We start from the raw sequence: 57,671 nt of genomic DNA on the forward strand, positions 1-57,671 counted from the left end.
GCAGTGCGATATCCCACCCGTTGTCCGCCTTGTACAGATCGCGCAGCATGTCCTCGATCATCAGCTTGGAACGGCCATACGGGTTGGTGGCCGAGAGCGGGAAATCTTCCCGGATCGGCACGGTATGCGGGTCGCCATAGACGGTGGCGGATGACGAAAACACCAGTTTTTTCACGCCAGCAGCCTGCATGGCTTCCAGCAGCGTGAGCGTACCGGCGACATTGTTGTCGTAATACATGAGTGGCTTGGCCACCGATTCGCCCACTGCCTTCAACCCGGCAAAGTGCACGACTGCACTGAACTGCCATTTGGCGAACACGGCATCGAGCGCGGCGCGATCACGGATATCGGCCTCGACAAACTCGACTGCCTGGCCAGTGATGGTTTCCAGCCGTTTCAACACTTCCGGCTTGGCGTTGTAGTAGTTATCCAGAATCACCGGCTTGAAGCCGGCGGCAACGAGTTCAACCCAGGTATGCGAGCCGATGTAGCCAGCGCCGCCCGTCAGCAGAATATGCATAGCCATCCTTTCATTGTTTTTCCTGGCGCCAGAGCACGAATGTTGCGATACCCAACAGCAAAAGGGTAGGCAGCGATGCAGCCAATGCAGGCGGCAAATCGTACAGCACGCCCAGATGGCCCATGACCCGGTTGAGGAAGTTGAAACTCACGCCCAGCAGGATGCCGGCGAAAATGCGTATGCCGACATTGCCGCTGCGCCGTTGCAGCAGTGCGAACGGCAAGGCGATCAGCATCATCGAAATGCAGGCAACCGGGTAAAAAATCTTGTTCCACAGGGCGAGCTCATAGCGCGCCGATTGCTGGTTGTTTTCACGCAGGTGACCGATATAGGCGAACAGCGCACGCATCGACATGTCGGCAGGCTTGAGCATCAGCACCGAGAGCATGTCCGGATTGAGTGCGCTTTCCCAGGTACGCCCCGACATACGCGTGACACGGACCTGCGGCGTATCGACCGGGAACTCGGTCAGGGTGGCGCTGGAGAGCTGCCAGCTACCCTGATTTTCGTCATAGCTGGCGCTCTGCGCATCAACAATGCGCTGCAGGCGTTGCTTGTCGCCGAAGTCATAGATGCGTATGCCTTGCAAGGTCATGTCCGGGAGCATGGCGCTGATATTGGCGATCTGGTTGCCATCCTTGATCCAGATGCCCGAACGCGTATCGCCGACCAGCACCTGCTTGGTGGACTGAATACGATAGCGGTTACCGGCCTTGGAAGCAGCCGGTGCCAGGTATTCGCCCAGCACCACGGTGAGCAGGGCAAACAGCAGACCCAGCATGGCCAGCCAGGATGCCAGGCGCAACATGGATACGCCGGAGACGCGCATCACGGTCAGCTCGGAATTGCCTGCCAGCATCGACAGGGAATAAATACCGCCGATCAGTACCGCAACCGGCAGCAATTCGTACAGATGGCTGGGTATTTCAAATGCGACATAGATGACCGCATCGATGAAACGGTAGCCGTTCTTGCCGATTTCATCGAGCTCGCCCAAGAGGTCGAAGAAGGTAAACAGGCCAACCAGCATCAGCAGTGTGTAGCTGGCATGCAGCGCAATATCACTGCCGAGGTAGCGGGCAAGGCGCTTGATCATCGTCCGCTCCCCATGCGTGCGCGGCGCCGGAACAGGAATACGGCCAGCAGCCCGAAGGCAGCATGCAGCGGCCACATGCCGATCATGGCCGGCAATTTGCCGCCGGCGATCCAGGATTGCACGATATTGATGCAGTTGTAATAGAAGAAAGCGAGCGTCAGAGCAAAGATCAGGTTGAAGGCACGGCCGCCGCGTACATTGTAGAAGGCCAGCGGCACCGCCAGCAGGCTCAGGATCAGCCCGCAGATCGGCAGCGCAATGCGCCAGGCCAGCTCGGCCTTGTGCTGCGGATCGTTGCTGGCAAACAGCTCGGCAGACGGCATAGCCCGCACATTCGGGCTGACTGCGGTCTGCTTCGGCGCATCGACGCGCACCCGCCCCTGGGCGAATTCCATCGTATCGTAGGCGGCGCTGCCGGGCACACCTTCGAGCGCACGGCCCTGCTCCAGCATCAGCCAGCGTTCGCCGTTTTCATCCACATGCATGGCGCCATGCGCGGCGGTGATCACGGCGATCTTGTCATCGCGCCGGATCTGCACGAAGACATTGTTGCCCTGCTGCGCTTCCTCGGAAAAATTCTCGATGAAATAGACCCGCCCCGCTCCGCCCGATTCGCGGAATACGCCCGGCGCGATCTGGGTCGTATCTTGCTGGCGCAGCATCTGCTCGCGGTATTCGCGGTTTTTCTGCATGGCCCACGGCGAAACCCACAGCGACAGCACGGCCGTGACGATGGCAATCGGCAAGGCGAAACGCAGTACCGGGTTGATGAAATCGTAGATCGACTGACCGCTGGTGAACCAGATCACCATTTCCGAATCGCGCCACATGCGCGTCAGCGTGGCCAGCACGGTGATGAAGAGCATCAGCGAAAACAGCGTGGGCAGGTAACGGATGGCGGTAAAGCCCATCACGGTCCAGACCGCGCCCGAGGCCAGCACGCCCACGGCAGCCTCGCCCAGCAGACGTACGATCTGCGAGGTCATGATGATGAGCAGCAGCACCACGAACAGCCCAAACGCGAACCAGGTCATTTCGTGGATAAGGCTTTTGCGGAAGATCATGGCTGCTTTGACTTGCGTTGCGGGGTGGGAAATAATCGTTGGCATCACCCATCAGCCTGCGTTGCTGCCGTTACCGGTCAACGCTACCTAGCCGTCTGGAGCCAATCGTGGAATTTACCATAAAACAGCTTGCCCCTCTTGAAGCGACTGCCGACTGCCTGCTGTTGCCCGTGCTGGGCGACAAGCTTTCCGCCGCAGCCACCGAGATCGACGAGGCCCAGGGCGGCGTGCTGTCGCGGCTCGTTGCCGAGGGCGATCTCGCTGCCAAGGCCGGCAGCACTCTGCTGTTGCCACTGAGCGGCGGCCTGGCCAAAAAGGCCCTGCTGATCCAGCTGGGCAAGGAAATCAAGGTCAAAGCCCTGCGCGATGCCTTGCGTGCCGCCGCCAAGGCCTTGCTGGGCGCCAATTCCGCGAGTGCAGCAGTCTTTCTGTCCGGCCTGAAAAAAGTCGACTTCGATGCCGCGCTGGCCGATTTCATTCAGGCGCTCACCACAGAAAACTACCGCTTCGACCAATTCAAGAGCAAGCCCGATCCGGCAGCCAAGCTGGCGCACCTGGCCATCGCGCTGGGCAAGAAGGATGAGCACGATCAGGCCGAAGCTGCGCTGGCCAAAGGGCTCGCCATCGGCCACGGCGTGAATTTTGCCCGTGATCTCGCCAACCTGCCCGGCAATGTCTGCACCCCGGCTTACCTGGCCGATGCGGCAGCCGCCATGGCAGAGGAATTCAGCTTCCATAGCGAAGCGCTGGGCGAAGAAGCCATTGCCGAACTGGGCATGACTTCTTTCCTGTCGGTGGCCAAGGGCAGCGAGGTGCCGCCGCGCCTGATCGTGCTTGAATACAAGCGCGGCAAGGGCAAACCGGTCGCCTTGGTGGGCAAGGGGTTGACCTTCGATTCCGGCGGCATTTCGCTCAAGCCGGGCGAAGGCATGGACGAGATGAAGTACGACATGTGCGGTGCCGCTGCCGTGCTCGGCACCTTCCGCGCCGTGGCAGAACTCGGTCTGGCGGTAAATCTGGTCGGCGTGATTCCATCATGCGAGAACATGCCCTCGGGTCGCGCCAACAAACCGGGCGACATCGTGCGCGCCATGGACGGCCAGACCATTGAAATCCTGAATACCGATGCCGAAGGCCGGCTGATCCTGTGCGATGCGCTGACCTACGTCGCCCGCTACGAACCGGAAAGCGTGATCGATCTGGCCACCTTGACCGGCGCCTGCGTGATCGCGCTCGGCCATGTCACCAACGGTCTCTTCGCCAACGACGACGACCTGGCCGACGAGCTGCTCGCCGCCGCCGACAAGAGCGGCGATCTGACCTGGCGCCTGCCCCTGTTCGAGGAATACCAGGAACAGCTCAAGACCAACTTCGCCGATATGGCCAATATCGGCGGGCGTCCGGCCGGTGCGATCACGGCAGCGTGCTTCCTGTCGCGCTTCTCTGAAAAGCTGCGCTGGGCGCATTTCGATATCGCCGGTACCGCCTGGAAATCCGGCGCGGCCAAGGGCGCCACGGGTCGTCCGGTGCCGCTGCTGGTCGAATTCATCGCCAAGCGGGCGAAAAAGCGGTGAATGGGGAATAGGGAGTGGTGAGTAGTCACCCCATATTCTGCAAATCAGCAAATATTTGAAGAGATAAAAACAGGGATTGGATCAAGCGGGGGTGTCTGCTACGCCCCACTTCCCACTCCCCACTCCCCATGCCATGAGAATCAGCTTCTATTTCAACGTCAGAAACCGCGAGCAGGCGCTGTGCCAGCTGGTCGGCAAGGCGCTCGCGGCCGGGCAGATGGTCAACATCCTGACCGAAAGCGCGGCATCTTCCGCCGTGCTCGACCGCCTGCTGTGGGAAATGCCGCAGCATGGATTCATGCCGCACTGCAGCCCGGAAAACCCGAATGCCGCGCGCACGCCGATCCTGATCGACCATCGCCCCGAGCTGCTGCCGGCACGCCCGCTGCTGTTCAACTGGACCGAGCAGGTGGCAAGCGGGTTCGAGCGCTACGAGCGCGTGATCGAAATCGTCGATACCGATCCGGACATGCGCGCGCGGGCACGCGAGCGCTGGCGCGCCTACCAGGCGCTGGGCCAGACGCCGGATGCCACCGATATGCAGGAGCTTGCCCGCAATGGCTGAAGATCGAGAGCAGGAAGACCCGACCGTTTCGCCACTCTTTGACAAGATGGATGCCTTGCTCGCCCGGCATCGCGGCAGCCGGGGGCAAGCCGATATTCCGGTGCTGTCGGAAGAGGCTGATCTGGAAGAATTGTCGATTCCGATTCTGACGGAGGTGGTGGATGAGCAGGACTTGATGTTCCCCCCGCCGCTGGCACCCTTTCCTTTGCCTGCCGCCCTCCAACCCGCCACACCCTCCCCGGACAAATTCCTCGAGTTTCCGCTGTTCGAACTGGAACCGATTCCCGACGAGCCACAACAGGCACCGGCGCTGTTCGATGCCGAGGCCAATGCCAGCCACCAGAGCGAAACTGCCGAATCCGAGCATCCGGCATTGCCGCAATCGGTGTCGGAAGTCACAGAGCTGGAAACGGCTCCATATCCAGATGCCACGGCGGATTCAGTCGCCGTGACGGAAACGGAGCTTCTGCTCGATGTTCCGGAGCTGGTCTTTCCAGACGAACTGGCGCCCTTGCCTGAAAACGAATTGGAGCAACTGGCTGACTGGCCTGCGGACGATGCCGAGGATGTGCTGACACTGGTCGAGGCCGATCACCCCGAGGCAACGCAGTTGGCGCTACAGGAAATCGCGCCGCCAGCACCACAGCTGGATGAAGCGGCGGTTGCCGAACTCACCGCAACGGTCGGCGCACAGATCGCAGTGGAAATTTCCACTGAAGTGGCACAACTCGCGCGCCAGCACTTCAGCAACATGATGAACACGTTTTATGCCGATGCACTGCGCAAGCTGACCGATGAAATCAGTCGCGACATGGAAATGTGCCTGGCGCCGCGCATCCATGAACTGGTGCGCGAGGAACTGAAACGACAGGGGCTGGTGAAATAATCGCTTGATCGATTTACTCGATCAGCGATTGCCGAACACCATTTTCTTCGCCAGGCCACGCCGCAATGGTCCGCACAGATCCAGCGCCAGCAAGCCCAGGCTGCGGGCATGCTTGAGCGGCGCCGGGTTGTGGCGAAACAACTCGACCAGACTATCGGTAAACCGGATCACGCTCGCAGCATCCAGGCTGCGCAAGCGGGCATAGCGCGCCAGTTGCGCGGGCGCGCCGATTTCCGTTTTTTGTGTTTGCGCCAGCAACCGCGCCAGCGTATCGGCATCGCGCAAGCCGAGATTCAAGCCCTGTCCGGCGACCGGATGCAATGTTTGCGCCGCGTTGCCGATCAGCACCACACGCCTGCCAACCACGCTGCTGCGGGTCTTGAGCGTCAACGGAAAACTGCTGCGAGGGCCACAAGCCAGCATTTCCGGCGCCCGACCAGCCAGTTGCCGGTTCAATTCAGCCAGAAACTCCGCATCCGTGCCGTGCAGATATTGCTCGGCCAATGCCGGTGGCAAGGTCCACACCAAGGCCAGTTTGTCGCCATATGGCAGCAAAGCCAGCGGGCCATGCCCGGCAAAGCGCTCCCATGCGGTATGACCATGCCCGCGTGCCGGGGTGAGCTCGCACAGGATGGCCTGTTGCCGGTAAGGCTTGCTGTAGCTCTCCATGCCGGGCAGCGTGGCGGCAAGCTTGCCGCCATCGGCCAGTACCACCAGGCTTGCGGTAACGATCTGGGTTTGCCCCGCCAGGAAGATTTCCGCTTGGGCATAGGCATCGAGCTGGTGCAATGCAATGACTTCGGCATTTTCCAGCAGTGGAACCGCACTCTCGCTCAAACGCTGGCGCAATAGCGCAGCCAGCTTGCCATAGCCGACCACGCAGCCGAGTTCGGGCAAATCCAGCTCTTCGCGGGTCAGTTCGACCCGGCCCAGCGTTTCCTGCTGTGAAACGTGCACACGCTCGATCGCAGTTGGCTCAAGCATGGTTCCCCACAAGCCGGCATCTCCCAGCAATTGCCGGCTGTTCCAGGACAACGCCAGCGCGCGCGGGTCATCGCTGGCGGCAGGTTTCGCCTCGACCAGCAGCAGGCGCAGACCGAGTCGATCCAGACGCTGTGCCAGCATTGCACCGACCGGACCGGCACCGACAATCAGCACATCAACATGTGCAGGCAGGCGGTCGATCTTCATCGCGCGGCCATCGCAGCTTCAATGTCCGCGACCGTGCGCGGGCACAGCGCGGTCAGGTTTTCATGGCCATCGGCCGTAATCAGCACATCATCCTCGATGCGGATACCGATGTTTTCCAGATGCTTGGGCACGTTCGCCTCCGGGCGGATATAAAAGCCCGGCTCGATCGTGAACACCATGCCGGCTTCCAACTGGCGCCAGTCATCACCGACCTTGTATTCGCCGACATCGTGCACGTCGAGCCCCATCCAGTGACCGGTGCGGTGCATGTAGAACTGCTTGTAGCTACCGGATTCAAGCACGCCGTCGAGCGAGCCCTGCAGCAGTCCCAGATCGAGCATGCCCTGCGCCAGCACCTGGGTCGCGGCATCGTGGATTTCATGCCAGGCGACGCCGGGACGGGCCAGATCGAATGCTGCCTGGTGCGCGGCGAGCGTGATCTCGTAAACGTCTTTCTGTGGGCCGCTGAACTTGCCATTGACCGGGAAGGTGCGCGTGATATCGCTGGCATAGCCTTCGAGCTCGCAACCGGCATCGATCAGGAGCAGATCGCCATCCTGCATGCGGCAGTTGTTTTCCACATAGTGCAGCACGCAGGCATTGGCGCCGGAAGCGACGATGCTGCCATAAGCCGGGAAGCGGCTGCCGTGGCGGCAGAATTCGTGCAGAAATTCGGCCTCGATCTCATATTCGACCATGCCGGGCCTGACAGCACGCATGGCGCGGATATGCGCGGTGGCATTGATGCGGCCGGCATGGCGCAGCACGGCGATTTCATGCGCATCCTTGATCAGGCGCATCTCGTGCAACGTGCTGCGGATATCGACGATTTCATTCGGCGCGCGCACACCGGCACGTACCTGCGCGCGCACCGCATCGAGCCAGCCCGCCAGCCGCCTGTCCCAGCCGGCATCCTTGCCGAACGGGAAATAGATGCGCGGCTGGTTTTTCAGAATTTCCGCCAGCCGGGTATCCAGTTCATCGATCGGGTAGGCGGCATCGAAGCCAAAGGTTTCTGCCGCTGCTGCAGGGCCGTAGCGGTAGCCATCCCAGATTTCGCGCTCTTCGTTCTTGGCTCGGCAGAACAGCAGGTTTTCCACCTTGTCATCCAGAATGATCTGCACGAACACGGCTTCCGGTTCCGGGAAAGCGGTCAGATAGTAGAAGCTGGAATCGAAACGGAAAGGGAAATGGGCATCGGCATTGCGGGCGACTTCCGGGCTGGTCGGCAGGATGACGACACCGGGCTTGAGCTGGCGGGCGAGTGCCTGGCGGCGGGCGGCGAAAGGCTGGTAGTTGGGCTGCATAACGGTATCCGGCAGGGAATCTGGCGTGATTATACGGTGGACAGGGTGCCGTCCTGCACCCTGTTATCCGCGGTGATTATTTGCGGAATCTGGCAAAAGCCGGTGTATTGTCGATACCGTCGGCATGGCGATCAAGCCGGTCACCGACAGCTGCGTCAATCCGGTCGAGCCTGTCGCGCGGGCTCGGGTGCGTGCTGAACAGCAGGCTGACCGCGCCATCGTTCGGGTTGATATTGCCGATCGTGGTCAGTACGCCGGGCAGGGCATACGGGTTATAGCCGGCACGGGCGGCCAGCACCATGCCGTGGATGTCGGCCTCGTACTCATCGCTTTTATCCAGGCCGCGCACGAAGATTTCCGTACCGCCGGAAAACGCGTTGGCGGCGTATTTCACGTCTTCGCGCCCTTTCTTTTCGGCGGCAATCTGCGCGACATTCGCCAGGAAATCACCTCGCGCCGAGGCTTTCATGGCGCGGATATGGTGGCCGCGCACCACGTGGGTGATTTCGTGCGCAAGCACCGTCGCCAGTTCAGCCTCCGATTGCAGCCGGTCGAACAGGCCCTTGGTGATCAGGATGTAGCCGCCGGGCGCGGCAAAGCTGTTGACGTGCAGGTCGTCCGTTACGCCAAAGCGCCAGGGCAGGTTGGGCTTTTCCGATTGCAGTGCCACCCAGCGCCCGACCTGGTTCACATAGCGTTGCAATTCGGCATTTTTGACCAGCGGCGCAGCACCCAGCAGATCCGCCATCACGCGCTGGCCAATCTGCTGCTCCTGCTCCGGCGTGTAATCCTGCAGTGCTGTCGCCACATTGCCGACAGCCTCGACCACCTTTTCCAGATTGATGCCGCTGCTGCCATCCAGAATCCGGCCCAGGTCAATCGCCAGCACCGGTGCGGATAACCCGCAGGCCAGCAGCACGGAGATCAGTGTCTTTTTCATGATGGTCTCCCTCAATTCGATCCGCTGTTCTGGGAATCTGCCGCCTGCGGCGAGATATCGGCCACGCTGCGACTGGTCAGCTTGCTGTTGCGGGCAAACTGCTGCGCCTGCGCGCCAGTCACTGCGAAGCTTTTCATGCGCTCGACCTCCTGCGGATTGGGCCTGGCATTCCTGATCTGTTCGGCGGAAAGCCCTTTCACGCCAGTGGTCACGGTATTGCCGGACGAACCGGTGCGCGCCACGTTCAGCACCTGATTGACACCGCCCAGGGCCGAGCCGGAAGCAGCACCGCTGCGCAGGTTGAGGATCTTGACCCAGCCGGTACGGCCATCGGCACCCCGTACTTGCGCCCAGGCGCCCTGGCGTTTCTGGATGTCGACCGCACTGCCGGCCGGCAGCCTGCTGAGCGTGGCAGAATCCAGATAGGGTTGCTGCTTGAGATCGGTGGCACGCGTCACACTGCCGGGCGCAGCCAGCGCCAGACTGCTGGCGCAGAGCAATATGAGAGAGAATTTTTTCAGCATGATGCCGACTCCTGTGAGGCAACCAGGGCCTTGGTTCTTGGTTCAAACAGCGCCACAGCCTGCTCGCGGCCTTTGACCTGATGCGAGCCGTGCGGCACAAAATCGTAATGGTCAGCACAGGCAAGTCGCGTGGCATCGGAAACCAGAATGCGGGATACACCCTTGGTCAGCCCTTCGATACGCGATGCCAGATTTACCGTGTCGCCAATCGCAGTGTAGTCGAGCCGGGCTTGCGCGCCGATGAAGCCGACCACAGCCGGTCCGCTGTGAATGCCGATTCCGACATCGAAATGCTGGCCGAGTTCGCCCAGCTCCTGGCGGAAATCTTCGAGCACCTGCGACATCTCCAGCGCGGCCTCCACCGCGTGGCGCGCATGCTCGGCGTCACCGACCGGCGCACCCCAGAACGCCATGATCGCGTCGCCGATGAATTTGTCGAGCGTGCCGCCATGACGGAATATCACTTCGACCTGCCGCGTGAAGTAGCGGTTCAACAGATCAACGATGAATTCCGGCGGATGGCTTTCCGACAGGCTGGTGAAGCCGCGGATATCGGAAAACAGCACGCTGATTTCGCGCGTTTCGGCCTGCCGGGCAGGATCGATTTCGCCGCGCTCGACCAGACTCCGGACCACACGTGCATCCAGAAAGCGCCCGAACAGCGCCACCGCCTGCGCACCACGCGCCTTTTCCTGCAGGTAGGCCAAGAGGGCGGCCAGCCAGAAGTAGCCCCAAGCCCATCCCAGCGTGCCGGCCAGCGGCCAGAATCCGCGCAGGCCAAGGCCAATCCATTGCGCAGCCAGCGTCACCAGCGATAGCCCCAAGAGGCCGAAGGCCAGCCAGAGCGTATGCAGCCGCCGCTGGAAACCCAGCGCCAGCAGCAACATCAGCCCCAGCGCCAGCGGCGCAGCCCAGACGCGCGGCAAGGGGCGCAGCCAGTCTCCCTGCTTCAGGTTATCGATGGCTGTCGAGAGAATGTCCACACCGGGATAGAGCGGGGAAAGCGGCGTCGGGCGCAGATCCCACAGGCCCGGTGCTGCGGCACCGATCACGACGATCTTGCCGCTGAATTCATCCTGCGGGCGTTGCGGCGTCTGCCGGTTGAAATCGAGATACAGATCGGCATAGCTGATATGGCGGCGCCCAGCCTGCCAGTTCAGCATCAGTCTGGCCTGCTCGGGAACCGTCCAGCCCAGATCGCGGGCCAATCGGGCCGGCAGCGAAGGCAGGTGCCAGCCCGCCGTTTCCTGATAAAGCAGGTAATGCCGGCCAATGCCGTCGCTGTCCTTGTCGAAATTCACCAGCCCGCCACGCCAGGTCTCCGCCGGCAACACCCAGGGCAGCAGCAGCGGTGCGCGGGCATCGGTGCTGGCTTGCGGCGTTTTCTGCAAACCCAGAATCGGCGGCAGATCGGCCAGCCGGGCCCCGATACCGTCAGCGAGCAATACCGTGGGCAGATAGACCTGAGGATGGGCCGCCACCACCTCGCGGAACAGCGTATCGCTATCCTGGCGGAAGGTATCGGGCTCGTTGAAAAAGATATCGAATACGATGGCTTGTGGTTGCTGGCGGGCGATGCCTTCGATCAGCTCGGCATGGATCGCGCGTGGCCAGGGCCAGCTGCCGGCGATCTCGTTCATGTCTTCCAGGCTTTTCTGGTCGATGTCGATAACCACGATATCCGGCGAGGCGGGTCGGCGCTGGGCATGCTGGCGCAACAGTAGATCGCCCGCGCGCTGATCGAGCGCCGCACTGAAATTCAGCCAGCCGTAATCAAGCGCGAGCAGTGCGCCCAACACCAGCAGCAACGAAAAAAAGGAAAACTTGCGCAGCAGTGCGGTCATGGCAAGCAGGTACAATGGCGGGTTGAATCTTTGCAATCTGGCTGCTTTATCCGGATTTGTCCAGCAGCCATTACAGGAAGCCACCATCCATGACCATTCGAATCAATGGCGTCGAAATCAGCGATGCTGCCGTTGCCCAGGAACTGCCGCGCCACAGCGGAGCGCCCGATCCGCTCGATGCCGCACGCCAGACGCTGGTGCTGCGCGAATTGATGCTGCAGGATGCCAAACAGGCCGGCATCGCAGAAGCCAGCGAAGATGAAACGCTCGCCACGCTGATGGAACAGCGCGTCCATCCGCAACAGCCCGATGATGCCGCCTGCCAGGCCTTCTTCGAGGAACATCATGGCAGCTTTGTGCGCGACGAGCTGGTCGAAGCCAGCCACATCCTGTTCCGGCAGGAGGACAGCGCCGATCCGCAAGCCACCCGCACCGTGGCCGAACTGGTGCTGGCACAGATCCAGATGAATCCGGCACGTTTTGAAGAGCTGGCGCGTGCGCATTCAGCCTGTCCATCCGGCGAAGAGGGTGGCTCGCTCGGCCAGATCGCTCCCGGCCAGACCGTGCCAGAATTCGAACAGGCACTGTTCGCGCTCGGACAAAACCAGCTTTGTGAGCAACTGGTGGAAACGCAGTTCGGCCTGCACATCATCAAGAGCGGCGCACGCATTGCCCCTGCGCCGGTATCGTTTGAGGAAGCCAAGCCGCATATCGTGCGCTTCCTGACCGACATGAACCTGAATCAGGCCATGCATGCCTACCTGAAGGGGCTGGCCGACAAGGCCGTGATCGAAGGCTATACCCTTGCGCTGTAATCACGAAAAGCCAGGAAATTCTGTATGACGCATTCTTCCGTATTGATCTGCGGTTCGATGGCCTATGACACCATCATGGTGTTCCACGACCGCTTCAAATCGCACATCCTGCCCGATCAACTGCACGTGCTGTCGGTATCGTTTCTGGTACCGGAAATGCGGCGCGAATTCGGCGGTTGCGCCGGCAATATCGCGTATTCGTTCAAGTTGCTGGGCGGTGAACCGCTGATCATGGCAACTGTAGGGGGCGATTTCGGCCCCTACGCCGAGCGGCTCGACCAACTTGGCATCAAGCGCGAATACCTGCGCGAACTGCCCGCGCAGTTTACCGGCCAGGCGTTTATCACCACCGATCTGGACGACAACCAGATCACCGCCTTCCATCCCGGCGCCATGGGTGAATCGCATCTGAATCGCGTCGATGCACTCAAGCAGCCGGTGGCCCTGGGTATCGTCACGCCGGATGGCAAGCAGGGCATGCTGGACCACTGCGCCCAACTGGCCGCTGCCGGTATCCCGTTCATCTTCGATCCGGGTCAGGGCTTGCCGATGTTCTCGGGTGAGGAGTTGCTGCAGATGATCGATCAGGCCGATTACCTCACACTCAACGATTACGAGCTGCAACTGGTGCTCACGCGCACCGGCCTGTCGCAGACCGAACTGGCCACCCGCGTGAAGGCGCTGATTGTCACGCTAGGCGCACAAGGCGCCCAGATCTTTGCCGATGGCATCCGCCACGACATTCCGGCGGCACCGGTCAGCGATATCGTCGATCCCACCGGCTGCGGCGATGCTTTCCGCGGCGGCCTGCTCTACGGCATGGTGCATGGCTGGGATTGGCCGACTACCGGCCGGCTGGCAAGCCTTCTGGGTGCGATCAAGATCGAGCAGCGCGGCGCACAGAACCATGGGTTCAGCCGCGACGAATTGCTAGCTCGCTACAAGCAGGCATTCGGACTCGATTTGCCCGTGTAAACGGGTGTTTACCAAGCAAAACGGCCGCTATTTCTGCGGCCGTTTTTCCATATCATTACTTGGAGTTCTTATTTTTTGAGCTTTTTGCGCTCTGCCGCCAGCAATTCATCCAGTGCACGTGTGATCGTGTCATCTTCCTTGCCCAGCATGGCCGGGGAGGTCACATATTTGCCGTTGACGACAAACATCGGTACACCATCAACCGCATAATCGACCGACATCTGCTCCAGTTTTTTCAGCACCATATTGCTGGAAAAACCCGCAGCCTTGTACTTGGCCTGGTCGATACCCTGTTTTTTCAACCAGTCATTCAAGGTGCCATCACGGCGCAGCTCGATGCGGTCGCGCTGCACGGCATTGAACACGGCCATCTGATGTTGTTTGTCGATCCCCATGGCCTGCAGCGTGGCAAAAATCCTGGCATGGGCTTCGATATCGGATCGCCCTGGCCACATCACATGCACGCGTCGAAAATTCACATCGCTCGGCAATTTCTTGGCCCAGGCTTCCACGAAGGGTTCGATCTTGAAGCAGTGCGGGCAGCCGTACCAAAAGAACTCGATCACTTCGAGCTTGCCCTGTACCTCAAGCGACTGCGGCTTGGCCAGCAACTTGTAATCCTTGCCTTCAACCAGCGCAGCATGCGCGACACCTGCGGCGAACAAGCCAACGGTCAGGACGGCTGTTTTCAACCATGCTTTCAGCATTTAAATACTCCGTATCAAGAATCACTAGCCTTTGACTACTGCACTATCAATTCCGTTCCCTTTGAGTTGCGTGCGTACTTTCTCCAGGTCAGCAGTCTTGCTGAAAGGACCGATACGCACGCGATGCCACAAGCCCTTGCCTGGAATTTCCTGGGTCTGGATGCGGGCTTCGATACCCAGCAGCGCCAGCTTGGCCTTGAGGTTGTCGGCATCCTGCTCATTCTGGAACGCCCCGGCCTGCAGCCAGGCTTTTTCTTCGACCACTGTCTTGGCAGGCGCGGAAGCAGCTGGCTTGGAAGCTGCCTGGGGCACCGGCTTGCCGGTTTGTTCATTCAGGGCAGGTAACATGGTGTAGAAATCGAAACGCTCGGGGCCGCTGGCTTTCTGTGCCGGCGCACTGGCATCAGCCAGTACCGGCGGCGCCACTTCATCCGGGCTGCTGGCCGGGCGCAGGATTTCCGGCGCCTGGTTGCTGGCAGGCTGGGCAGTCGCGGGATTGCCGGATACCGTGGAAGTCGTCGTTTTGTCGTTGAACGGATTGGCGCCACGATTGACATAAAGTGCCACGCCCACCGCAGCGATCACGCCAATGATCAAACCGGCCAGCAAACCGGTCAGCAATGAGCCGCCATGCTTGCCATTTCCGCGGGAACGCGGCCGCTTCACGTCTTTTGCCATCTTACATTTTCTCCGGCGCACTCACGCCCAGCACCGCCAGGCCATTGACCAGCGTCTGGCGGATGGCCGAAACCAGGGCGATACGCGCATAGGTCAGGTCTTCGTCATCGGTCAGGAAACGGCTGACGTTGTAATAGCTGTGGAAGTCGGCAGCCAGATCTTTCAGATAGAAGGCGATGCTGTGCGGCGCGTACTCAAGGGCAGCGGCATTGATCGTGGCCGGGAAGTCCGCCAGGCGCCGCAGCAGGTTGGCCTCATGCTCGGAGGTCAGCAAGGCCAGGTTGGCGCCCGGCAGATCCTTGGCACAGCCACCCCATTCTTCCAGCACGCGGCAGATGCGGGCATGGGCATACTGGATGTAGTACACCGGGTTATCATTGCTTTCCGATTTGGCCAGATCCAGATCGAAATCCAGATGCTGATCGGATTTGCGCAATACATAGAACAGGCGCGCGGCATCGTTGCCGACTTCCTGGCGCAGGTCGCGCAGGGTGACGAACGAACCGGAGCGCGTCGACATCGGCACCTGCTGGCCATTGCGGATCAGGTTGGCGAACTGCACCAGTGCGATATCGAGTTTACCGGCATCCAGACCCAGCGCTGTCAGTGCACCCTTCACCCGGGCGATGTAGCCGTGGTGGTCGGCCCCCCAGATGTTGATCACCTTGTCGAAACCGCGCTCGAACTTGTTGAGGTGGTAGGCGATATCGGAAGCAAAATAGGTATAGAGGCCGTTATCGCGCTGCACCACGCGATCTTTCTCGTCACCAAAGGCGGTCGAGCGGAACCACTTGGCACCATCCTGCACGTAGATATGGCCGGCGGCTTCAAGTTTTTCCACGATGCGGGCGACGAGCCCGGTCTCGAACAACGATTTTTCCGAGAACCAGCAATCAAACGTTACGCCAAATTCGGTCAGGTCGGCGCGGCCATCGTTGAGCTGCTCGGTCAGCGCATGGTGATGAATATAGTGCCAGGCATCGCCCAGCAGCGCCTTGGCATTGGCGATCAGCGCATCCAGATGCGCTTCCTTGTCTTCGTCGACATTGGGTGCATTCTTGATGATCTCGGCGGCCGGGCGAACGTAGATATCCCCATGCAGCGCCTGAATCTGGATCGCCATGTCGCGCACGTAATCGCCCTGATAGCCGTTGGGCGGGAACGGGATGCTGACCTTGTGCAGATCCAGATAACGCAGCCAGGTCGAAATGGCCAGGATATCCATCTGGCGGCCGGCATCGTTCACATAGTATTCGCGCTGCACGTCGAAACCGGCCATCGCCAGCAGGTTGGACAAGCTCGCGCCATACGCGGCACCGCGGCCGTGGCCAACGTGCAAGGGGCCGGTCGGGTTGGCGGAAACGAACTCGACCTGCACCTTTTGCTTGCCACCGTAGTTGGTATGGCCGAAGCGGCTGCCCGCTTCCAGCACGTCGAGCACGATGCGCTGGCGTGCGGCATGGGTCAGCGTGAAGTTGATGAAACCGGCACCGGCAATTTCGGCTTTTTCAATCCAGGCAGACAAAGGCAGTGCCTTGATGATCTGTTCAGCCAGGGCGCGAGGGTTCTGGCGCAGTGGGCGGGCAAGCTGCATCGCCAGGTTGGTGGCGTAATCGCCATGGCGGGCATCCTTGGGGCGTTCGACCACGAAAGCGGTATCGGTGGATTCTGGCGCTACGGTCTTGAGCGCATCGGCCAGGAGTTCAGTCAGGTGTTGCTTGAAATCGAGTTGCGGCATGGTGCGGCTGACTTGTGCATTGAATAAACGGCGGATTATACGGTGCTTGTGCATGCGATGCAGCTTGGGCCGGTGACTGGCAGGGACAAATGTTAAAAAGTGTGATCACGACACGTCTGCAAGCGCCAGTTGGCTTTCTGCTAAACTGGAACTGATGCCAAACAAACCAAGGAGACCGCAATGCTGAAAGAAAAGATTTTTGACGAGATCGCCAGCAAGATCAGTGAGGCCATTGCGGCGAGCCCGGCCAAGGATATGGAAAAGAACGTGCGCGCCATGCTGAGCAGTGCCTTTGCCAAGCTTGATCTGGTCACGCGCGAAGAGTTCGAAATCCAGCAACAGGTGCTGGTGAAGTCACGCGAAAAACTCACTGAGCTGGAAACCCGTATCGCCGAACTGGAGACGAAGCTGCACGGCAGCAACCCGCAAGACGCGCTTTGATCGTTCGGCCTCCCGCCCCGGGCGCCCGTTGCACCCGCTGATTGTCGCACCCTTCATTCTGGAATCCATCCCGACACCCTCTCCAGCCCAAAGCAGGAGAGGGTGTCTGCTATTTGCCAGCCCGCATTAAAACTTCCACTGCAAGACAAATAACCTTTCCAAAGTTTAACAATTTCTTTCTTTAATAGTAATATTGCGCCTTTCTTGATGCCACAAGGCGCCATCATGCCTGCCGGTTTACTCCATGCCTTTGCCAGTGCCTTCACACAGGAAAATCGTCTGCTGCGCCTGCAGCTGGGCAGCGGAATTGAGGCTGCCACCCGCCTGCTACCGCAAACCCTGCGCGGGCACCACTGCCTGTCAGCCCCTTACCGCTACGAGCTAGATTGCCTGACTGACAACGCATTGCTCGAACTGAAAGATCTGCTGGGCCTGCCGGTACAGATTGGCATACTGACGGCACAAGGCCATGAGCGGATGATTTGCGGCATCGTGACCGCAGCCGAAACGCTGGGTGCGGATGGCGGATTTTCATCCTATCGATTGATCATCGAACCGGCACTGGCCCTGCTGGGCCACCGCCACACCAGTCGGGTCTTTCAGGATCAGACGGTTCCGGAGATCGTCCAGCGCATCCTTGATGAGCACATTGCGGCCAACCCGGCTCTTGCCACCGCATTCAAGCATGAATCCCATCTGGTCCAAACATACCCGCAGCGCAGTTATTGCCTGCAATACCGGGAAAATGATCTGGCATTTATCACCCGCCTGCTGCGTGAAGAGGGTATCGCCTGGCGCTTTGCCTTTACGGCTGGAGATCTGCCACTGCATACGCTCATCCTGTTCGATGACCCCTACAGCATTGCACAAGGCCTGGTTGGACGTATCCGGTTTCATCGGGCAGATGGTACCGAGCAAGCCGACGGCCTGCAGCAGTGGCGTGGCAGCCGCCAGATTGTCAGCAACCGGATTGATCTGTGCAGCTTTGATTACAAGCAAGTCACCTCCATCCAGAGCAGCGATGACAGTCGTATTGATCAGGGCCAGGGCGGGGAACAGGCTCAGCGAAGCTTGCATGACTATGACCCACAAACCCTTTATTACGGTGATGCGGGTGATCTGGCCCGCTACGCCAGCTTGCGCCAGCAAGCCATTGATCTCTCAGCCCGCAGTTTTACCGCCCAAGGAACCGCCAGAGACGTAACCGTGGGAGAGTGGTTCTTGCTGGATGGTCATCCGGTCCACGATTACGATACTGCCGATCAGCGCGAATTCACGCTTGTCGGCGAGACCCTGACTGCCCGCAACAACCTGCCAAGTGAGCTGCAGCATGGATTGGCCAATCTGCTGGGGCCTGCGGCCGGTACCACGCAGGACTTGGGCCCTTCCGACCATGGGCAGCAACCATTTCGAAGCGAACTCACCCTGGTACGGCGTGGCATCCCCCTTACTCCCGCCTATGCACGCACCGAGCATGCCAAACCTACAGCCCTGGGCGTACAAACCGCCACCGTCGTTGGGCCTGCCAATGAAGAGATATTCACCGATGCCATGGGTCGCATCCGTATCCAGTTTCACTGGCAACGCGCACAGGAACACCGCGAATTCGGGGCAGGCCTGGATGATCGCTCCTCATGCTGGATCCGCGTCGCCTATCCAAGTGCCGGTGCAGGGTGGGGACACCAGTTCATCCCGCGTATCGGGCAGGAAGTACTGGTCGATTTCATTGAAGGAGATATCGATCGTCCTATCGTGACTGGCGTTGTCTACAACGGCACCCATACCCCACCGACATTCAGCGATGCGGGCAATCTGCCCGCCAACAAAACGCTATCCGGCATCAAGAGCAAGGAATACAAGGGTTATCGTTTCAACGAATTGCTGCTGGATGATTCAGCCGGGCAAATCCGGGCCAAACTTTCCAGCGAACATGGTTTCAGCCAGCTCAATCTCGGCTACCTGATTCATCCACGCAAGGATGGCAGCGGCCAACCACGCGGTGAAGGCGCGGAGCTGCGTACCGATCAACACCTCGCCATTCGTGGCGGACACGGCCTGCTGCTGAGTGCCGAGGCGGCAACAGGTGCCAGCGGCAAGCAACTGATGCGGCAGCAAGCACAATCCCAGCTCGACGGTGCATTCAGCCTGGTACAGCAATTGGCGGATGCTGCGGCGCACCAACTCGCCGACCGGCAGGAAACCGGTCAGGATGAGCAAACCATCCAGCCTGACAATAGCCAAGGCCCACGCAAGCCAAACGGACACTTGCATCACCTGCAGCACGCCCTGAAAAGCTGGGAAGCCGGCAGCAATACCGACAAGGATGGCAACAGCTCATCAAGGCAGCAACCCGGGCAACAGGGGCTGATTGCACTGAGTGCACCTGCCGGCATTGTTTCCGCCACCCCACAAGCCCAGGCGCATACGGCCGGCACCAATCTCGATCTGATCGCCCAGCGTGATACCAACCAGACCAGCGGCCGGCGCTGGCTGCATAACGTGGGCCAGCACATCAGTCTGTTTGTGCTGGGTGTGAAAGAACGGGTCAGCCTGAAACTGATCGCCGCACGCGGACATATCCGGATGCAGGCACAGAATGACAGCATCGAAATCGATGCGGCCAAAGATATCCGCATAAAGGCCAACCAGCGTCTCCATCTCTTCGCCGGAGACGAAATCCTGCTGGCGGCAGGCGGGGGTTACATCCGCCTGAAAGGCGGCAACATCCAGATTCATTGCCCGGGAAATCTTACCCTGAAAGCCGCCTCGCATGCCTGGAGCGGGCCGGATCAGATGCAGACGCAACTGACGACCTACCCAACGGTGTGCCAATCCTGCCTGGAGAAAGCCATCAAACAGGGTGCCGCGGCCATTCCGAGGATATGAAAGCATGATCCGATCTCCCTCACAGCCCGAGCAAACGCTGGCCATCCGCACGCTTCACACGCAGGTCCGGCAACTGCTGGCCAGCCTGCCCGAGCAATGCCCCACCCTGCGCAGCTATGTACTGATCGAACGCGGCTTGCATCCCAAATTGGGCTGGCTGGCTAAGCAACTTGAGCATACAGCTGCCCGGGCCATCCTGTTTGAAAACACCCCCGAGGCCCATCTGGCGGAAACACTGTCGCCGTGGCTTGTGACGATTCCCCAGCCAATCGATGACGGACAACTGTATGTGCTGTGCAATTCTGCGCAGCAATTTGGCGGCATTTGCTGGATCTGGTCCACCTGGCCCCTGCCGCGCCTGGCCAACCATTTGCGTACCTTCATGGGTGGCACGCTCCATAACGCCGCTACGCAAGAAGAGGAAGGCGAAATCGCATTGCGCCTGACCGACGCCCGGGTATTTCCCGGGATCTGTGCGGCCCTGACAACAGCCCAGCAAACCGAGCTGTTGCGGCCCATCCATACCTGGGGCATCTGGAATCGCCAACTGCAATGGCAAACCTGGCATGGCACCAACGATGCAGAAGATTTTGCGCCCACCCCGCTGCGCATCAGTACCACGCAGCTCGAAGCAATGAACCGGCACACCCAAGCAGACAAGATTCTCAGCCTGCTTGCCGAGGAATACAGCCAAGCCGGTCAGCCACCCAATCCCGTATACAGCCAACTGCTGAGCCTGCCGCAGGATGCGCGCTACCGCGCCGTGCAGGATCTGCTGAATACCGGCCGCGAAATCGGCTATGAGACCGATCCGGACCTACTACTGTTTGTTTCGCTGGCCTATGTCTGCCACCCGGATTTTCATGCCGTGCCCGGTATGCGCCGGGCTATGGAAGCCGGGGTACACCAAGAGCAATCGCTGGCGACTACCCTGGCGACATTGCCGGACAAGGTCTGGCAAGAAATCGAACACCAGCCAACTCGGATTTCGGTTAACCAGCCTGCTGGTGAGACCAGATCATGAATAAATACAAACAGGCCAGTCTGAGCGCAGCTGGCCGCAGCCAAGCCCTGCTCAGCAAGAATCTGTCACTTCCCTGCGCCAGCTGTGCCGATACGGCGGAATTGCAGGCGGTGATCCTGTATCCGGCACTGGGTACCCCGCTGGTTGCACCGGCAGAGGAAAAACGCATTCGGCTATTCCTGATCGTGGAAGACAAATGCGTTGAACAATTTGGCATCCAGGGCTGCGAAGCGCCGTTTGCCTGGCACTTCATCAACACCCATCTGCGCATCTATCCGTTTGCGCAGGCACACAAAACCTCGGCCGATCTGCAAGGTAAACGTCTCTACACCAGCCCGGCTGCTGCACAGGCAGGCATTTCTGTCCGCTATAAGGGGCGCCACGGTCATGAACCCGCCAAATTGTCTGAACTGGGCTGGAAAGACCGCCTGATCAACCATCAGGGCCATATTGTGGCCAATATCCGCCACAGTGCCCTCAATCTTTTTATCAATAACCAGATCAGCACCGGCCGGTCATGCTCGATACCGCTGGAACCGGCCTTCCCCAGCGTGGCTCAGGTAGCAGACACCCGCAACCAGCCACTGCCGCACCTGTTCGAGATCGAGCTGGCATTTGATGCACTGACGGTGAAGCCCCAGCCCGACACCATGTATACCCTGGCCTGGATGGTGACCTGTGTCTACCGTCGCCATCGTGGCAGCCTCAAAAGCCCGGTCAGCCATTGGGAGCATCAGGACAAGCTGGTCTACGATTTTTTTGCCCAGATGCAGCGCACCCAGCAGCATTTTGCCGAGCCATTCTGTTTCGAGCTGCAGGACTTGCGCCCGGATCGCTGGCCCGGTCAGAAGCTGGATGAAGCACATCGCATCAAACCGTTTCATCCATTCATTTTCAAAAACAACAAACCGCGCCTGGATATTGGCCACCTGACCGACCTGCACTTTTCCTGCCGGCAATTCGCGCTGGCGCAGGCCGATGCGGCCATCCTGGAAGGCATCAGCGAACCGATCGGCCCCAAATTGGCCAACGGCATCCACGCCACGTTCGATCTGGTCGAGCAATTCCGCTGCGGGGCGGACCAGGTCGATGCGCTGTTCCTCACCGGAGATCTGGTCGACTTCAACCGCAACCTCGCGCCGGAACAGGTGAAGGGCGCAGCACCCAAGGATCAGTGGCCCCTATACAACCTGGCCAACAAGCTGGATCAACCCGGATGTTATCCACGCGGCCTGGACGACATGCTGTGCTACTCGCTGGTACACCATGCCTATACCCACAACCTGCCGGTGTTCATGGTGACAGGCAATCACGAGGCGTATGACGAGCCCTTTGGCATCTCGCCGCGCGTGAACAGCTATGCATCCAAGCTGGCTGCCAACCCATCCCGGCGAGCCTTCGCGGTAGAGGATGCACTGGGTGCAGCCAAGGACCATGAGCCCCAAGGCACGCTGAAATCCTACGATCCCAATCAATCAAAAGGGAATATCGATCTGGATTGGTGCCCAAATGATATGGCTGCCATCAGCAAAGCCAACGAAGGCATTCCGGCCGATCACAACCTGACCATCTATGAAGCCTGCCTTATCTATGGCCCCACCTTTGCGCAGATCATGCAAAGCTGGAATTTCATGCCGGACAATTTCGACTGGTTCTTCACCCTGTTCACACCCCTGGCCGATTTTGCCGTGCCTTATAACGACCAGCTGCTGAGCGGGCTGGAATGGGGGGATGCCGAACGCATGCTGGAAGGCAGCTACAAACCCAGCGGGCTGCTGCCCCGCGCCATCGAAGCACTCAACGCACGACAACTGGCACTGTTACGTAATGCCTGCGAACGCCAGGCTAGCCAGCATCTGCTGTTTACCCACTTCACCAGTGCCAGCTTCAACCCCACGCTGGCATTTACCCAATCAGCCTCTTGCGATACGGACAAAGTATCGGATGAAGAAAACTACGGCACCTTTACCGAGAGGCGCCTGCCCCTGTTTCAGATGCTGGATCAGAACCAGATCCACGGGCATTACAGCGGGCATTCACACCGCAGCGGTGCCTATAAGGTGGATCTCACCAAAGGGAAAGTGTATGGCCATAACCTCAGTTTCTCGGGCAAAGATCCCGCCAAACAAATCCCGGATCCAGCCACACGTTGCTGGGTCGGCACCAACTGCGGCGGCATGGGGGTACAGAATCTGGAGGGTGAACTGTACGGCTGGAACCTGATGCCTCCTGCCGGCTACCGCATTGCCGGCAGCAGCGGACGCGTGGCCAGGGTGGTGCAAACCCGATCCAAACGCTACCGTCCGCGCTTTTGCGTGGCACTGGATTATTTGCAATCTCACCAGAAAAAAACGGTGATGGAATGGCGGCATTTTCATGGTCACCTGGAATTGACGGTCCACCATATCCGTAATGTGGTGCCGTTTATCAAGGCTGTGACGTTTTATGTGTGGAATACAAATGATGGGGTTTTCAATCAATATCCACTGAAATTGAATAAAGGAAAGTGTTATGCCCAAACACTGTACTACCAATGTACTTGCCCGCAACTGGATATTTTAGTTGCCCGCCTGAATCAACCATCCGCGTTTGTAAAAATAGAGTTCAATCAGGCCTTGACCAACGTCACCGGCAAAGATGGCACCAAGCTCTACGACCAATACAACCTCGACGACTCCTGGATTTTCCGGGTACGAGCCAATGGAATGATTGATCCGATTCTGATCGGATTTGATCGGGAGGGCGAGGAGCCGGATTGGGAATGGCTGGCAGCTACCCAAGAAGATCGTTATGTCAAACCAGTCAATGTTAGAAATCGCTCCAATAATCGCTAATTCATCAACCATGATACCTAATCGACGCCGCATATTTTTAGCACTCTTAAGTGCCCCATGGATTTCCACAGTTCATGCCACATCACTATTCAACCGGTTTACCAAGGAAAAATCCATGCAGCCAATCTTGCCAGAGGAACTGGAGCTGATTCGTAATCCCTTGAGTCGCCCAGCCTGGTTCGCAGCCAATCATCTGCCGCAGGATCAGCCACTGGTAATCCGTGATCGCGTGTTTGACAGCACCCGTCGTCTGCTGCGCGATGCGGATATCCAGCATGTACGCTTTATTGGCTGTGTTTTTGCCGGATTTCAGGGCTATGGCAACAATCTGGAAAACGTCACGTTTGAGCAGTGTCGTTTTTTGGGCGGTGAATTCACCGGAGATCTGTGGCAACAGGTCAGGCTGGTTCGTTGCGAGGCAGAAGGACCGTTCAAGATTGGTAGTGCCGATGGTGAAATCATGTTTGAAGACTGCATGCTGGAAGGCATGACCAGGAATCAGGGGGGATACGGTAGTCGGACCCAACATTTTGGTGCGGCTATCTGTGAGGATGGGTCCAGCAGTTTTATTCGCTGCCGCATAAATAATGTTTTCGCATGGGCGGCAAAGTCACTTAAATTCAAATCATGCGTTTTGGGTGAAATATCAGCCAATTCGCGCAGTCAGCAAGGAATATTGATAATTGATGAATGCACAGGGAAAGGCAAACAAGATTTCAGTGGAAATGGCAATGAATTTTCAAATATCCAGATCAGAAATTCTCAAATTGGAGATGTAGAAATGATATCGGTTTCCAGTAAAAGACTGGAAATATTCGATAGCTCACTTAGCCTGAAGCTGGGTGCAGTCGTTGCCAAGTATGATCAGGCAGTTTTCCGCAATGTAAAATTCCACGGTGAGGGCCTCAATTGTGCGTGGGCACGTTTTGGATCTCTGGAAATCGACAGCTGTGATGTCGGGGGCAAGGGTCTCCAGATCTTCGGGGATGTACGTATTCAGCCTCGTCCCGGCGACTACCCAATCGCATGGACCCGCCTGCGCCAGCTTACCCTGCGCAATCTAACACTCAAATCGCCGCGCCTGGATTACATGCATGCCGGCACACTGGTACTGGAAAACACCACGCTGCGCGATGCCGATCTCTCGCATGGCTGTTTCGATACCATCCGTTTCAAGCAAGCCCGGCTGGAGGGAGAACTCAAGCTGGCCGATACCACCATTCGCCACATCGATAACCAGGGATTGATCAATCAGGCCAAGGTCGCCGGCCTGTTGCAGGCCAACCCGGCGGCCCCCAAGCCGGATCTGGCGCCCATCGACCAGCCGCCCGGGCGGCCGGTGCCGCCCCAAAGCGTAAAATGACGGGTCCTCGCTCATTGACCACTATCAGGAAGCCCCATGCCGCGTCGCTCTGAATATCTTGATTGGCTAACCGAACAACTGGCGCCGCTGGGTGCGATCCGGGTGCGTGCCATGTTCGGGGGCTATGGCCTGTATTGCGACGATCTGTTTTTTGCCATCGCCGATGACGATGTGCTGTTCGTGAAGGTGGATGATGTCAGCCGTACGGAATTCGAGGCCGAAGGCCTAAAGCCGTTCACCTATCCGATGAAGGATGGCAGCATCTCGACCATGTCTTACTACCCGCTGCCGGATTACGCGCTGGAAAGTCCGCCCGAGCTACTCATCTGGGCAAGAAAAGGGCTGGCAGCGGCCTTGCGTGCGCCTGCCAGGGGAAAAAGTCGCAAGAATCAGGGATAACCCGCAGCGCCCTGCTTCACGCCGCGCCGATTCTGTTGGACAATCAAGGACTCAGCCGCGTTGTACCCAAAGCGGCAAGCTCCGTTATCGCCCCAAGGCAAACTGGAATCATGCGCCAAGCTACTGTTACCCGTAATACCCTGGAAACCCGGATCACCGTCAGCGTGAATCTGGATGGATCAGGCCAGTCGAAATTCTCTACCGGCGTGCCGTTTCTCGAACACATGCTTGACCAGATCGCCCGTCATGGCCTGATCGATCTCGAAATCGTGGCCGAAGGCGACCTGCACATTGACGATCATCATACGGTGGAAGATATCGGCATCACGCTGGGTCAGGCTTTTGCCAAGGCAGTGGGCGACAAGAAGGGCATCCGTCGTTACGGCCACAGTTACGTGCCGCTGGATGAAGCGCTGTCGCGCGTGGTGATCGACCTGTCCGGTCGCCCGGGCCTGGTTTGCAATGTCGATTACACCCGCGCCAGCATCGGCAATTTCGATACCCAATTGTTCGGCGAATTCTTCCACGGTTTCGTCAATCATGCTGCAGTCACCCTGCATATCGACAATCTGCGCGGCGACAATGCCCACCATCAGGCCGAAACCGTCTTCAAGGCATTTGGTCGTGCCCTGCGCATGGCAGTGGAATTCGATGAACGCATGGCCGGCGTCACGCCGTCCACCAAGGGCACACTGGTAGGCTGACATGAAGATTGCTGTTGTTGACTATGGCATGGGCAACCTGCACTCGGCAACCAAGGCGCTCGAGCGCGTGGCCGCAGGCGCTGCCGAAATCATCCTGACTTCTGATCCGGCCGTGGTGGCCGCAGCCGACAAGGTGGTTTTTCCGGGGCAAGGCGCCATGCCGGATTGCATGCGCGAACTGGAAGCCAGCGGCCTGAAACAGGCCGTACTGGATGCCGCGAAAAGCAAACCCTTTCTGGGCATCTGCGTTGGTGCCCAATTGCTGTTTGAATTCAGCGAGGAAGGCAATACGCCGGGGCTGGGCGTCTTCAAGGGCCGGGTGATCCGCTTCCCGCCGGACAAGATGCACGATGAACACGGCCAGAAGCTGAAAGTGCCGCACATGGGCTGGAACGAAATGTTTATCGTCAAGTCGCACCCGTTGTGGGCCGGCATTCCCGATCGCGAACGCTTCTACTTTGTGCACAGCTACCACTTCGCCCCGGAGGAGGATATTGCCGTGATCGAATCGGCCTATCCTTACCGCTTTGCCGCTGCCGTGGCGCGAGGCAATATCTTTGCCATTCAGTGCCACCCAGAAAAAAGCCATAATGCCGGTCTCAAACTGCTGGAAAATTTTGTACACTGGAACGGTTGTTTCTGATTTGTTTCACTTTTTCATTTTCTATCCAATCTATCGCCTGACCGCCTGAACCATCATGCTTATCATTCCCGCAATTGATCTGAAGGACGGCCACTGCGTGCGTTTGCGCCAGGGCCTGATGGAAGACGCCACCGTGTTTTCCGAAGAACCAGCCGCCATGGCCGCGCACTGGCTGGAGAAAGGCGCACGACGCCTGCATCTGGTCGACCTGAACGGCGCCTTTGCCGGCAAGCCGAAAAATCTCGATGCCATCAAAGGCATTTTGAAGGCCGTTAATGGCGAGATTCCCGTACAGCTGGGTGGCGGCATCCGCAGTCTCGATACCATCGAGCAATACCTGGATGCCGGCATCGACTACGTGATCATCGGCACTGCGGCCGTGAAGCAACCGGGCTTCCTGCACGAAGCCTGCGATGCCTTCCCCGGCCATATCATCGTCGGGCTCGATGCCAAGGATGGCATGGTCGCTACCGACGGCTGGTCCAAGGTGACTGACCACGATGTAGTGGATCTGGCCAAACGCTTCCAGGGTTACGGTGTGGAATCGGTGATCTACACCGATATCGGCCGTGACGGCATGCTCTCCGGTGTGAACATCGAAGCCACCGTGAGACTGGCTCAGGCGCTGACCATCCCGGTGATTGCCTCGGGCGGGCTGACCAATCTGGATGACGTGCGCGCACTGTGTGCCGTGGAAAGTGAAGGCATCGAAGGCGTGATCACGGGTCGTGCCATCTATGAAGGCACCATTGACTTTGAAGCCGCGCAGGATCTGGCCGACGAACTTTCGCAGTAATACTTCGTCATTCCGGGCTTGCCCCGGAATGACGGATTTGCCGTTCAATAGAATTCCAGGATTTCCTCATGGCGCTAGCCAAACGCATCATCCCCTGCCTTGATGTTACCGCCGGTCGCGTGGTCAAGGGCGTCAACTTCCTTGAGCTGCGCGATGCCGGCGATCCGGTCGAAATCGCCAAGCGCTATGACGATCAGGGCGCGGACGAGGTCACTTTCCTCGATATTACGGCCTCAAGCGATGACCGCGATGTGATCCTGCACGTGATCGACGCGGTCGCCTCGCAGGTCTTCATTCCGCTGACTGTTGGCGGAGGTGTACGCAAAGCCGATGACGTGCGCCGACTGCTGAACGCGGGTGCCGACAAGGTCAGCATCAACACCACCGCGGTAACCAACCCCGATGTGGTACGAGAGGCTTCCAGCCGTTTCGGCTCGCAAGCCATCGTAGTCGCCATCGATGCCAAACAGGTCAGCGCACCGGGCGAGCCCCTGCGTTGGGAAGTGTTCACCCATGGCGGGCGTAAAGCCACCGGGCTGGATGCAGTCGAGTGGGCAAAGAAGATGCAGGCCTATGGCGCGGGCGAAATCCTGCTGACCAGCATGGATCGTGACGGCACCAAGATCGGTTTCAACCTGCCGCTGACCCGCGCGGTATCGGATGCCGTGGATATCCCGGTCATCGCTTCCGGCGGTGTCGGTAACCTGCAGCATCTGGTCGATGGCGTACTGCAAGGCCATGCCGATGCCGTGCTGGCGGCGAGCATCTTCCACTTCGGCGAATACACCGTGCGCCAGGCCAAGGAAGCGATGCGCGCGGCCGGGATCGAGGTACGGCTATGAGCTGGCTGGATGAAATCAAATTTGATAGCGCCGGCCTGGTACCTGTCATCGCTCAGGACAAGGAAACCGGCCGCGTGCTGATGTTTGCCTACGCCAATCGCGATGCCGTGGCACTGACTGCCGAAAAGGGCACGGCACATTACTGGACGCGTTCGCGCCAGAAACTGTGGCACAAGGGCGAAGAATCCGGTCATTTCCAGCAGGTGCATGAAATCCGCATGGATTGCGATGGCGATGTGCTGATCTATGTCATCGACCAGGAAGGCGGCATCGCCTGCCATACCGGTCGTCAGAGTTGCTTCTTCCGCAAACTGGAAAACGGTGCCTGGGTGACCACCGATCCGGTCATCAAGGATCCACACGCAATCTACGGTGCCGGACACAAGCACTGATAACACCCCAAACCGCCGAGCCTGGCGGTTTTTTCATGCCGGCGACCACGTTATGATGCGGGAACAAAAATACAGGAGACCCACGATGCTGATGCTGATTTCGCCTGCCAAAACGCTCGATACCACGACCCCGCCCGTCATTGCCGATCATTCCATGCCGGATTTTCTGGAGTGCTCAGCCGAGCTGGTTGCCATCCTGCGCGAAAAATCACCGCAGGAGATCGCCGAACTGATGGGATTATCCGACAAGCTTGCGCTGCTCAATTTCGAGCGATTCCAGAGCTGGCATCCGGCGTTTTCGCCCGCCGAAGCCAAACAGGCGGTGCTGATGTTCATGGGGGATGTGTACGAAGGACTTGATGCGGCGAGCCTGAGCCCGGTCCAGTTTGCCTATCTGGGCCAGCATCTGCGCATCCTGTCTGGCCTGTATGGGCTGTTGCGCCCGCTTGACCTGATGCTGCCCTACCGCCTGGAAATGGGCACGGCCCTACCCAATGCACACGGCAAGGATCTGTATGCCTTCTGGGGCGATACGCTGGCGCAGACAATCAATCAACTCAACCCGGGCGTAGTCGTGAATCTGGCCTCGAACGAATACTTCAAGGCCGTGAATGCCAAAAAACTCGCCTGCCCGGTCATCACCCCGGTATTCGAGGATTGGTCTGGCGGCAAGTACAAGATCGTCAGCTTCTACGCCAAGCGTGCACGAGGGCTGATGGTGCGCTGGGCGGCGCTGCATGGCGTGACCGATCCGGAACAACTCAAGGATTTCGACCTGGAAGGTTATGCTTTCGATGCTGCCGCATCAGACGAAACCACCTGGCGCATGCGACGCAAATCGGCCTGACCGATCGTCAGAAAATATTGGACTACAGCAACTTTACCGAATTTGATGTAGTCACAGATCAGTCAATACATGGACAGAAAAGCCTACTGCCGCTACATTTACGGGCTGTGAATATTGCACAATAGCCACTTGCGGATTGCCAAGTGGTCTAGCCAGAATGCCCGAAGCCCAACTACTGTGCATGATGAGGTAAGGCCATGGATACCCTGCACCGGACAGATTTTTTTGAAGGAGACAAGGCCGTCTCCGTTTTGCCGCGCGTACCGCAACCCGATTTCCCCGAGCACAGCCATGATTTTCATGAGCTGGTGATGGCCAAATCCGGTAGCGGTCTGCATTACGTCAATGGCAACCCGTTCCATGTCAGCAAGGGCTCCGTTTTTTACCTGCGTTCAGGCCAATCGCATTTCTTCGATCATACCGACGGTCTTTGCCTGACCAACGTGGTCTTCGTGCCCGATCAGTTGCAATCGGCCTCGCTGCTGGGTTTTCTGCCCAATGCGCCAGAACTGGATGCCCTGCCCCTCAATGTCGGCACCCAGGCCATCGATGAATGCGAACGCCTGTTTTCGGCCATTCGCAGTGAAAGCCTCAAGCCCGATCCAGCCTCGGTACAAATGGTGGAAGCACTGTTTTCGCAACTGATCGTGCTGCTATGGCGAGAGCATCGTCGCACACTGGATATTTCCGATGGTGACAGCCGTCTGGCTGCGCTGATCCGCCATATCGACCACCACATGGCCGATCCGATCGATTTTTCCGAACTGGCCGATACTTACAGCATTCCGCTGCGTACCATGGCACGTCGCATGGTCGAAGCCACCGGGCTTTCCCCCAACAATTATCTGGGCCGGGTACGCCTGTGCCATGCCATGCGCATGCTGGTTCAGGGCAATGATTCCGTCACCGACATTGCCTTTGCCTGCGGCTTCAACGACAGCAATTACTTCTCCAGCCGCTTCCATCAGGAAATCGGCGTCACGCCAATGCAGTTCCGTAAGCAACGCTCGACCGCCGTAATGCATTCTTGATCGCCATGCCATGGCGCCGGGCAATCTGGCGCCAGACACAAGGCTGGCATGGCCGCACGCGCCTAGCATTCCCCCATTGGGTTTTATCACTACTATCGATGGGGGAATTCAAATGGGCTTCATGCTTTGTTTGCCAAAAATCAGTCTGTCCGGTGCGGGCTGTATCAAGGAGCTGGCCAGTCACCTGCAAAGCCAGCCGTGCCGCAAGCCGCTGATCGTAACCGAGGCGGCACTGGTCAAGCTTGGCTTGCTCAAGGAATTGATCGCCACCTTGCACAACGCCGGTTTTGCACCGGAAGTGTTTGACCAGGTCATCCCCAATCCGACCGATATCGTGGTCGACCAGGCCGTGGCGGCCTACCAGCAATCGGGCTGCGACATGCTGATCGGTTTTGGTGGCGGTTCCAGCATCGATACCGCCAAGGCAATTCGCGCCGTGATCGCCAATCCGGGCAAGCGCGTGCATGACTTCGAAGGCATCGGCAAGATCGGCAAGATCGGTCCGATGCTAGTGGCGGTCAGCACCACCTCCGGCACCGCCGCCGAAGTCACCAGCAATGCCGTGATCATCGACACCAGCCGCCAGGTGAAAATGGTGTTGATCGACAGCGCCATCATTCCGGAAATTGCCGTGAATGATCCTGAGCTGATGCTGGGCCTGCCACCCGCCGTCACTGCTGCAACCGGCATGGATGCGCTGACCCATGCCGTGGAAGCGTATGTCTCGATCGGTGCCCATCCGCTCACCGATCCGACCGCGCTGGCTTCGATCCGCCTGATCGCCGAATGGCTGCCCAAGGCCGTGGCCGATGGCACCAATCTGGTCGCACGCGAAATGATGGCGCAGGCGCAATTCCTCGCAGGTATGGCCTTCAACAGCGCCGGTCTGGGTTATGTGCACTCGCTCGCGCATCAGCCAGGCGCCACCCACAACCTGCCGCACGGTGTCTGCAATGCCATCATCCTGCCGGTGGTGTGCGAATTCAGCCGCCCGGTACAGGTCAAGCGCTTTGCAGAAATCGCCGAAGCCATGGGCAACGACATCAGCGGCCTGAGCAACGAAGAAGCCTCCAAGCTCGCGATTGAAAGCATCCGCAAGCTCTCCGCCACCGTGGGTATTCCGCGAGGGTTGGGCGAATTCGGCATCACGGAAGCCGATATCCCGGGCTGGATCACACCGGCTCAGAATGACCCGTGCACCGGCTGTGCGCCGCGCCGAGCCAGCGATGCGGAAATCGCCGAACTCTACCGCGCGGCACTGTGAGGCCAACGATGAAGAAATTTGTCGTCGGCAACTGGAAGATGCACGGATTTTCCCAGAGCGTGCGCGACTATGCCCAGGCCCTGCTGACATTGCAGGCCAGCGCGGCTTGCGATGTCGGCGTGGCGGTGCCCGTTCCTTACCTAGCACGACTGCAAGCGCAAGTCGGCAGCGCAGCCGTCGCCGTGGTGGCGCAAGATGTCAGCCAGTACGGTGGAACCGGTGCCTATACCGGCGAGATCAGCGCCGACATGCTGCGCGATATCGGCTGCACGCACGTATTGATCGGGCACTCCGAGCGGCGCCAGTATTTTGGCGAGGATGACGACATCCTGGCGCGCAAGATCGAAAATGCCACGCGCGCTGGATTGTCGCCGATCATCTGCATCGGTGAAGTGCTGGAAATTCGCCAGGGTGGGGATTATCTGGCCGAACTGGGCCGGCAACTGGCATTGATCGAGCGTACCCGCGATCTGTTGCCCGATACGGTGTGGGTAGCGTACGAGCCGGTCTGGGCCATTGGCACGGGCCTGGTCGCAACCATCACTCAGATCGAGGAAGCGCATGCCTATCTGGCCGGCAAATTGCGCCAGATCCTGCCCGCGGGAAAAACCGCGCGCCTGCTCTATGGCGGCAGCGTTAAAGGCAACAACGCCGCCGACATTCTCACTGTCCCCGGTGTGGATGGCGTGCTGGTCGGTTCCGCTTCACTGACTGCGCCGGAAATGGGCCGCATCATGGCGGGTGCTGCACCGGTCACAACCGAATAAAACCAAGAACTTCTCCTCCTGAATCTGACCCGCCGTCTGGCGGGTTTTTTCTTGCTAAATCCGCGCTTCTTTGTTCGAGCGCCAGTGAAGGCGGGTCACTGGCGCTGGCATGAAGGTGTGAAAATGCTTGACTGCCTAGACTGGCATCCATTGCTTATGAGATTTGAAGACATGACCCGTTTTGTTGCTGCAGTCGATATCGGAGCCTCCAGTGGCCGCGTGATGCTGGCCGGCTACGATGCGGCCAATCGCCAGTTGCAGCTCGATGAGATCCATCGTTTCGAAAATCGCCTGCATCGCATCGATGGTCACGATTGCTGGGACCTAGAACACATCTACCGCGAAATCTGCGCCGGGCTGGCCCGCATCGAAGCCGACGGCATTGCACTGGATTCGATCGGCATCGATACCTGGGGCGTGGACTTCGTACTGCTCGACCGTGCCGGCCAGGCGCTCGGGCTGCCGGTAGCCTATCGCGATGCCCGTACCGACGGCATGATGGCAAAAGTTGAGGCCAAGGTTTCGCGCGAGGAAATCTATGCCCGCACCGGCATCCAGTTCATGCAGTTCAACACCCTGTATCAACTGCAGGCCCTGCGCGATGCCAACCCGGACTGGTTCGGCCAGGTCGACAAGCTTCTGCTGATTCCGGATTACCTGCACTACCGCCTGTGCGGCGCGCTGTCGTGCGAATACACCAATGCCACCACCACCCAGCTGCTCAATGTCGAAACCGGGCTGTGGGACGAAAAGCTGCTGCAAAGCATCGATATTCCGGCATCCTGGTTCCTGCCGCCGGTACAGCCGGGTACGGTATTGGGCTACTGGACCAGCCCGCAAGGGCGCCAGATCAAGGTCATTGTGCCGCCGACGCACGACACCGGCGCCGCAGTGGCTGCAGCCCCGCTGGCCGATGCCCATACAGCCTACATCAGTTCGGGCACCTGGTCGCTGATGGGGCTGGAAAGCCGCACGCCGGTCAACGGACCGGATGCGCTGGCCTGCAACCTGACCAACGAAGGCGGCGTGGAAGGCACCTTCCGCATCCTCAAGAACATCATGGGCCTGTGGCTGATCCAGGGCGTACGCCGCGAACTCGGTACGCTGTCGTTTGCCGAGCTGGTTGAAGCCGCACGCGATGTCACCCCGGCACGCAGCCTGATCAACCCGAACGATGACCGCTTCCTCAATCCGCCTTCAATGATCGAAGCGATCCAGACCTTCTGCCGCGAAACGGATCAAGCAGTACCGCAGCAGCCGGGCGAGCTGGCGCGCTGCGTATTCGAAAGCCTGGCACTGCTCTACCGCCGGACCATGCAGGAATTGCAGCAGATCTGCGGCATCGATATCCGGCTGATCCAGATCGTCGGCGGCGGCTCCAACAATACCTTCCTGAACCAGTTGACCGCCGATTACTGCCAGGTACCGGTGGCAACCGGCCCGATCGAGGCCTCCGCGCTGGGCAATGTCTGCTACCAGCTCAAGGGCCTGGGCCTGCTCGGCGACCTGGCCGAGGCGCGCGAACTCATGCGCCAGTCCTTCTGCACCGGGGGCTACCAGCCACAAGCCATGCCGGAACTGGCGCAACACTGGCAACGTTTTCAGCAGCTTTGCCAAGGCAATGCTGTTTCTTGTAACCAACCTGAAGAAGAGCACGTATGAACAACAAGGACATGATCCAGGCCGCATTCACCGTGGCCGAACAACGCTACGCCGCGCTGGGCGTGGATGTCAGCGCCGCGCTCGCCACGTTGGACAGCATCCCGGTTTCGATGCACTGCTGGCAAGGTGACGATGTCACCGGCTTTGAAGTCAACGCCGGCGCACTGACCGGTGGCATCCAGGCCACCGGCAATTATCCGGGCAAGGCCCGCAACGCCGCAGAACTGCGCCAGGACCTGGAAACCGCCATGGGCATGATCCCGGGTGCCAAGCGTCTGAACCTGCACGCCATCTACCTCGAAGCCGAAACGGCCGTGCCGCGTGACCAGATCAAGCCGGAACACTTTGCCAACTGGGTAGAGTGGGCCAAGAAGATGCAGATCGGCCTGGATTTCAACCCGAGCTGCTTCTCGCACCCGCTGTCCGCCGATGGCATGACGCTGTCGCACCCGGATGCCAAGGTTCGCCAGTTCTGGATCGACCACTGCAAGGCCAGCCGCCGCATTTCCGCCTATTTCGGCAAGGAGCTCGGCACGGCTTCGGTCATGAACATCTGGGTACCGGATGGCATGAAGGATGTTCCGGCCGACCGTCTGGCACCGCGTCAGCGCCTGGCTGCGGCACTGGATGAAGTGATCTCGGAAAAACTGCCGCTGGAACACCATATCGACGCCGTGGAAAGCAAGCTGTTCGGTATCGGTGCCGAATCGTATACCGTCGGCTCCAACGAATTCTTCATGGGCTATGCCGCCACGCGCAACGTCGCGCTGTGCCTCGATGCCGGCCACTTCCACCCGACTGAAGTGATCTCGGACAAGATCAGCGCAGCCTCGCTGTACGTGAAAGATCTGCTGCTGCACGTCAGCCGTCCGGTACGCTGGGACAGCGACCACGTGGTGCTGCTGGATGATGAAACCCAGGCCATTGCCAACGAAATCATCCGCAACAATCTGCTCAGCCGCGTGCATATCGGACTCGATTTCTTCGATGCCTCGATCAACCGTATCGCTGCCTGGGTGATCGGTACGCGCAACATGAAGAAGGCTCTGCTGCGTGCCTTGCTGGAACCGGCCGCCACGCTGCGCGGCGCCGAAGCAGCCGGCGACTACACCAGCCGTCTGGCCCTGATGGAAGAAACCAAGAGCCTGCCGTGGGCTGCGGTATGGGATTACTACTGCGCCCAGCAGAACGTCGCCGTCGGCAGCGAATGGCTGGATGCCGTGAAGGCATATGAGAAGGATGTGCTCGCGGCACGCGCTTAACCATCAGGCTTGTCGTAGGTCGGAATTCATTCCGATATCCATGATGCATGGGTGTCGGGTTAAAACCCGACCTACACCCCTAGCCAACCGTGCCCGTGACGTCTGTGTTGCCGGCACGGTTTGCCACTGATAAACCCAGCATTTTTGACGGGACAAACCACCATGATACGCAAGGCATTCCTGATGTCGGTCAATCCGGATCAGCACGCTGAATACCAGCGCCGTCACGATGAAATCTGGCCGGAACTGGCCGCAACGCTCACGCAGCACGGTGCCAGCAACTACAACATCTTTCTGTGCGAACAGACCAGCCAGCTGTTTGCCTATGTCGAGATCGAAGACGAAGCCCGCTGGAATGCCGTGGCCAAGACCGAGGTCTGCCAGCGCTGGTGGCAATACATGAAGGACATCATGCCGTCGAACCCGGACAACAGCCCGATCAGCCAGGAGCTCAAGCCGGTGTTTTATCTGGCCTGATCCCGTCTGCAATCCCATTACTGAATACGAGAACAATCATGCAAGAAATCAAACTGAACGATGCCGTGATGGCAGAAATCGAAAAAGTGGTCGAAGTGGCCGAATACCTGTGGCAGCGCGAATGGGCCGAACGCAACGGCGGCAATATCTCGGTCGATGTGACCGATATCTTTGGCGAAGCACCAGCCTCGATGGCAGGCTTCCCGCATTGCGAACTGAGCATGGTCGGCGGTGAAGCAGCTTTCCCCATCGACAGCGCCGGCCATATCTTCTACGTGAAGGGCACCGGCGAGCGGATCCGCGAACTGCGTGATCCGGAACTGGCCGGCTGCGTGCTGCGCATCGACGATGCCGCCAAGGGCTACCACATCCTGTGGGGCGGTCGCGGCAAGGCTGATTACCGCCCGACCAGCGAATTCATCTCGCACGTGGAAATCGTGATGGACAAGTACCGCTCCGGTTCGAAAGACCGCTGCGTGGTGCATACCCATCCGCTGGAACTGATTGCGCTGTCGCATCATCCGAAATACGCGCACGATGAAGTCGCCTACACCAACGCCTGCTGGAAGATGCTGCCGGAAGTACGCGCTTTCGTACCGCGAGGTATCGGCATGGTGGCTTACTGCATGCCGGGCAGCAAGGTGATGGCCGATGGCACCACCGAAAAACTGCGCAAGCATGACGTGGCGATCTGGGAAAAGCACGGCGCGGTCGCGACCGGTCCGGATGCTCTGGTGGCCTTTGACTTTGTCGACGTGGCCAACAAGGGCGCCAAACTGCATCTGATGTGTCTGGCCAGCGGCTTCGAGCCGGAAGGCGTCAGCGACAAGGATATGCAGGAGCTGAAGGAAACGTTTGGGCTGTAAATTAGACTGGCAGCCAAGCCTGATCGAAAAGCCGCTTGCCACACTTGGCAAGCGGCTTTTTTATACATTTCAGATTCAGCAACCGTTGTTAGCACACCTTGCCCTGGCCGGTGCCGAGAAGCGCAGCAAGGCACGGGAATTCGGCGAGGACTGTTTAAGGGCGTATCCCGAGTTTCCCGAAAAGGGACTTGATTGGCTTTACCAATCGACGCCGCAGCCGCCGTGGCTTGCGAGCATCGAAGGGAACCCCGCAGGGGCACCGGCGCGGGCTCGCCTTTGGGGTGTCCTACAGGGACTTCCTTCGGTCGAAGGGGGCTTTGGCGACGCAAAGGCCCCTTCCTGCCCGCCGTGCGGAAACGGCTCATCAAGCACGCGCCGAAGGCGCTTAACCAGACCGACCGTCAGCAACACACATCGCTAACGCCCCATCCCCCCCACCTGCTGCGCCAGATAGGTTGCATAGTTGTCCGTCATGCCACCGATGAAATCGAGTACGCGGCGGTAGGAGTGGTAGAGCGACCATTCCTTCCTGGGCGCGTTGTATTCCATCAGATCCAGGATGCGCTGCATGCGAAACGGCATCTGCTGGGAAACCTTCAGCTGGTAGGCGGCATTGCAGAAGGCATCGAGCAGGATATCGAGGCAGGTAAACGCACCGACCTCGACCTCGACCTTGTGGCGGGCATTGAAGATGCGGTCCCGCGCCAGCTGCTTGGCCTGCGCGATACCCTCGCGAATGAATGCCGGGCAGTCGTTGAGCAGGTCTCCCTGATAGCTGCCGTCGAGCATGCGTTTATGCTGACGGACAAACGCTTCCGCCACCTCGCGCACGCAGCGGTCGATCGCCTTGCCGCGCAGCAGCGCCATCTTGCGTCGCAATGACGGTGCCGCCGCCAGCTCCAGCTGCAGCAATTCGTTGCCACCGCAGATCTTCAGCAGCAATGGCTCCACCGTTTCATATGGCAGCATGCCGATCTCGATGCCGTCTTCCAGATCCAGCACCGCATAGCAAATATCGTCCGAGGCTTCCATCAGGTAGGAAAGCGGGTGGCGCGCCCACTTTCCCGGCGCGAGTTCGGGCAGACCGAGCTCGGCCACCGTCTGCTCCAGCAGGAGCTTTTCGCTCTGGAAGCAACTGAACTTGCCCTTGTCGCCGGCATGCTCGCAGGTCCACGGGTATTTGAGCGTAGCGCCGAGCGTGGCATAGGTCAGGCGCATGCCGCCGTCGAAGCGGTGATTTTCCAGCTGCGTCACCACGCGGAAACCCTGCGCATTGCCCTCAAAGGTCTGCAGGTCGCGGCGCTCCTCCGGGGTCAGGTTCTGGAACAGGTAGGCGTGTTCGTCACGGCGGAACCAGTCGCGGATCGCGTATTCGCCGGCATGGCCAAACGGCGGATTGCCAATATCATGTGCCAGGCACGCTGCCTGCACGATCGCGCCGATATCGTAGGGGGTGACGTCGGCCGGCAACTGTTCGGCCAGGCGACGCGCAACCAGCAAGCCCAGACTGCGCCCGACACAGCTGACCTCGATCGAGTGGGTCAACCGCGTATGCACATGGTCGTTCTCGGTCATCGGGTGGACCTGGGTCTTGCGCCCCATGCGCCGGAACGGGCTGGAAAACACGATGCGGTCGTGATCCTTGTGAAAATCGCTGCGCCCGGATTCCGGTGCGGTCAGCTCGCACCGCTCGGCACCCAGACGATTGGCCGAAAGCAGCCGGTTCCAGTCCATCATGATCAAATGCGCTTTCCGGGAAGGTTGAGACTAGCAAGATAATCGGGGATCGCCTGCGGTGGCAATGGCTGGCTGTGGACATAACCCTGAATCACGTCATTGCCCATGCCAGTGAGCATGCGAACGGTTTCAGCGTCTTCCACGCCTTCGGTCACAACCACCAGCTCAAGCAGGTGGGCCAGTTCGATGATGGTCCGCACGATACCGGCATCCTTGGCCGATTCGCGCATGGTCAGGATAAAGCTGCGATCGATCTTGAGCTCGTCGATCGGCAAGCGCTTGAGATAACTCAGCGAGGAATAGCCGGTACCGAAATCATCCAGCGCCAGTTTGCACCCCAGGCGCTTGAGCGCATGCATCGCCAGCAGGGCATCATCCAGATTGCCGATCAGGCCGGATTCGGTGATTTCCAGCACCACGCGTTGCGGCGGCACCTGCCACAGGGTCAGGGCATCCTGGATCGCGGCGCGCAGTTCGCGATCGAGCAGGTTGCTGGCCGTGATGTTGATGCTGATCGAGCCCGGCACCCCCAGTGCAATCAGCTTGGCGAACTCACGCAGGCTGGCATTCAGTATCCACTGCGTCAGCGTCGGCATCAGCCCCAGATGCTCGGCCACCATGACAATCTCATCCGGGCGCACCATGCCGAGCTTTTCATCCTGCCAGCGCAACAGCGATTCCATGCCATGGAAGCTGCCGTCGCGACAATCGATCTGCGGCTGGAAGGCCAGATGCAGCAGATTGTATTCCAGCGCATCACGCAGCGGTGCTTCCAGCCGAAACAGTGCGGTATGCAGCTTGTCCTGCTGCGGGTCATAGATCGATACCCGGTCAGCGGAATAGGTATGCAGCGCAACCGTGGCGGCTTCCAGCAATTGCTTGGCAGCCTCTCCATGCTGCGGTGCCAGCGCAATCCCGATGCGCGGATGCAGCTTGAGCGCGCGGCCATCCTGCATCAGCACGGCCTCCTCAAAAAAGCTCAGTGCACGATGCGCGGCCAGCAAGGCATGGCCTTCACCATTGAGATCGGCCAGTACCAGCCCGAAGGTCTGGCGATCGATCAGCAGCAGCGTATCCTGCTCCGGGCTGCGCAACATGCCGGCCAATCGTTGTGCCAGCAACTGCAGCAGGGCATCCGGGTAGACATGCTGGCCTGCGGTGATCTCCACGCTCATCACGGCAAACTGGCGGGATGGCCGGGTGGCGGCGCGCGCCTTGTTTACCGCCGCCGGCAACGCTGCGCGATCAGGCAGGCCGGTGATACGGTCATGATCCGGTTGCCGTTCGGCCAGGCGCTTGAGCAGCAGCGCTTGCGCCTCGGCCAGGCAATCCAGCAGCACGGTTTCCAGGCTGGACGGCACTTCCGGATAGCATTGCAGCCATTCGCGCCATGCCATCAGCACGGTTCCGGCATGCTGCAGCGCCTGTACGGTCAGATCGGCCAGGCGGCCCTTTTCATGCCGGCCCTCGAGCAATCCCGCCAGATATTGGCCATAGGCGGTCAGATCGGCGCTGTTGAGGCAACCGCTGCCAGCCAGTGCTTGATTGACGACCTGGTATAAGCGGTCTGCCGACAGGTTTTGCCGTATCGCCCAAGCCTTGAGCAACTGCAGCTCGGCCAGCGATGGACCGATTGGTGCCATCACAGGAAGTACTCGCGAGGATCAATGCCGAAACTGTCGCGGGGCAAGGTACGTCGCACGATGATCGGCTGGTTGTTCGGGCCGGGCGGATCGGTGATCAGATCCAGCAACATGGGCCGGGCATGTGGCTGCTGATCCGGCCCCAGAATCACCATCACCCGCGGCTTGAGACGACGCGTGTAGTTTTGTCCGACCACAATGCCGATATCGCCGCTCGATAATTCCACCAGGGTGCCAATCGGAAATACCCCTACGCACTGGGCAAACTGCTCGACCAGCACCGGATGAAAAAAACGATCGCTCCACTTGTACAGCAGCTGCAAGGTATCGTGCGGACTCTTGGCCTGCGAATACGGTCGATCACTGGTGATGGCGGTGAAGCAATCAACAATCCCGGCCATGCTGCCGAAAATGCCTATCCACTCGGCTTTCAAGCCATAAGGATAGCCGCTGCCATCATGGCGTTCGTGATGCCGCGCCACCATGTCGAACACATCCATCGATACATTGTCCATCTGGTTCAGGATATCCAGGCTGTGCTGGACATGGGTCTTCATCAGCATGAACTCGCCGCGCGTGTAGCGGCCATGCCGGCTCAGCAACTCTTCGGGCAGTTTCATCTTGCCGATATCGAGCATCAGCCCGGCAAACCCGAGTTTGTGCAAATCCTCCTTGGGAAAACCCAGGCTGCGCCCGAACGCCAGCATGTACACGGAACAATCCACGGCATGGCCATAGGAATAGCTGTCGCGGTCCTTCATCAGCGATAGCCATAGCAGCGCATTCGGGTTGCGGATGATCGAATCGACCATGGTGGACACGGCTTCGTTGATTTCTTCCGACTGCGGCGGCAAATCCTCGCGCACGGAAGTCATCAGGCTGGAAACCAGCGCCTGCGTGGCATCGTGCGCCACCCTGGCCGGCACGATTTCTTCTTCGACCGGTGTTGTCTCTTCGTAGATGATGATGCGTGGCGGCGTGATCGGCGTATCCTGTTCGCGGCGCAGCCGCGCGGCACTGAACAGCGCGCGCAGCTCCATCAGGATGCTCAGCCGCTCGCGGTCTTCCTCCTTGTAACGGGCAACATCCTGCGCAGGCCCAGCTTGCGCATCCGGCCGGGCAGGCGATGATTCACCCGCCCAATGAAACGGCCCGCCGACCGACCGTGTCAGATCGATCGTGACAAATTCGCAATAGTGGCGCAATTCTTCGAGCTGGGCCGGGTTTTCGATCTGGAAGCCCTGCAACAGAAAAGGGGTATCGAGCCAGGGCCGATCCAGCTCGGTGACAAACATGCCAATTTGCAGTTGCGAGACGTGCAGGCGGTTTTCCACAGTACGGTTTCCGTCATGAAGCATGGCGGGCCTTGCGGCCGGAAATCAGGGCGCAAACCCTTTTGCAGTATAGTGCGGGAGTCGGGCGGTGCGCGCAATCGCATGACATGGGGCAAACCCTTGCATTGACAGGATAATTTGCACTGCCCGCCCCCCCGCTTTTTGCTAGAATACCCGCCGTTTTTTCATGAGGAATATCATGGCGTTGCTTGAGATTCGTGACGTGGTCAAAACCTTTGGCGACTTCACCGCGGTCAATCACGTCAGCCTCTCGGTCGAGGCCGGCGAATTCTTCACGCTGCTGGGGCCGTCGGGCTGCGGCAAGACCACGCTCTTGCGCATGCTGGCCGGGTTCGAGATGCCGGATTCGGGCGAAATCATTCTGGATGGCCAGAACATGGCCAACGTACCACCGGAAAAACGTCCGGTGCATACCGTGTTCCAGAACTACGCCATTTTTCCGCATATGACCGTGGCGCAAAACATCGCCTTCCCCTTGAAAATGGCCAAGGTTCCAGCCGGCGAGATCAAGTCGCGCGTGGAAGAAGCGCTTGAAGATGTGCGCCTGCAGCAGTTCGCCAAACGCTTTCCGCATGAAATGTCCGGTGGCCAGCGCCAGCGCGTCGCCATCGCCCGCGCACTGGTCAACCGCCCGCGTGTGCTGCTGCTGGATGAACCGCTCTCTGCACTGGATGCCAAGCTGCGCGAACAGATGCAGATCGAACTGATCACGCTGCAGAAGGAAGTCGGCGTGACCTTCGTTTACGTCACGCACGATCAGGGCGAGGCGCTGGCGCTGTCGCACCGCATCGCCGTGATGAACAAGGGCCAGGTCGAGCAGCTCGACGTGCCGGAAACCATCTACAGCTATCCAAAGAGCCGCTTCGTGGCCGACTTCATCGGCCAGTGCAACCTGCTTGATGCCACGGTACGCGAGATCGGCAGCGATCGCATGAAGATCGAGATCGCCGGCGTCGGCATGGCCGAGGCCCTGCCGCTCGAAGGTGCCCATGTCGGCATGGCCGGTGCCTTGTCGCTGCGCCCGGAAAAGATCAAGCTGGGCGTGACCCTGCCGGCCGATGATCCGGACGAAGTCCACTTCAAGGGCCGCGTGCATGATTGCCTGTATCTGGGCGACGTGACCATCTACATCGTCGAGCTTGAGAACGGCATGCTGGTCGAGACCATGCTGCCCAACTCGGAACCGGGCAAGGCCAAGTTCTTCGACGACAACGATCTGGTCGAACTGGCCTGGCGTTTCGATGCCGGCCACTTCCTGCTCGCCTGACCGGAGCTTCGCCATGGCGCAAAACAAACGCATTTCGAAGTGGCTGATCTCTGGTCCGCCACTCTTGTACCTGATCCTGTTCTTTGCGATTCCGACGCTGATCATGGCGTTCGCTGCGTTTCGCTATCCCGGTGATTATGGCGGCCTGTTGCCGCTGATCGGGGCCGACGACAGCGGGGCCACCACGCTGCTGATCAATCGCGAGAACTGGCGTGATTTCCTCACGCTCGAAAACTTCGGCACCTTCTTCGGCGATTCGATCTATATCGAGCTGTTCATCAAATCGTTCTGGTATGCCGGCATCACTACGCTGATCTGCCTGGTGATGGCGTATCCGCTGGCCTGGCTGATCGCGCGCAGTCCGAAGAAATACCGCGATCTGCTGGTGCTGCTGGTGATCCTGCCGTTCTGGAGCAACTTCCTGGTTCGCGTCTATGCCTGGATGATCATCCTTGGTCCGCAAGGCTATGTGGCCAAGCTCGCTAATGGTTTCCTCGGCCTGTTCGGATTCGGCCCGGTGCAGATTCTGTTCTCGCACTTCGCCGTGATCATCGTACTGGTGTACGTGCACCTGCCGTTCATGGTGCTGCCGCTGTATGCCAACCTGGAAAAACACGACATGAACCTGCTCGATGCCGCGCAGGATCTCGGCGCCAGCAAGTGGCAGCGCTTCTGGCGCATCACCTGGCCGCTCTCGTTACCCGGCGTGTATGCCGGTGCGGCGCTGGTGTTCATTCCGGCGCTGGGCATGTTTGCCGTGCCCGACCTGGTCGGCGGTACCGACGGCATCATGATCGGCAACCTGATCAAACAGCAATTCCTCGATAGCCGAGATTGGCCGTTCGGTTCGGTTCTTTCCATCATGCTGACCATCGCCGTGCTGCTGCTGGCGGCCGTGGCAGGCTGGCTTGGCCGGGGAGGCAAGCGCGATGAACTTTAAGCAACACAAGGTGCTGTGGGGCATGGCCGGACTGGTCTATGCCTTTCTCTACCTGCCACTGATCATTGTGGTGATGTATTCGTTCAACGATTCGCGCCTGAACGCGGAATGGGTCGGTTTCACCCTGAAGTGGTACGACGTGCTGTTCAATGATCACCAGATGCTGACGGCCGCGCGCAATTCGCTGGTCATCGGCATGATCACCAGTGCCGTTTCGACCCTGCTTGGCACCATGGCCGGCTTTGCCATGTACAAGTACAAGCTGCGCCTGTTGCCGATCCTGGTACTCACGCCGATCGCCATCCCGGAAATCCTGATGGGACTGTCGCTGCTGGTGTTTTTCGTCACGCTCAATTTCACCCTGGGCTATGTCTCGATCACACTCGCACACATTGCATTCTGTGTCGGCTTCGTTGCCATCGTGGTACGTGCCCGCCTGCAAGGCATGGATGAATCGCTGGTCGAAGCGGCACGTGATCTGGGCGCCACACCGATCGAAGCATTTCGCAGCATCACCCTGCCGCTGATCATGCCCGGCATCATCGCCGGTGCGCTGATGGCCTTCACGCTGTCGATCGACGACTTTGTGATCACTTACTTCACCGCTGGCGCCGGTGCTACCACCTTGCCACTGCAGATCTATTCCATGCTGAAAATCGCCGTGACACCGGAGGTCAATGCCATTTCCTCGCTGCTGATGCTGCTGACACTGGTGCTGATCTTCATCGCCAGCAAAGTGGCACCCGACGCGTTCAAAAGCGAGTAAAACAACTGTCCCGGCGCCAGCACCCTCAGGGCTGGCGCCGGCGGTTCAGCCTTGGCCGATCTGCGGACTAATGGCATTCTTTTTGCCTTTTGCCCTGGATAAATCGTGGCATAATCGGCGCAGAAGTGCAGGGTTACAGTTTTGCCCTTCTTCAACTTTCTAGTAACTGTTATCTACCAAGGGAAGGTATCGAGATGAAAAAGTTGCTGCTGGCTCTGCTGGTGGCCGCGGGCACTGCCCACGCCGAAGACGTACTGCACATTTACAACTGGAACAACTACATTGCTCCGGAAACCGTGAAACGTTTTGAAGCCGATTGCAAGTGCAAGGTGGTTCAGGACTATTACGGCGCGATGGAAGAAATGCTGGCCAAGCTGTCCGCTGGCGCCAAGGGTTATGACGTGGTCGTGCCGACCGGTTTTGCCATTCCGCCGCTGGTGAAGCAGAACCTGGTACAACCGCTCGACAAGGCAAAACTGTCCAATATCAAGAACGTCGATGCCGGCTTCATGGATACCGCATTCGACAAGGGCAACAAGTTCTCGGTACCGTACGCCTTCACCACCACGCTGGTTGGCTACAACGATGCCAAGATCAAGGAACTCGGTCTGGATCCGACCTCCTGGGCCATCCTCTTCGATCCGGCCATCCTGGCCAAGATCAAGGGCAAGGTCACCGTGCTGGATGATTCGCGCGAGCTGTTTGCCGCTGCGCTGATGTACAACGGTTTCTCGGCCAATTCGACCGATCCGAAGGAATGGGCCAAAGCCAAGGAAACCCTGGTCAAGGCCAAGCCGTACTGGGCTGCCTTCAATACCCAGAGCTACATCAAGGAACTGACGCTCGGCAACATCTGGGTGGCGCACGGCTATTCCAACGACATGTTCCAGGCCAATGAAGATGCCAAGGCAGCCAAGCGCCCGTTCGGCATCAGCTACGGTCTGCAGAAAGAAGGCAACACCCTGTCGCTGGACAGCATGATGGTGCTGAAGACCGCACCGCGTCCCGATCTGGCGCACAAGTTCATCAACTTCATGCTCGATGGCAAGAATTCATCCGAGCTGACCAACATGATCGGTTCCGGCAACCCGAATGCGGCCTCGGCCCAGTTCGTCAAGCCGGAAATCAAGAAGATCAGTGCGGTCTTCCCGGATGACACGGCCAAGAAAAAACTGGTTCAATTGAATGATCTGCAAGGCAAACCGCTGCGCGAACTGAACCGTTTGTGGACGCAGGTTAAAACCGCCAAGAAATAATCGCCAGACTGGCCAAAGCAGACGCGGGCGGGATGACCTTCCGCGTCTTTTCATTTTCAACAAGGGTGCACGATGCGCGATTTTCCGAGCGTCAGTTACCTTGCGCATGCGCGCACACCCTCCCGCTTTGCCCGTTATTTCTGCTACTGCTCGCTGCTGGTGATCGTGATCGTCAGCCTGTATCCATTCAGCGGCTGGCACTACAACGGCGCACCGCTGTTCGCCTATCTGTTCTACCCGCTGCCGCATTACCAGACGGTTTTCGACAACACAATCAATGTGCTGGCCTATGTTCCGCTGGGCCTGTGCCTGGTATTGCTGTTGCCGCACAAGCGTTCCGGCTGGCTGCTCGCCATCGCAGGCGGCTTGCTGGTATCCGGCACGATGGAATTCATTCAGCAATTTTTGCCCAGCCGCATCGCCTCCAACCTCGACATCCTCAGCAATGGCACCGGCACCCTGATCGGTGCAGTTCTCGGCCTGATTGCCGGCCATGAGCGCTGGCGCCGGCAGGTGCACAGCTGGCGCCATGCCAAGCTTGCACCGGGTCCGGCCGGGGAATGGGGCTTTGTCTGGCTGGTGCTGTGGTTCATCACCCAGCTGGATCCGGTCCAGCCTTTTCTGGGCGTGGTCGTGATTCCGCAAGGCTTGCCGCAACCGTTTGAATCGCCCCTGGCCAACCCGGCCCTTTTCCTGGCACTGCTCGAAGGCGGCGGCATGATGCTGCACCTCGTAGGAGTAAGCCTGTTCGTTTCGCTGCTGGTGCGCCACAGTGGCCAGATTCCGGCAACCGTGATTGCAGCCTTGTTGCTGGCCCTGCTGGCAAAAATGACCATGGCCGGCATGCTGCTGCAACCCGAGCAATTCTTTGCCTGGGTAAATACGAATATTGCTATCGGCGGCATGATCGGCCTGTTGTGCCTGCTGTTGCTGTGGCGACTGCGCCGGCGGCTGCGCGCCGCGGCAGGACTGCTGGCACTGCTGGCGGCACAGGTCGTCAGCTGGTTGTGGCCGCTGACACCGCAATTCTCGGCCACGTTGCCATTGTTTCGCTGGCAATATGGCCATCTGCAGCATCTGAGCGGGCTGACACACATCATTGGCGATATCTGGCCCATTGGCGCCATGCTGTGGCTGGCCTGGATGATGGTGCGCCCCATGCCGCACCCAGGATGGAATGATGACCGCTACTTTACCCGCTATTGAAAACGTGGCCGAGCGCCTGCTGGCCGCCGAACGCGTGCTGTTCATCACCGGCGCCGGCATCTCGGCCGATTCCGGCTTGCCGACCTATCGCGGTATCGGCGGCCTCTACAATGACCAGCATACCGATGAAGGCATGCCGATCGAGGTGGCATTGTCGGCCGAAGTCATGCAGCACACACCGGCGATTACCTGGAAATACCTGGCCCAGATCGAGGCATCCTGCCGCGCGGCGCAACCAAACGCGGCGCACGCGATCATCGCCCGCCTGCAACAACACCGCCATGTCACCGTGCTGACGCAGAACATCGACGGTTTCCACGCCCGGGCAGGCAGCCGCGATCTGATCGAGATCCACGGCAATCTGTTCGAGCTGTACTGCACCCGCTGTGGCCATGAAGAAAAGATCGCCGACTATGCCGGCTTGACCACGCTGCCGCCGCCGTGCCCGAATTGCAGCCACTGGTTGCGTCCGCGCGTGGTGCTGTTCAATGAAATGCTGCCGGAAACCGCCATCAACCGCCTGTATGCGACGATGGAGCAGGGCTACGATCTGGTGTTCAGCATCGGCACCACCAGCGTGTTTCCCTACATCGCCCAGCCTTTCATCATCGCCGGCCAGATCGGCGCGCTGGCAGTCGAGGTCAACCCGGCCGATACGCAGGTCAGCCGCCATGCGGATGTGCGCTGGCGCTGTGGCGCTGCCGAGGCGATGACGGCGTTGATGGAGCAACTGGAAAAACCGATGTGAACAGGCTGGGTTTTATGCGCCGTGCGGCGCGTATTTTGGTGCCGGTCCCGCCCGGCATGGCGTGATACTTTCTTTGCTTCTGCCGTAGGTCGGGTTTCAACCCGACACAATCCCGATGCTGTCGGGTTAAAACCCGACCTACAGCCCCGGCGGCCTTACTGGGCATCATAGGGACTCATAGATGCAACGACGTAGGTTGGGCTGAATGAAATGAAGCCCAACACATTGTGAAATCGTTGGGCTTCGCGTGGCTCAGCCCAACCTACGTGACTGCAGGCGCTTAACCAACGCTTATACCTGGTTCGTCCGTACCCGCCCCACCGCCTGGCACCAGCCACCATACAGCTTGCCGCGCCGCTCGATTCCCATCGCCGGCTCGAAGCGGTGATTGCGGGCCCAATGCGCGGCCACTTCCTCCAGGCTTTGATACATGCCGCAGCCCAGCCCGGCCAGATAAGCGGCACCCAGCGCCGTGGTTTCGGTGATGGTCGGGCGCTCGACTGGCGTGGCCAGGATATCGGAGAGGAACTGCATCACCCAGTTGTTGGCCGACATGCCGCCATCCACGCGCAAGGCGGCCGGTGGTGCTGCGCCATCGGCTTCCATGGCTTCGAGCAGATCGCGGGTCTGGTAGCACACCGATTCCAGCGCGGCGCGCACGATCTCGCCAATCCCCGAGTTGCGCGTCAACCCGACAATCGCACCGCGCGCTTCCGGATCCCAGTACGGCGCACCGAGCCCGGTAAACGCAGGCACCAGATAGACGCCATGCGTATCTTCCACCTCGCGCGCCCATTTTTCCGATTCGGCCGCGCTGCCGATCAGCTTGACCGCATCGCGCAACCATTGCACCGCCGCACCGGCGATAAAGATGCTGCCCTCCAGCGCAAAGGTAGGCTGGCCCTGAACCCGGTAAGCCAGCGTTGCCAGCAGGCGCTGGCGCGAGCGCACGATTTCGCGACCGGTATTCATCACCATGAAACAGCCGGTGCCATAGGTCGATTTGACCATGCCGGGGCTGAAGCAGGCCTGACCGACCGTAGCCGCCTGCTGATCGCCCGCCACGCCGCGGATCGGAATGGCGTGACCGAGCAAGGCGGGATCGGTGCGGCCAAAATCGGCGGCGCAATCCTTGATTTCGGGTAGCAGGGCGCGCGGCACATTGAAGAATGCCAGCAGTTCATCGTCCCAATCCTGGGTTTTCAGGTTGAACAGCAGCGTGCGCGAGGCATTGGTGGCATCGGTGGCGTGCACACGGCCACCGGTCAGGTTCCAGATCAGCCAGCTGTCGATGGTGCCAAAGGCCAGCTCGCCACGCTCGGCCCGTGCCCGGGCGCCGGGGATATGATCCAGCAGCCAGGCAATCTTGGTCGCGGAAAAATACGGGTCGAGCAGCAGGCCGGTTTTTTCCGCCAGCCAGGCTTCCGTTTCCGGCGAGTAATGCTCGCGGCACCAGGGCGTGGTGCGGCGATCCTGCCAGACAATCGCGTTGTGGATCGGTCCGCCGGTATCGCGCTCCCAGATCACCGTGGTTTCGCGCTGGTTGGCCAGCCCCAGCGCGGCGATGGTGGCTGGGTCGGTTTTTTGCAACAGATGCCGGCACAGGTGCAGGCAATCGGCCCAGATGCGTTCTGCCTCGTGCTCGACCCAGCCTTCCTGCGGATAGTGTTGCGGCAATTCCTGCTGTTCCCGCCCCAGCACATTGCCGTCATGGTCAAACAGCATGGCGCGCGTGCTGGTGGTTCCCTGATCGATCACAAGGAGCTTGTCTGGCATTTTCTCAAACCCACTGATATAAGTACCGGCAGAAGAATACTCTCCGTGCATGACCCACTCAATCTGGAGCGAACCCGCATGAACAATTTCAATTACTTCAACCCGACCCACCTCTATTTCGGCAAGGGGCAGATTGCTGCCATCAGCCAGGCGATCCCGAAAGACCAGAAAGTGCTGGTGCTCTATGGCGGCGGCAGCATCAAGAAAAACGGCGTGTACGACCAGGTCAAGGCTGCGCTGGCGCAACACACCTGGCTCGAATTCAGCGGCATCGAACCCAATCCGCATTACGAAACCCTGATGCAGGCGGTCGAGCTGATCAAGCGTGAAGGCATCGGCTATCTGCTGGCGGTCGGCGGCGGCTCGGTCATCGATGGCACCAAGTTCGTTTCCGCCGCAGCCTGCTACGAGGGCGGCGAACCGTGGGACATGATCGAGCAAGGCATCACGGCCGGACGCGCGTTGCCGGTGGGATGCGTGCTGACCCTGCCGGCCACCGGCTCGGAGAGCAACACCTTCAGCGTGATCTCGCATGTGGGCAAGGGGCTCAAGCGCGCCTATGGCGATCCGCTCACTTACCCGGCATTTGCCATTCTCGATCCGGAAGTCACCTACAGCCTGCCCAAGCATCAGGTTGCCAATGGCGTGGTCGATGCCTTCGTGCACGTGATGGAACAGTACATGACCTACCCGGCCGGCGGCCTGGTGCAGGATCGCTATGCCGAAGGCCTGCTGCAGACCCTGATCGAAATCGGCACGACGGTGGTCAATACCCCGAACGACTATGCCGCGCGCGCCAGCTTCATGTGGGCGGCCAACCAGGCATTGAACGGCCTGATCGGGCAGGGCGTACCGCAGGACTGGAGCACGCACATGATCGGGCATGAGCTCACCGCCGTGTACGGACTGGATCATGCCGTGTCGCTCGCCGCCGTGCTGCCGCACAACCTGCAGGTCAACCGCACCGCCAAACGCGCCAAATTGCTGCAATATGCCGCGCGCGTCTGGGGCCTTAGCGAGGGAGGCGAAGATGCCCGCATCGATGCCGCCATCGCCCAAACCTGCGCATTCTTCGAATCGGTCGGCCTGAAGACCAGCCTCAAGGCACTCAACATCGAATCCGCTGCCGCCGACAAGATCGCTGGCCGTCTTGAAGCACAAGGATTGACCGCGCTGGGCGAGCACCAGTCCGTCACTCCGGCGGGGGTGCGTGAAATCCTGACGCGCAGCCTGGCCTAAAATTTCGGAGGAAGATGAGCATGGCGCAGGACATCACGCCGGGTTTGCTGGTACTGCATGGCAACCGGCTGGAAGACCTGCGCCAGGTCGTATTTGACTGGTGCGCGCGCCAGCCGCTCCACCCGCTGGAAGAAGCGCTGTTTCTGGTACAGAGCAACGGCATTGCCGAATGGCTGAAACTGGCGCTGGCACAGGATCAGGGCATCTGTGCCGCCACCCGCATCGAGCTGCCGGCGCGTTTTCTCTGGCGCGCCTACCGCCAGGTACTGGGCCGCGATGCCGTGCCCGCGCATTCCCCGTTCGACAAGGCGCCGCTGGCCTGGCGATTGATGCGCCTGCTGCCAGGCCTGCTCGGCGAATCCGCCTTTGTCCCCCTGCAGCATTTTCTGGCTGACGGCGATCCGCTGCGCCGTTACCAGCTGGCCGTACGGCTGGCCGATCTGTTCGATCAGTATCAGGTTTATCGCGCCGACTGGTTGCAGGACTGGTCCAGCGGACACGATGTGCTGCGTCGCGCGGATGGCCAGACGCAAGCACTTTCCGATGATCAGCGCTGGCAAGCGCTGTTGTGGCGCGCCATCTGTGCCGATATCCCATCGGCGCAACGTGCCAGCAGCCGGGCCGATATCCACCACCGCTTTGTCGAATCGCTCAATGCCGGCAACGCGCCGCAACACCGCCTGCCGCGCCGGGTCGTGTTGTTCGGCGCCTCCAGCCTGCCATTGCAAACGCTGGAAGCACTGGCGGCGCTGGCCACGCACTGCCAGGTGATTCTGGCGGTGCCCAACCCCTGCCGTTTTCACTGGGGTGACATCATCGACGGGCGCGAACTATTGCGTGCGACCCGCCGCCGTCAACCATTGCGCGAAGGTCACGATCTGGCACAGTTGCCGCTGGAAGACCTGCATGCCTATGGCCATCCGCTGCTGGCAGCCTGGGGCAGGCAAGGGCGCGATTTCATCCGCCTGCTCGATCTGTTCGATGATGCCGCAGCCACGCAGGAACGCTTCGACATCGGCCGTATCGACCTGTTCGACGACGCAGCCGGACAATCGTTGCTGCAGCAGCTGCAAGCGCGCATTCGCGAGCTGGAGCCGCTGAATGCCGACATCCGGCCCACCGTTGCAGATTCGGATCGCTCGATCGTATTCCATATCGCGCACAGCCCCTTGCGCGAAGTCGAAATCCTGCATGACCAACTGTTGACGCTGCTTGCCGATGGATCGCTCACGCCGCGCGACATCATCGTCATGGTGCCGGATATCGAAACCTTTGCACCGGCGATCCATGCCGTGTTCGGCCAGCACAGCAGCCACGATGCGCGCCATATCCCGTACACGATTGCCGACCAGCGCAGCCAGCAGGTCAACCCGCTCTTGGGCGCGCTGGAATGGCTGCTGGCACTGCCGACGCAACGCTGCACCGCCAGCGAATTGCGCGATCTGCTTGATGTGCCGGCGCTGGCCCGCCGTTTCGATCTGGACGAAAACGATCTGCCGCGCCTGACCCAATGGATAGCCGGCGCCGGCGTGCGCTGGGGGCTATCACAAGCGCAGCGCGATACCCTCAATCTGGTTGCCTGTGGCGAGCAGAACAGCTGGCTGTTCGGCCTTGAGCGCATGTTGCTCGGTTACGCCTGCGGCGAGGACGGCCCTTTTGCCGGCATAGAGCCGTATGACGAAATCGGCGGGCTGGATGCAGCCGCCGTGGGCGGATTGGCAGCGCTGGTACAAACCCTGCAACACTGGTCGACCACATTGAATGAGCCGGCCACGCCAGGCGAATGGGGCGAGCGCCTGCGCACACTGCTGCTGCATTGCTTTACTGCCGCCAGCGAGCGTGACCAGATGACCCTGGCAGCGCTGGAAAATGCGCTGCAATCGTGGCAGGACGCCTGCGCCAGCGCAGGTTTCGAGGACACCATCAGCTTGCCGGTAGTGCGCAGTGCCTGGCTCGCGCTGCTGGATGAACCCAACCTGACCCGGCGTTTCCTCGGTGGTGGCGTGACCATCTGCTCGCTGATGCCGATGCGCGCGATTCCGTTTGAAGTGGTATGCCTGCTCGGCATGAACGATGGCGATTACCCGCGACGTGCCAGCCGGGCCGATTTCGACCTGCTGGCACTGCCCGGGCTGGCGCGTCCCGGTGATCGTTCGCGCCGCGATGACGACCGTTACCTGATGCTGGAAGCGCTGCTGTCGGCACGGCGCCAGCTGTACGTGAGCTGGTGCGGGCGCAATGTCCGCGACAACAGCGCACAGCCACCGTCCGTACTGGTTGCCCAATTGCGCGACTATCTGGCAGTGGGCTGGGCCGATGACGTGCTCGATGCACGCACTACCGAACACCCGTTGCAACCGTTCAGCCGGCGCTATTTCGAGGGCGGCATGCTGACGACGTGGGCGAGCGAATGGCGCGCCGCACACCAGCCCGAGCACCTGCCTGCAGCAGAGGATGCGCCTGTTGCACAATTGGAAGGCCAGCCACCGCTGACCCTGGCGCAACTGGCAACATTCCTGAAAAACCCGGTACGCGCATTTTTCCGTCAACGTCTCGAGGTGGTATTCGACGACGGCGACGATGCGCTGGCCGATGACGAACCATTTGCCCTGAATGCGCTGGAAGAATACCAGCTGGTCGACAGTTTTCTTGATGCGGCCCGCTTGGCCTGCGACGATGACCTGATTGGCCAGATCCAGAACCATGCAGCGCGCATTGCCCGCAGCGGCCAGCTGCCGCCGGCCGGCTTTGGTGCGCGCGAACAGGCGCGGCTGGTGAATCTGCTGACGCCGGTCTGGCAACAATGGCAGGCGCTGCAAACCGCCTGGCCGGAAAACGCCGACAAGGCCACGCTCTGCTTCACGCACGGCGAAGTCGTACTGGAAGACTGGCTGGACGGATTGCGCAGCAACGGCCACGAGCGGGTCTGGCTGCAACTGGAACCGGCCATCCTGTGCGACAAGCGCGGCTTTCCGCGCGGCGAAAAACTGATCCTGCCCTGGTTGCGCCAGTTGGCAGCCAGTGCCTGCGGTCTATCGATGGGCGGCATCGTGGTCGGCCGCGATGTCGTGCTGCATTTGCCGCCGCTATCGGGAGAAGCCGCGCGTTCGGCACTGGAAGCACTGTTGCATAGCTGGCAACAGGGCATGCAGGAGCCGCTGCCGCTCGCCTGCAAGACCGCGCTGGCGTATCTGGCCAAGCCCGCGCTGGCGGCCAAAACCTATCAGGGCGACGACTACCGGCAAGCCGGCGAAGTGGCCGATGCCTGCCTCGCCCGCGTCTATCCCGACTTTGACCGCCTGTGTGCGGACGGACGCTTTGCCGGGCTGGCACAACAGCTGTACGGCCCGCTGCACGCCTGGCTCGCAAGCATTACCGTGCAGATCCATGATGCCGGCGCAGCCGGGGAGGATGGCGATGAGCCGGATGCTTGATCCGCTTGGATTTCCACTGTGGGGCAGTCGCCTGATCGAGGCCAGCGCCGGTACCGGCAAGACCTGGACGATCGCCGCCCTGTACATACGGCTGGTGCTGGGGCATGGCGACGAGGACACCCGCTTTGCCCGGCCGCTGCTGCCCGGCGAAATCCTGGTCATGACCTTTACCCGCGCCGCCACGCGCGAATTGTCCGACCGCATCCGCCTCCGCCTACTGGAAGCCGCGCAAGCCTTCCGTGACGGCCACAGCGACGACGGCTATCTGGCCGCGCTCATCGCCGCCTCGCCCTCCATGCAGGCCCAACAACAGGCAGCCTACCGCCTGAATCTGGCCGCCGAGGCGATGGACGAAGCCGCCATCTTCACGATCGACGCCTGGTGCCAGCGCATGCTGCGCGAGCATGCCTTCGACAGCGGCAACCTGTTCGACGAGGAACTGCTGCCCGACGAGACCGAACTGTTCGATACCGCCGTACGCGATTACTGGCGCCAGCAGGTCTATCCGCTCGATGCCGGCACGCTGGAGCTGCTGCTGCAGCAAGTGGGGGACCCGGCAAGCCTGGCCAGCGGTGCAAGGCAAATGCTCGATCTGGATGCGCTGCTGCCGCAAGCCAGCGGCACATTGGGCAACCTGCTGCAGCGCCAGCAGCAGGCGCGCATGCAGCAACTGGCACAGATCAAGCATGGCTGGCAGGAAAAGGTCCAAGCCATGGGAATCTGGCTGGAAGGGCAACTCGCACGCAAGGACAAGCCGTTCAACGGTCGCAAACTGCAGACTCGCTACTTTCAACCCTGGCTGGCGGCACTGGCGCAATGGGCGCAAGATCCGCAGCAGGTCTTGCCGGACATCAGCGAATCCGGCTGGATACGCCTCACCCCGCCAGGGCTGGCCGATGCTGCCAACGATCCGTCCGCAGTGGCCGGCTTGCCTGCCGAATTTGCCGAATTCGCAACGCTCCAAACACAACTGGATAACTTGCCTGCGCTCAAGCCCGCGCTGCTGCAGCATGCAGCCTGGCATATCCGGCAGCGCCTGGCCCGGCTCAAACAGCAGGCCGGTGTCTTCAGCTTTGCCGACATGCTGCAGCGTCTGGATCGTGCGCTGGCCGGCACCAATGGCGCAGCACTGCGCGCGCGCATCCTCGCCCAGTATCCGGTGGCGCTGGTCGATGAATTCCAGGATACCTCGCCGCTGCAATACCGCCTGTTCGACCAGCTCTATCGCACGGCCGACAACGATCCGGCCAGCGCCTTGCTGCTGATCGGCGACCCGAAGCAATCGATCTATGCGTTTCGCGGCGCCGATATCCACAGCTATCTCGCCGCCCGCCGCGCCACGCAGGGCCGTCACTATGCGCTGGGCACCAACTACCGCTCCAGTCACGCGCTGGTGGAAAGCATCAACCGGCTGTTCGCCCTGGGCGAAGCCTATCCGGCCGGCGCTTTCCGTTTCCGGCGCGAGAGTGAAGATCCCTTGCCGTTCCTGCCGGTTGCGGCCAAAGGGCGTGAGGAACAACTGGTCTGCGAACAGGGACCCGTGCCGGCCATGACCCTGTGCCATGCCGAAGAAACCCTCAGCCAGGAAGAATACCGCCGGCAGTTTGCCAAGCGTTGTGCCGAAGAAATCGTCAGCCTGCTCAACGATGCACAAGCCGGTTTCGCCCGCCCGGATGGCTTCGCCCGCCTCAGGCCAGCCGATATTGCCGTACTGGTACGCACCGGCAAGGAAGCCGCTGCCGTGCGCCGCGCCTTGCAGCAACGCAAGGTCGCCAGCGTCTATCTGTCGGACAAGGATTCGGTGTTTGCCAGCCAGGAAGCCTACGATGTACTGCGCTGGTTGCGGGCCATGGCCGATCCGCTCGATGGACGGCTGGCACGCGCAGCGCTGGCTACCGCCACGGCCGGCTTGTCGCTCACTGAGCTGGAAGCGCTCACGCGCGACGATCTGGCCTGGGAAGTGCGCATCGAGCAATTCAAGCGCATGCGCCAGATCTGGCAGCGCCAGGGGGTGCTGGCCATGCTGCGGCAATGGCTGCATGCCTTGCGCTTGCCTGCCCGGCTGTTGTCCCTGCCCGGCGGGGAACGGGTGCTGACCAATCTGCTGCATCTGGCCGAACTGCTGCAGGCTGCCAGCCTCAAGCAGGAAGGCGAACAGGCGCTGATTCGCTGGCTGGCAGAACACATCGATGATCCGCAAGCCGGCGGCGATGAAGCGATTGTCCGACTGGAAAGCGATGCCGAACTGGTCAAGGTCATCACCATCCACAAGTCGAAAGGGCTGGAATACCCGGTGGTTTTCCTGCCGTTTGCCTGTAGTTTCCGCATCACGGAAAAACGTGGGCGCTCGCTCTACAGCTGGGTAGATGACAACGGCGAGCGCCAGCTCGATTTCACCCTGGGCAAGGATGCGCAGGCCAAAGTCGATCTGGCACGCCAGCAGGAAGACCTGCGCCTGCTGTATGTGGCGCTGACCCGGCCGCGCCATGCCTTGTGGCTGGGCATGGCAACCCTGAAGCTTGGCAACAGCGATACCTCGCAATTGCACCAGAGCGCCTTCGGTTATCTGCTGGCAGGTGGGCAAACCATTGATGCAGCCGGTTTGCCCAAGTTGCTGGCATCGCTGCAAAACAGCCATGTCGCCGTGCAGGCCCTGCCCAAGGCCGACGATGGCATCACGCCCCTGCAAGACCAGTCCGAACCCGCCCCGCTGATGGCACCGCAGACCTATGCCGGGCATTTCGAGCGCAACTGGTCGATCAGCAGTTTTTCCGCACTGACGCGCGATCTGGAAAGCACTGGCGCGCAATTTGCGGAAAGCCTGCGCGATGATGCCAACGACGCGCCCTTGCTACCCACCCGGACACCGGCTGGCTGGCACGCATTCCCGCGCGGCCCGGTGCCCGGCAATTTCCTGCACGACCAGCTGCAGTGGCTGGCCAACGAAGGTTTCCGCACCGACGCCCTGCAATGGCTGCCAGAACGCTGCACGCGTCTGGGCTGGGGCAACCGGGCCGAGGTCGTGGCGGAGTGGCTGCAACAGGTCATCCAGACCCCGCTGCCACCGCTGGGCTGTGCGCTGGCCGGGCTGGATTCGCATCTGCCGGAAATGGAATTCTGGTTCCCTGCCAGTCAACTCGATAGCGGCCAGCTCGATTCCTTATGCCAGACGCATATCCTGCCGGGCGAAACTCGTCCGGCCCTGCCTGCACGCAGTGTGCACGGTATGGTGAAAGGCTTTGCCGATCTGGTGTTTGAACATCAGGGCAAATTCTGGGTGCTGGATTACAAATCGAATGCGCTGGGCGAGGATGATGCTGCCTACCATCCTGCCGCACTGGATCGGGCGCTACTGGCACACCGCTATGACGTGCAGGCCA

General features: G+C 60.0%; 48 protein-coding genes (1 of these 48 running past the window's edge). 33 read left to right on the plus strand and 15 right to left on the minus strand.

Annotated features, from left to right (window positions below):
- The 3 genes from AC0KVQ_RS07090 to lptF form a co-directional block, all read right to left on the minus strand.
- The coding region (locus AC0KVQ_RS07090; RefSeq protein WP_473420443.1) for an SDR family NAD(P)-dependent oxidoreductase at positions 1-526 on the minus strand (526 nt) is incomplete at its 3' end.
- 4 nt (positions 527-530) lie between these two features.
- On the minus strand, positions 531-1,616 hold the full coding sequence (lptG, locus tag AC0KVQ_RS07095; RefSeq protein WP_473420444.1) for an LPS export ABC transporter permease LptG: 1,086 nt from the start codon (positions 1,614-1,616) through the stop codon (positions 531-533).
- Entirely contained in the window at positions 1,613-2,725 is a 1,113-nt protein-coding gene (lptF, locus tag AC0KVQ_RS07100) for an LPS export ABC transporter permease LptF (RefSeq protein WP_473420445.1), read from the minus strand. Before lptF ends, lptG begins: the two co-directional genes overlap by 4 nt.
- Before the next feature lie 62 nt (positions 2,726-2,787).
- Here lptF and AC0KVQ_RS07105 point away from each other — a divergent pair, with 62 nt between their 5' ends.
- The 3 genes from AC0KVQ_RS07105 (at position 2,788) to AC0KVQ_RS07115 (ending at position 5,705) form a co-directional block, all read left to right on the plus strand.
- Positions 2,788-4,254, plus strand: coding sequence for a leucyl aminopeptidase (locus AC0KVQ_RS07105; protein WP_473420446.1), 1,467 nt, complete (start codon positions 2,788-2,790; stop codon positions 4,252-4,254).
- A gap of 91 nt (positions 4,255-4,345) precedes the next feature.
- Complete coding sequence (locus AC0KVQ_RS07110) at positions 4,346-4,819, plus strand: DNA polymerase III subunit chi (RefSeq protein ID WP_473420447.1); 474 nt, start codon at positions 4,346-4,348, stop codon at positions 4,817-4,819.
- Positions 4,812-5,705, plus strand: coding sequence for a hypothetical protein (locus tag AC0KVQ_RS07115; RefSeq protein WP_473420448.1), 894 nt, complete (start codon positions 4,812-4,814; stop codon positions 5,703-5,705). The genes AC0KVQ_RS07110 and AC0KVQ_RS07115 overlap by 8 nt, the downstream gene beginning before the upstream one ends.
- A gap of 21 nt (positions 5,706-5,726) precedes the next feature.
- On the opposite strand, the gene AC0KVQ_RS07120 is transcribed toward AC0KVQ_RS07115, so the two are convergent.
- The 5 genes from AC0KVQ_RS07120 to AC0KVQ_RS07140 form a co-directional block, all read right to left on the minus strand.
- Positions 5,727-6,896, minus strand: coding sequence for an FAD-dependent monooxygenase (locus AC0KVQ_RS07120; RefSeq protein WP_473420449.1), 1,170 nt, complete (start codon positions 6,894-6,896; stop codon positions 5,727-5,729).
- Positions 6,893-8,203 carry a Xaa-Pro aminopeptidase gene (gene pepP, locus AC0KVQ_RS07125; protein WP_473420450.1) on the minus strand — a complete coding sequence of 437 codons (1,311 nt, stop codon included), beginning with the start codon at positions 8,201-8,203 and terminating at the stop codon, positions 6,893-6,895. The genes AC0KVQ_RS07120 and pepP overlap by 4 nt, the downstream gene beginning before the upstream one ends.
- 76 nt (positions 8,204-8,279) lie before the next feature.
- A complete protein-coding gene (locus AC0KVQ_RS07130) occupies positions 8,280-9,143 on the minus strand; it encodes a M48 family metalloprotease (protein ID WP_473420451.1) in 864 nt (287 codons plus the stop codon).
- An 11-nt stretch (positions 9,144-9,154) separates the two neighbouring features.
- Positions 9,155-9,667 carry an SH3 domain-containing protein gene (locus AC0KVQ_RS07135; protein WP_473420452.1) on the minus strand — a complete coding sequence of 171 codons (513 nt, stop codon included), beginning with the start codon at positions 9,665-9,667 and terminating at the stop codon, positions 9,155-9,157.
- Entirely contained in the window at positions 9,661-11,511 is a 1,851-nt protein-coding gene (locus AC0KVQ_RS07140) for a CHASE2 domain-containing protein (protein WP_473420453.1), read from the minus strand. The genes AC0KVQ_RS07135 and AC0KVQ_RS07140 overlap by 7 nt, the downstream gene beginning before the upstream one ends.
- Positions 11,512-11,600: 89 nt before the next feature.
- On the opposite strand from AC0KVQ_RS07140, the gene AC0KVQ_RS07145 reads away from it, so the two are divergent.
- Together AC0KVQ_RS07145 and AC0KVQ_RS07150 are read left to right on the plus strand one after the other, a co-directional pair.
- The gene (locus AC0KVQ_RS07145; protein ID WP_473420454.1) at positions 11,601-12,326 is read left to right on the plus strand and encodes a peptidylprolyl isomerase; all 726 of its coding nucleotides are present in this window, start codon (positions 11,601-11,603) and stop codon (positions 12,324-12,326) included.
- A 24-nt stretch (positions 12,327-12,350) separates the two neighbouring features.
- Positions 12,351-13,301, plus strand: coding sequence for a carbohydrate kinase family protein (locus tag AC0KVQ_RS07150; RefSeq protein WP_473420455.1), 951 nt, complete (start codon positions 12,351-12,353; stop codon positions 13,299-13,301).
- Positions 13,302-13,369: 68 nt separating this feature from the next.
- On the opposite strand, the gene AC0KVQ_RS07155 is transcribed toward AC0KVQ_RS07150, so the two are convergent.
- The 3 genes from AC0KVQ_RS07155 to argS are packed head-to-tail and all read right to left on the minus strand — an operon-like array spanning position 13,370 to position 16,478.
- Entirely contained in the window at positions 13,370-14,008 is a 639-nt protein-coding gene (locus tag AC0KVQ_RS07155; protein ID WP_473420456.1) for a thiol:disulfide interchange protein DsbA/DsbL, read from the minus strand.
- A 24-nt stretch (positions 14,009-14,032) separates the two neighbouring features.
- Positions 14,033-14,686 (minus strand): SPOR domain-containing protein, encoded by a 654-nt coding sequence (locus tag AC0KVQ_RS07160; RefSeq protein ID WP_473420457.1) that lies wholly within the window; start codon positions 14,684-14,686, stop codon positions 14,033-14,035.
- Between the two features lies 1 nt (position 14,687).
- On the minus strand, positions 14,688-16,478 hold the full coding sequence (gene argS, locus AC0KVQ_RS07165; RefSeq protein ID WP_473420458.1) for an arginine--tRNA ligase: 1,791 nt from the start codon (positions 16,476-16,478) through the stop codon (positions 14,688-14,690).
- 126 nt (positions 16,479-16,604) lie between these two features.
- Between argS and AC0KVQ_RS07170 the strand changes: the two genes are divergently transcribed.
- The 19 genes from AC0KVQ_RS07170 (at position 16,605) to rhaD (ending at position 36,924) form a co-directional block, all read left to right on the plus strand.
- Positions 16,605-16,865 (plus strand): accessory factor UbiK family protein, encoded by a 261-nt coding sequence (locus AC0KVQ_RS07170; RefSeq protein ID WP_473420459.1) that lies wholly within the window; start codon positions 16,605-16,607, stop codon positions 16,863-16,865.
- Between the two features lie 225 nt (positions 16,866-17,090).
- The gene (locus AC0KVQ_RS07175) at positions 17,091-19,751 is read left to right on the plus strand and encodes a type VI secretion system Vgr family protein (protein ID WP_473420460.1); all 2,661 of its coding nucleotides are present in this window, start codon (positions 17,091-17,093) and stop codon (positions 19,749-19,751) included.
- Between the two features lie 4 nt (positions 19,752-19,755).
- The gene (locus AC0KVQ_RS07180) at positions 19,756-20,775 is read left to right on the plus strand and encodes a DUF4123 domain-containing protein (RefSeq protein ID WP_473420461.1); all 1,020 of its coding nucleotides are present in this window, start codon (positions 19,756-19,758) and stop codon (positions 20,773-20,775) included.
- On the plus strand, positions 20,772-23,609 hold the full coding sequence (locus AC0KVQ_RS07185; protein ID WP_473420462.1) for a metallophosphoesterase: 2,838 nt from the start codon (positions 20,772-20,774) through the stop codon (positions 23,607-23,609). Before AC0KVQ_RS07180 ends, AC0KVQ_RS07185 begins: the two co-directional genes overlap by 4 nt.
- The gene (locus AC0KVQ_RS07190; protein ID WP_473420463.1) at positions 23,566-24,972 is read left to right on the plus strand and encodes a hypothetical protein; all 1,407 of its coding nucleotides are present in this window, start codon (positions 23,566-23,568) and stop codon (positions 24,970-24,972) included. The genes AC0KVQ_RS07185 and AC0KVQ_RS07190 overlap by 44 nt, the downstream gene beginning before the upstream one ends.
- Before the next feature lie 36 nt (positions 24,973-25,008).
- Entirely contained in the window at positions 25,009-25,371 is a 363-nt protein-coding gene (locus AC0KVQ_RS07195; RefSeq protein WP_473420464.1) for a TfoX/Sxy family protein, read from the plus strand.
- 110 nt (positions 25,372-25,481) lie between these two features.
- Positions 25,482-26,075, plus strand: coding sequence for an imidazoleglycerol-phosphate dehydratase HisB (gene hisB, locus AC0KVQ_RS07200; RefSeq protein WP_473420465.1), 594 nt, complete (start codon positions 25,482-25,484; stop codon positions 26,073-26,075).
- Between the two features lies 1 nt (position 26,076).
- Complete coding sequence (gene hisH, locus AC0KVQ_RS07205) at positions 26,077-26,718, plus strand: imidazole glycerol phosphate synthase subunit HisH (RefSeq protein ID WP_473420466.1); 642 nt, start codon at positions 26,077-26,079, stop codon at positions 26,716-26,718.
- A 55-nt stretch (positions 26,719-26,773) separates the two neighbouring features.
- Positions 26,774-27,514, plus strand: coding sequence for a 1-(5-phosphoribosyl)-5-[(5-phosphoribosylamino)methylideneamino]imidazole-4-carboxamide isomerase (gene hisA / locus AC0KVQ_RS07210; RefSeq protein WP_473420467.1), 741 nt, complete (start codon positions 26,774-26,776; stop codon positions 27,512-27,514).
- A 68-nt stretch (positions 27,515-27,582) separates the two neighbouring features.
- Positions 27,583-28,356, plus strand: a complete 774-nt coding sequence (gene hisF, locus AC0KVQ_RS07215) for an imidazole glycerol phosphate synthase subunit HisF (protein ID WP_473420468.1) — start codon at positions 27,583-27,585, stop codon at positions 28,354-28,356.
- Positions 28,353-28,748 carry a phosphoribosyl-AMP cyclohydrolase gene (gene hisI, locus AC0KVQ_RS07220; protein WP_473420469.1) on the plus strand — a complete coding sequence of 132 codons (396 nt, stop codon included), beginning with the start codon at positions 28,353-28,355 and terminating at the stop codon, positions 28,746-28,748. The genes hisF and hisI overlap by 4 nt, the downstream gene beginning before the upstream one ends.
- An 85-nt stretch (positions 28,749-28,833) precedes the next feature.
- Entirely contained in the window at positions 28,834-29,595 is a 762-nt protein-coding gene (gene yaaA, locus AC0KVQ_RS07225; protein WP_473420470.1) for a peroxide stress protein YaaA, read from the plus strand.
- 197 nt (positions 29,596-29,792) lie between these two features.
- Positions 29,793-30,626: a helix-turn-helix domain-containing protein gene (locus AC0KVQ_RS07230; protein WP_473420471.1), complete on the plus strand. Its 834-nt coding sequence runs from the start codon at positions 29,793-29,795 to the stop codon at positions 30,624-30,626.
- Between the two features lie 112 nt (positions 30,627-30,738).
- Positions 30,739-31,890, plus strand: a complete 1,152-nt coding sequence (locus AC0KVQ_RS07235) for an iron-containing alcohol dehydrogenase (protein ID WP_473420472.1) — start codon at positions 30,739-30,741, stop codon at positions 31,888-31,890.
- An 8-nt stretch (positions 31,891-31,898) separates the two neighbouring features.
- Positions 31,899-32,657, plus strand: a complete 759-nt coding sequence (tpiA, locus tag AC0KVQ_RS07240) for a triose-phosphate isomerase (RefSeq protein WP_473420473.1) — start codon at positions 31,899-31,901, stop codon at positions 32,655-32,657.
- A 171-nt stretch (positions 32,658-32,828) separates the two neighbouring features.
- On the plus strand, positions 32,829-34,319 hold the full coding sequence (rhaB, locus tag AC0KVQ_RS07245) for a rhamnulokinase (RefSeq protein ID WP_473420474.1): 1,491 nt from the start codon (positions 32,829-32,831) through the stop codon (positions 34,317-34,319).
- Positions 34,316-35,581, plus strand: a complete 1,266-nt coding sequence (locus tag AC0KVQ_RS07250; protein ID WP_473420475.1) for an L-rhamnose isomerase — start codon at positions 34,316-34,318, stop codon at positions 35,579-35,581. The genes rhaB and AC0KVQ_RS07250 overlap by 4 nt, the downstream gene beginning before the upstream one ends.
- A gap of 162 nt (positions 35,582-35,743) precedes the next feature.
- Positions 35,744-36,058: an L-rhamnose mutarotase gene (rhaM, locus tag AC0KVQ_RS07255; protein ID WP_473420476.1), complete on the plus strand. Its 315-nt coding sequence runs from the start codon at positions 35,744-35,746 to the stop codon at positions 36,056-36,058.
- 38 nt (positions 36,059-36,096) lie between these two features.
- Positions 36,097-36,924, plus strand: a complete 828-nt coding sequence (gene rhaD / locus AC0KVQ_RS07260; protein WP_473420477.1) for a rhamnulose-1-phosphate aldolase — start codon at positions 36,097-36,099, stop codon at positions 36,922-36,924.
- A gap of 417 nt (positions 36,925-37,341) precedes the next feature.
- On the opposite strand, the gene AC0KVQ_RS07265 is transcribed toward rhaD, so the two are convergent.
- Genes AC0KVQ_RS07265 through AC0KVQ_RS07275 form a run of 3 tightly spaced genes read right to left on the minus strand, consistent with a single transcriptional unit; the run spans position 37,342 to position 41,662 of the window.
- Positions 37,342-38,661, minus strand: a complete 1,320-nt coding sequence (locus AC0KVQ_RS07265) for a deoxyguanosinetriphosphate triphosphohydrolase (protein ID WP_473420478.1) — start codon at positions 38,659-38,661, stop codon at positions 37,342-37,344.
- Between the two features lie 2 nt (positions 38,662-38,663).
- Positions 38,664-40,304 carry a putative bifunctional diguanylate cyclase/phosphodiesterase gene (locus tag AC0KVQ_RS07270; RefSeq protein WP_473420479.1) on the minus strand — a complete coding sequence of 547 codons (1,641 nt, stop codon included), beginning with the start codon at positions 40,302-40,304 and terminating at the stop codon, positions 38,664-38,666.
- Entirely contained in the window at positions 40,304-41,662 is a 1,359-nt protein-coding gene (locus AC0KVQ_RS07275) for an HD-GYP domain-containing protein (RefSeq protein WP_473420480.1), read from the minus strand. Before AC0KVQ_RS07275 ends, AC0KVQ_RS07270 begins: the two co-directional genes overlap by 1 nt.
- Positions 41,663-41,837: 175 nt before the next feature.
- Between AC0KVQ_RS07275 and AC0KVQ_RS07280 the strand changes: the two genes are divergently transcribed.
- From AC0KVQ_RS07280 to AC0KVQ_RS07305, 6 genes are all read left to right on the plus strand, one after another.
- A complete protein-coding gene (locus AC0KVQ_RS07280) occupies positions 41,838-42,926 on the plus strand; it encodes an ABC transporter ATP-binding protein (RefSeq protein ID WP_473420481.1) in 1,089 nt (362 codons plus the stop codon).
- A 13-nt stretch (positions 42,927-42,939) separates the two neighbouring features.
- Positions 42,940-43,866 carry an ABC transporter permease gene (locus AC0KVQ_RS07285; RefSeq protein ID WP_473420482.1) on the plus strand — a complete coding sequence of 309 codons (927 nt, stop codon included), beginning with the start codon at positions 42,940-42,942 and terminating at the stop codon, positions 43,864-43,866.
- On the plus strand, positions 43,856-44,632 hold the full coding sequence (locus AC0KVQ_RS07290; protein ID WP_473420483.1) for an ABC transporter permease: 777 nt from the start codon (positions 43,856-43,858) through the stop codon (positions 44,630-44,632). The genes AC0KVQ_RS07285 and AC0KVQ_RS07290 overlap by 11 nt, the downstream gene beginning before the upstream one ends.
- A 194-nt stretch (positions 44,633-44,826) precedes the next feature.
- Positions 44,827-45,888, plus strand: coding sequence for a polyamine ABC transporter substrate-binding protein (locus AC0KVQ_RS07295; protein ID WP_473420484.1), 1,062 nt, complete (start codon positions 44,827-44,829; stop codon positions 45,886-45,888).
- A 72-nt stretch (positions 45,889-45,960) separates the two neighbouring features.
- Complete coding sequence (locus AC0KVQ_RS07300) at positions 45,961-47,094, plus strand: VanZ family protein (RefSeq protein WP_473420485.1); 1,134 nt, start codon at positions 45,961-45,963, stop codon at positions 47,092-47,094.
- Entirely contained in the window at positions 47,066-47,842 is a 777-nt protein-coding gene (locus tag AC0KVQ_RS07305) for an NAD-dependent deacylase (RefSeq protein WP_473420486.1), read from the plus strand. Before AC0KVQ_RS07300 ends, AC0KVQ_RS07305 begins: the two co-directional genes overlap by 29 nt.
- 291 nt (positions 47,843-48,133) lie before the next feature.
- On the opposite strand, the gene glpK is transcribed toward AC0KVQ_RS07305, so the two are convergent.
- Positions 48,134-49,618 carry a glycerol kinase GlpK gene (glpK, locus tag AC0KVQ_RS07310; RefSeq protein WP_473420487.1) on the minus strand — a complete coding sequence of 495 codons (1,485 nt, stop codon included), beginning with the start codon at positions 49,616-49,618 and terminating at the stop codon, positions 48,134-48,136.
- 78 nt (positions 49,619-49,696) lie between these two features.
- Between glpK and AC0KVQ_RS07315 the strand changes: the two genes are divergently transcribed.
- The 3 genes in view from AC0KVQ_RS07315 to recB are tightly spaced (at most 20 nt apart) and all read left to right on the plus strand, a layout consistent with a single transcriptional unit that may run on beyond the window.
- Positions 49,697-50,857, plus strand: a complete 1,161-nt coding sequence (locus AC0KVQ_RS07315; RefSeq protein WP_473420488.1) for an iron-containing alcohol dehydrogenase — start codon at positions 49,697-49,699, stop codon at positions 50,855-50,857.
- 20 nt (positions 50,858-50,877) lie between these two features.
- A complete protein-coding gene (gene recC, locus AC0KVQ_RS07320; protein WP_473420489.1) occupies positions 50,878-54,291 on the plus strand; it encodes an exodeoxyribonuclease V subunit gamma in 3,414 nt (1,137 codons plus the stop codon).
- Positions 54,275-57,671, plus strand: partial view of an exodeoxyribonuclease V subunit beta gene (recB, locus tag AC0KVQ_RS07325; RefSeq protein ID WP_473420490.1) — the 5' portion only. 221 nt of this gene lie beyond the right edge of the window; 3,397 of the gene's 3,618 nt are visible here — the first part of the coding sequence; its start codon is at positions 54,275-54,277; its stop codon lies beyond the right edge, outside the window. The genes recC and recB overlap by 17 nt, the downstream gene beginning before the upstream one ends.

The sequence above is a fragment of the Formivibrio sp. oc-25 genome (genome assembly GCF_055810895.1).

Excerpts from the sequence above, each read along its gene's own strand:
- rhaB (WP_473420474.1), top strand. The coding sequence starts at position 32,829 with ATGACCCGTTTTGTTGCTGCAGTCGATATCGGAGCCTCCAGTGGCCGC.
- AC0KVQ_RS07180 (WP_473420461.1), top strand. The coding sequence starts at position 19,756 with ATGATCCGATCTCCCTCACAGCCCGAGCAAACGCTGGCCATCCGCACG.
- yaaA (WP_473420470.1), top strand. The coding sequence starts at position 28,834 with ATGCTGATGCTGATTTCGCCTGCCAAAACGCTCGATACCACGACCCCG.
- AC0KVQ_RS07270 (WP_473420479.1), bottom strand. The coding sequence starts at position 40,304 with ATGGCACCAATCGGTCCATCGCTGGCCGAGCTGCAGTTGCTCAAGGCT.
- AC0KVQ_RS07185 (WP_473420462.1), top strand. The coding sequence starts at position 20,772 with ATGAATAAATACAAACAGGCCAGTCTGAGCGCAGCTGGCCGCAGCCAA.
- AC0KVQ_RS07275 (WP_473420480.1), bottom strand. The coding sequence starts at position 41,662 with ATGCTTCATGACGGAAACCGTACTGTGGAAAACCGCCTGCACGTCTCG.
- pepP (WP_473420450.1), bottom strand. The coding sequence starts at position 8,203 with ATGCAGCCCAACTACCAGCCTTTCGCCGCCCGCCGCCAGGCACTCGCC.
- hisA (WP_473420467.1), top strand. The coding sequence starts at position 26,774 with ATGCTTATCATTCCCGCAATTGATCTGAAGGACGGCCACTGCGTGCGT.
- argS (WP_473420458.1), bottom strand. The coding sequence starts at position 16,478 with ATGCACAAGCACCGTATAATCCGCCGTTTATTCAATGCACAAGTCAGC.
- AC0KVQ_RS07135 (WP_473420452.1), bottom strand. The coding sequence starts at position 9,667 with ATGCTGAAAAAATTCTCTCTCATATTGCTCTGCGCCAGCAGTCTGGCG.
- AC0KVQ_RS07170 (WP_473420459.1), top strand. The coding sequence starts at position 16,605 with ATGCTGAAAGAAAAGATTTTTGACGAGATCGCCAGCAAGATCAGTGAG.
- AC0KVQ_RS07140 (WP_473420453.1), bottom strand. The coding sequence starts at position 11,511 with ATGACCGCACTGCTGCGCAAGTTTTCCTTTTTTTCGTTGCTGCTGGTG.
- AC0KVQ_RS07295 (WP_473420484.1), top strand. The coding sequence starts at position 44,827 with ATGAAAAAGTTGCTGCTGGCTCTGCTGGTGGCCGCGGGCACTGCCCAC.
- AC0KVQ_RS07285 (WP_473420482.1), top strand. The coding sequence starts at position 42,940 with ATGGCGCAAAACAAACGCATTTCGAAGTGGCTGATCTCTGGTCCGCCA.
- AC0KVQ_RS07195 (WP_473420464.1), top strand. The coding sequence starts at position 25,009 with ATGCCGCGTCGCTCTGAATATCTTGATTGGCTAACCGAACAACTGGCG.
- AC0KVQ_RS07175 (WP_473420460.1), top strand. The coding sequence starts at position 17,091 with ATGCCTGCCGGTTTACTCCATGCCTTTGCCAGTGCCTTCACACAGGAA.
- rhaM (WP_473420476.1), top strand. The coding sequence starts at position 35,744 with ATGATACGCAAGGCATTCCTGATGTCGGTCAATCCGGATCAGCACGCT.
- AC0KVQ_RS07155 (WP_473420456.1), bottom strand. The coding sequence starts at position 14,008 with ATGCTGAAAGCATGGTTGAAAACAGCCGTCCTGACCGTTGGCTTGTTC.
- rhaD (WP_473420477.1), top strand. The coding sequence starts at position 36,097 with ATGCAAGAAATCAAACTGAACGATGCCGTGATGGCAGAAATCGAAAAA.
- tpiA (WP_473420473.1), top strand. The coding sequence starts at position 31,899 with ATGAAGAAATTTGTCGTCGGCAACTGGAAGATGCACGGATTTTCCCAG.
- AC0KVQ_RS07120 (WP_473420449.1), bottom strand. The coding sequence starts at position 6,896 with ATGAAGATCGACCGCCTGCCTGCACATGTTGATGTGCTGATTGTCGGT.
- glpK (WP_473420487.1), bottom strand. The coding sequence starts at position 49,618 with ATGCCAGACAAGCTCCTTGTGATCGATCAGGGAACCACCAGCACGCGC.
- AC0KVQ_RS07280 (WP_473420481.1), top strand. The coding sequence starts at position 41,838 with ATGGCGTTGCTTGAGATTCGTGACGTGGTCAAAACCTTTGGCGACTTC.
- AC0KVQ_RS07190 (WP_473420463.1), top strand. The coding sequence starts at position 23,566 with ATGTCAAACCAGTCAATGTTAGAAATCGCTCCAATAATCGCTAATTCA.
- hisF (WP_473420468.1), top strand. The coding sequence starts at position 27,583 with ATGGCGCTAGCCAAACGCATCATCCCCTGCCTTGATGTTACCGCCGGT.
- AC0KVQ_RS07265 (WP_473420478.1), bottom strand. The coding sequence starts at position 38,661 with ATGATGGACTGGAACCGGCTGCTTTCGGCCAATCGTCTGGGTGCCGAG.
- hisI (WP_473420469.1), top strand. The coding sequence starts at position 28,353 with ATGAGCTGGCTGGATGAAATCAAATTTGATAGCGCCGGCCTGGTACCT.
- AC0KVQ_RS07145 (WP_473420454.1), top strand. The coding sequence starts at position 11,601 with ATGACCATTCGAATCAATGGCGTCGAAATCAGCGATGCTGCCGTTGCC.
- AC0KVQ_RS07250 (WP_473420475.1), top strand. The coding sequence starts at position 34,316 with ATGAACAACAAGGACATGATCCAGGCCGCATTCACCGTGGCCGAACAA.
- AC0KVQ_RS07235 (WP_473420472.1), top strand. The coding sequence starts at position 30,739 with ATGGGCTTCATGCTTTGTTTGCCAAAAATCAGTCTGTCCGGTGCGGGC.
- AC0KVQ_RS07290 (WP_473420483.1), top strand. The coding sequence starts at position 43,856 with ATGAACTTTAAGCAACACAAGGTGCTGTGGGGCATGGCCGGACTGGTC.
- AC0KVQ_RS07115 (WP_473420448.1), top strand. The coding sequence starts at position 4,812 with ATGGCTGAAGATCGAGAGCAGGAAGACCCGACCGTTTCGCCACTCTTT.
- lptF (WP_473420445.1), bottom strand. The coding sequence starts at position 2,725 with ATGCCAACGATTATTTCCCACCCCGCAACGCAAGTCAAAGCAGCCATG.
- AC0KVQ_RS07300 (WP_473420485.1), top strand. The coding sequence starts at position 45,961 with ATGCGCGATTTTCCGAGCGTCAGTTACCTTGCGCATGCGCGCACACCC.
- recC (WP_473420489.1), top strand. The coding sequence starts at position 50,878 with ATGGCGCAGGACATCACGCCGGGTTTGCTGGTACTGCATGGCAACCGG.
- AC0KVQ_RS07160 (WP_473420457.1), bottom strand. The coding sequence starts at position 14,686 with ATGGCAAAAGACGTGAAGCGGCCGCGTTCCCGCGGAAATGGCAAGCAT.
- hisB (WP_473420465.1), top strand. The coding sequence starts at position 25,482 with ATGCGCCAAGCTACTGTTACCCGTAATACCCTGGAAACCCGGATCACC.
- hisH (WP_473420466.1), top strand. The coding sequence starts at position 26,077 with ATGAAGATTGCTGTTGTTGACTATGGCATGGGCAACCTGCACTCGGCA.
- AC0KVQ_RS07305 (WP_473420486.1), top strand. The coding sequence starts at position 47,066 with ATGATGACCGCTACTTTACCCGCTATTGAAAACGTGGCCGAGCGCCTG.
- AC0KVQ_RS07150 (WP_473420455.1), top strand. The coding sequence starts at position 12,351 with ATGACGCATTCTTCCGTATTGATCTGCGGTTCGATGGCCTATGACACC.
- AC0KVQ_RS07315 (WP_473420488.1), top strand. The coding sequence starts at position 49,697 with ATGAACAATTTCAATTACTTCAACCCGACCCACCTCTATTTCGGCAAG.
- AC0KVQ_RS07130 (WP_473420451.1), bottom strand. The coding sequence starts at position 9,143 with ATGAAAAAGACACTGATCTCCGTGCTGCTGGCCTGCGGGTTATCCGCA.
- AC0KVQ_RS07230 (WP_473420471.1), top strand. The coding sequence starts at position 29,793 with ATGGATACCCTGCACCGGACAGATTTTTTTGAAGGAGACAAGGCCGTC.
- lptG (WP_473420444.1), bottom strand. The coding sequence starts at position 1,616 with ATGATCAAGCGCCTTGCCCGCTACCTCGGCAGTGATATTGCGCTGCAT.